The sequence below is a fragment of the Desulfosarcina ovata subsp. ovata genome (genome assembly GCF_009689005.1).
GTDB lineage: Bacteria > Desulfobacterota > Desulfobacteria > Desulfobacterales > Desulfosarcinaceae > Desulfosarcina > Desulfosarcina ovata.
In genome coordinates this window covers 6053824-6111494 of sequence record NZ_AP021879.1, presented here as the reverse complement: position 1 = coordinate 6111494, position 57671 = coordinate 6053824, and the positions used below count along the sequence as shown (strand labels likewise).

Sequence of the window (57671 nt, the reverse complement as noted above, 5' to 3'; positions counted from 1 at the left end):
CAGACGATATCGCCGGCAAACTCACCGACCCCGTTGTCTACATCATTGGCGGTGGCAATCACCCCGCGGCAGACCCACAGCGCGGAATGGGGAACCTCGAGTGCAGCATAAGGGGTCTCGGCTGCATCGGTAAAGCCATCTTCGGTGTAATCATGGGAGCGTTGCGGTCCGGCCACGCCCCAGATATCATCGACCGCATAAGGATCGTCGTAAGGATATTCATCCCCCTCGTCGACATCCGTTGTTTCGGGATCATCCGCTTTTATTGCATAACGGGGTTTGCCCCCTCGTGCATATTTGCTCGACCAGGCGACGAGGACCTTGTTTCCCTTTACCTGGAAAACCGGTTTTTTGCAGCCGCCGTAATACGGTTCGCCGTTGGCAGTCGTGAACGATGAACGATCGGCCATGCGCGACAGGTTCTTGCGCTTCCAGGTCTTACCGTCGTCTCTGGAAACCGCCGCATAAACGTCATGCTCACCGGTTACGGGATCCGCGTCGGTGTAGGTCACGATGATCGGCTTAGCCTGCGTGGTAGTGCGGATCAGCTCACCGGCCTCGTCGTAGTACTCGATCTCCTCGCCGAGATCCGTCAGCAGGTCGTCGTTGGCGCGCCGTGCGTCAAACCACACCGTTGCTATATTCATCTTGGCCTTGGCGCTGGCCAGGTCCGGCGTCTTAGAAACGTTCTTGCGGAACATGGGGTTGTTGACCGTCTCTTCCAGATGCGCCTGGGCATCCTCGGCGGAAACCGCAAGAAGCGCCACCGGCGTTTCCAGGCTTGCCGCGCAATCGATGGTTCCCTGGATCAGGGTCTCGATTTGCTCATCATAGGCAAAATCGGGGTACGGGACACCCTGTGCCTCCAGACAACCGGCAATTTCCGGCGTAATCGAAATACCGCTTTTGGGGCTGGCATCCGCATCCAGGCTCTGCAGCAGGCGGGCCATGTTGATGACCCGCGGGTCATCGGTATCGGCCAACGGGTATAAATCCAGTGGCGAAGTCTTGTGGTCGGCCACACCATAACCCAGCTCGACCGACCCGATGGCGATCTCCACTTCTTCACCGGGAAAATAGTCGAAGGCACCGTCCACATCAGTAAGCCCCTCATAGGTCGGCGTCTGCACGCTGAGACCCGCGACGGGCGAATCGATGAAATGGCCGGTCTTGGGATGGGCCATCTCATACTTGAACCACCAGCCCCAGCGGCCGCCGTCAAAGGCAATGACCTCTTCGGCCTCGTCAACGACCCATGATTTCTGGGCCTTCTGATGCTCGACCTTGGCGACCTTGCCCTTGCCGGTACTTTTCACCTCGGTCGCCTCGGAGCCTGAGACCTCGCCGGTCGCGGTGTCGGCAACGATGCTCTCCCCGTCTACCGCGACCACGGTTCCATCGGTTCCGGCCAGGGTTTCATCGGTAGTTGAGCTGTCCTCTTCGGCAACGATCCAGGTCACCAGTTCGGGCACGACCCAGGCGCCGGTTTCTTCCACCACTTGGCCGCTATCGTCCAATTTGACCAAGTTCACGAAGATAGCAACGCCCTGGACCCGCAGATCCGCAAAAGGTGCGCCCCACTGGAAACCCAGGTCCTCACCCAGATCCAGCACCAATGTGCGCCGGAAAGGATGGCCGTCTTCGTTGGCCTCGTTGATATAGGGAAGGTTAAAGGTCTCCTTGTAATCGAAGTGCCCGATTTTCGGGTTGCCGGTGGTGGTCAACGGCGGGCTGTAATCCTCGCCTGCGCCCAAGTCTACATGGTAGCTCTTGACCCGCCAACCATCGGCGGGGTCGATCTGAATATGCAGCTTGTCGCGGGAATTCCAGATCCCGCCGTCTCCGACCGAGACATGGTCTCTCCCTGCAAAAATCTCTAGCGCAACCCGGCCAGGTCCATAACCGGTCCCGGTTGCCATGGCTGCAGGAGCGGCCACGAGCATAATACCGGCCGCTGCCAGCAGCAGTGTGGTGATGATGGTTCGTTTGTGTTGCATGATGTCGCTCTCCTTTTCTTGGGTTAGTACTTTCGCAGCCAAATCCTCTGCGTATCGATACTGTAATTGCCTTGTGGGAAAGGCCGCGTATGCTGGATATTCAGGATGCGCGGAAGCGGGTCAACGGGTGTGCGGTGAAGGCGGCCTTGGCCTGTTTGAATTCAATGCATGTGCCATCTCCCAGGAAAATCGGGAGACAGGCCAGACAAGCATATTTTATAATTATATTCATATAGTTATAAATAATAATTCGAATTGAAAAGCATTCTTGATGGCATTTCAACCTGACACAAGACACACATGTGTGACATGAAAATGTGTGTCAGCGGAGAGAAGTAAAATACCAGGAACATTCTTGGTCGTCGGGATCTCCGAAGGGGCAAGGCGTCGGAAGAAAAAGCAGGGTCACCCCTTGAAGGGCAGGAAGGCAGAAAAAGCGCATTTCTCCGGCCTTAATTTGGCTCTCAACACAGACGGAAGGAGTGTTATTGAACGATCTTATACTTTTCTATTTTACGGTAGATCGTCCGGCGGCTCATACTCAACAGACGGGCGGCCTTGGCCTTGTTGCCGTCGGTTTTTTCAAGGGCTTTTTGAATGTTTTCGGCCTCGCTGCGGCGCTCCAGGCTGTTGAACTGTGGGATGCCGCCGGCCTGCGATTTCAGGTCCGCCGGCAAATGGGATAGGGTAATGATCGGCTGCCCACACAGGATGAAGGCATGTTCCATAACGTTCTCGAGTTCCCTGACATTGCCCACCCAGGCATGTCGCAGAAATAGCTTTTCCACGTCGGAGGACACTGCCTTGACGGCCTTATTGAATTTACGGTTGAATTTCTCGATCATATGGCGAGTAAGCAAAGGGATATCTGCCTTGCGCTGCCGCAAAGGCGGCAAATGAATCTGCACCACTTTCAGCCGGAAGTAAAGATCTTCGCGAAAATTTCCTTCTGCCACACGGGCGGCAAGATCACGATTGGTGGCTGCAACTACCCGTACATCCACCTGGACCGGCCGGGTGCCGCCTACCGGATCGAAAGTGCCAGTTTCAATTACCCGTAACAACTCCAGCTGCATTTTGGGAGAAATGTCGCCGATCTCATCCAGAAAAAGGGTTCCCCCGTCGGCTTTCTGGAAGCGACCGATCTTGTTCGCCATCGCTCCGGTGAAAGCCCCCTTAACATGGCCAAACAGTTCGCTTTCAAGAATGCCCTCGGCGAGAGCGCCGCAATTGACCTTGACCAGGGGGCCGGCAGCGCGCCCGCCCGTACGGTGCAGGGCATCAACGGTCAATTCCTTTCCCGTACCGCTCTCACCGGTGACCAGCACGGTGGTCTGGACATCGGACAACGCTCGGATCAGTTCCTTGACCTGTTTCATGGAAGTACTCGTGCCGACAATGCGGTCAAGCGCGCTATTTTTGCCCGCATGTTTCTCAAGATCAAGCAGCCGGGTCTCGTCTCGGAGCACCATGACACAGCCAGAGAACGTCCCCCTATGATCCATCAGCGGCGTGGCTTGGACACTGACAATCTGCCTTACTTTATCCTTTCGATGGCACTCGATATGGCGTAACGCCACTGCCTCCCGGGTCTCCAAGGCCTCTTTGAGCACTTCCACACAAGCACCGCCGCATCCCCGGTTCGCCGTCCGGATAAATGCACCCGGTGAGTCATCGTGGGAAAATCCGCAGAGGGCGACGGCAGCAACGTTGACGTCCACCACACGCATTTTTTCGTCAACCGTCACGATGCCCTCTTTAACACTTTTGAAGATGGCGTCGATGTTGGACCGGTATTTATCCTTTTCATCGGAAAGCTGTTTGTGTCGAAGTGCCAGACTGGTAGCCTTGAGCAGGTCCGGTTGGCGGATGGGTTTCGTAAGATAGTCGAGTGCGCCAAGGCGGACCGCCTCGGCAGCCGTGCCGACGCTGGGCGCACCGGTAATAATGATCACTTGAGCGTTGGGATCTTTGCACTTGGCCGCACGCAGCAAGTCGATGCCGGTTTTTCCCTCCATGATAATATCCACGAAAAGGAGATCGAAATCAGCAATCGATAGTAAGTCAATGGCCTCGTCGTAGCTGGCTGCCGTGGTCACTTGATAGCGGGCCTCGCTCAGAAAACTCTCAAACGTAAAACGGATGCTCTCTTCATCGTCCACAACCAGAATTTTTTGACTCATGGTCGCCTTACCATTCAGTTTACACAATGGACAGGGATCTCGACGATCACCTTGGTAAATGCCCCTTCCACACTGCTGAACCGGAGTGTTCCACCATGGTTTTTCATGATCTGATGGCTGATGCTCAACCCTAGTCCGGTGCCTTTCCCCTTGGGCTTGGTAGAATAGAAGGGACGCATGATCTTTTCTATCAAATCCGACCGGATACCCATGCCCCAGTCGGTAAAACAGGCCCGTATGACCGGCCGACCGTTGCTGGTAGCCATACGGGCGCTGATATCCACCCGTTTGGATTCATGTGCCTGTTTGTATTTTTCATTCAAGGCATAACGGCTGTTGCTGATCAGGTTCATGAAAACCTGCTGAAGTTCCTGAGCCTTGGCCGCAAACGGCATCAAGTCCTCATCCAGGTCCAGGGTGATCTGAATTCCGTCCTTGCGCAGTTGGGCATGCGTCAAAGTCAGCGCATCCTGAATGATGTTGTTTAAATTGACCAGATCCTTTCTCTCGGTGTCCCGGCGGGCAAAGGAAAGCAAGCTTTTCACGATGGTGGCGATCCGATCGCTTTCTTTGATAATTCGTCGCGAAACATCGTTCAGGAAGTCATCGTCGGTGGTTCTGTTGACCAGCAGTTGCCCGTAGTTGATAATCCCGTTGATGGGGTTGTTGATCTCATGGGCCACCCCGGCGGCCAGTTCGCCGATGGCGGCCAGGTGCTCCGAACGGATGGCCGCTGCAGTTGAAGCTTTGCGTTCGGTGATGTCCCGGCGGGACACCAGGGCTTTTTTCTGGCCGTCCTCGTCAAGAAATGGTGTATATGTGTGCTCAAAACTCTTCCCTGCCGGGGTATCGAACTCGAAACGCTGGATTTTTCCGGTAGATAGGGCCTGGCGCATCAGACAATGCTCACAGGGTATATTTATACCCCGGAATACATGATGGCAAAAACATCCGCTCACGCATCCCGTTTGCTTCTTGAGGACTTCGTTCTGATACTCCAATTCAAAATCGGCATTGACAATACCAACTGCTTCCAGTTGGTGGAAAAGTATTCGGTGAAGTTTGTCCCTTTCGGATTCAAGAACCCGCTGGGCGTTCTTCAGTTCGGTGATGTCCCTGAATGACTCAACAATACCGGTAATTGCGCCATTGGGATCCTTGAACGGTGTCGCCGTCAGGATACAGTCCAACCACGATCCGTCGGTTTTTCTTTTGTTCACTTCAAACTGGTCTTTGGTTCTACCGGTCAAAATGGTCTTCAACGGGCAGTCGTCAGTATGGCACATGCTGCCGGCAAAGACATCGTAGCATCGTTTTCCGACCGCATTCTCACAATCGATGCCGGTGAGTTCTGAAAACGCCCGATTGACCTTGAGGATAGTAAACTGATGATTGATCACCCGCATGCCCACCGACGCTGTCTGGAAAATCTGATCCATCTCTGCATGGGCCTGACGAATGTCCTGACGCATCCGGCGCTGTTCACGGATATCAAAAAAAGCTTCCAGAAGATGTTCTCGCCCACAGTACCGGACTCTGGCGACACTTTTCAAAACGGGAATAACCTCACCTTCCCATGTCAGCAGCTTACGTTCGGAAATATCAATGGATTGCCCCCGGTCAAGCACCGGACACCTGCCTTTCGCTGCAGGGCATAAGAACTTATGGCAGGCGTTACCAAGAATTTTATTGGCTGGAGCTTTGACCATTCTCTGGGCATTGGCGTTGGCGTAACTGATTTTTCGGGTCGCGACGTCAATCAGGATGATGGCGGCCGGATTATTCTCGAGGATCAGGGCTGTCTCCTTTTCCCGTTGGATCACTGCAGCTTCGGCACGCTTGCGCTGATTAATGATAATCTGCCCGTAAAAGCTGAAAATGACCAGAATCAACGCCACAATCATGCGCATCCAGATTTCATGGATGGTGGGACTTAAAATCTGAAAGCCAAGGGACCCTTCTTTGAAAATGTACGTATGGACAGCCGCTTCGATAAACCAGTAAATGATACCCAACGCGGTTCCCGCCATGACGAGGTTTCTGGATAAACCGTCAACGATTTTATTAAGCCTCCATTTCATCCAATTCTTTCTATAGAAAAATGTAAAAAAACAGCTGGGTCAGTAAAAAATTTTTAGAACTTTTTTACAAAAGCAATAATCATTCCTATTTCAGAATGGCCAACAATTATAAAATATTTAATATTTTCAATTAGATAGAATATTACTCATTATCAATATATTTTATTTCGTTCTAATATTAGTTACTTAATTTCACAATCATTGAGGTCTTTTTTTCACATGCAAACCGATACCTGACATGGCCACATCCCCTGACGGGCAAACCGTTCCGACAAGTTTTGTTGGAAAAAGGTCATCGTAAAATCGCGGCGATTCCGGCACAATGCTCCAATTTGTCGGATTTTCTTGACAAATGCGTCAACTCCTGACATCAAGTGGGCCATCAAGGATGATGATTATCATTTACAATTTAGGTGGTTAGCATCAATCGGAAACGATCAGCGGGAGCCGATGCCGGAAAATCAGGCCCGACAGGAAATTGTGCAAGCAATTAAAAGGGGAAAAGCCAACAATGAGTCTGACAAAAGCGCAAATCGTTGAAAATATCCAGGATCAAACCGGACTCACAAAAATCAAGGCAACCGAAACCGTTGAGACTCTGCTGGAAATCATCAAATCGTCCTTGGCGACGGGTGAGAATGTGCTGGTCAGTGGTTTCGGAAAGTTCTGCGTGAAAGAGAAGAAACAGCGCAAGGGGCGCAATCCGGCAACCGGCGATGAGATGATGCTGGATGAACGCCGGGTGGTCACATTTAAATGTTCGGGAAAATTGCGAGACAAGATTAACTAATGTGTCTCGGAATCTCCATCGCCGCCCTCTCTTACCATCAGAATGTGCTCCTTGATTTCGTTGAGAACGAAATAGCGCCTCAACGCATCGGCCAATTCCGCAGAAGTCGGCGCAGTGCCGGTTACCTGGCGGATAAAATCGGAAACGGTGGTCAGTGCCTCCGTCAAAACGGGATCGATGGTCTGTGGGGATGTCATGGAATCATTGTCATCCTCTCTGATCGCACCGCCATCATCAGACGGAAGGGGCAGTTGGCCGTCATAAGGTTTCCCGCACTCCTTGCAGCGGCCATCGGCACCGATGATACCGATGCAATTGCCATCACTGCACAAAATACGCTGTTCCCATTCCTGATCCGATAAGGTCATCTCTCTCCTCTCTGGCCAGTGGAATTGATGGTAACGCCCAAATGGCAATGGCCAATTGGAACGTGTCGTCCGGTCTGCCCAACAGGCGCCGGGCAAAACCCCGGCAATCGATGGCATTGCCTGCGCTTCATATCACAAGGACGGACCGTTCTCCAAGAGCCAAAAGCGCCTGATTTCCAGGTTTCAGCAAAAAACAGGCAACCCATCAAATAAATTTGGGGAAATCATCGACCAACCGGCAAACTGGCTTGCCCGGGTGGGCTTTCGGCATTACCATTTGACAGTCTTCAACCCTTTCAGATACATGTGCAGGAGTTGTTCTTTTGGACATTGACCGTTTCGGAAACAAAGGAAACCAACCGTGAAAGATAAAACGGATACAGGGAAAATCAGCCGAAATGCCCCCTGCCCCTGCGGCAGCGGTAAAAAATACAAACGGTGTTGTCTGGGCAAACCGGCACCGAGCCAGGTATCTGACCTGCAATACGCCAAAAAATACCAGATCCGCATTAAAACACCCAAACAGATAGAAGGGATCCGGACAGCCGGAAAGCTGGTCGTCCAAACGCTGGATCTGGTGGAATCGCATCTCAAGTCAGGAATCACCACCGATGCGATCAATACCCTGGTGCATGAATTCACCATCGCCCACGGTGCAAAACCGGCCCCGTTAAATTATCGTGGGTACCCCAAGAGTGTCTGCGTGAGCATTAACGAGGTGATCTGCCATGGCATCCCCGGAGAGCGGGTGATCAAGGATGGCGATCTCGTCAATGTGGACGTTACCTCGATTCTTGACGGCTATTACGCCGATGCCAATAAAACCTTTTTTGTGGGCACACCCAGCGAGGGCGCCCGTAAACTGGTCAGTGTCACCCGTCACTGCCTGGCCCAAGGTATTGCCATGGTCAAACCGGGCAACACGGTCGGCGACATCGGTCATGTGATCCAGACGTATGCCGAATCCCAGGGATGCTCGGTGGTGCGCGAATTCGTGGGGCACGGTGTCGGGATCGATTTCCATGAGGCCCCCCAGGTTCCGCACTATGGTGCCCCCGGAACCGGAATCCGGCTGATTCCAGGAATGGTTTTCACCATCGAACCCATGATCAACCTGGGCCGCAAGGAACTGGTCATTCTCGATGACGGCTGGACCGCGGTCACCCGCGACGGATCTCTATCCGCCCAGTTTGAGCAAACCCTGCTGGTCACCGAAACCGGTGTTGAAAGCCTGACCCCGTATCCCCTCTGATTCGAAAAAGGCAAAACGTCGCCCGGTCACCCGATGGCCCCCCGGAACCATGCAAGCATAAGGGTCGCGGCGGCAAGGATACCACTGGCGACTTGTAACCGCAGGCCTGATGGATGGCCCAGCACCAGGGCATGAATACTCCCTGCGACGAGGCCGGCAAGTACACCGAACAGATGGGCACCCAAATCGCTGCGCTCGCCGGCACCCAGAAATGCCAGAAGCGCCACACTGCTGCCCAACAGCACGGCAACCGGTCTCCATCCCTTGCCGGTCCGCATGGCGGTGATGGCGCGAATGGCACACAAAAGGCCGATGGCACCGAAAACCGACGTGGATGCCCCCACGGAAAGGTGCCCGCTCCCATAGGCGATCGCATTGATCAGATTACCCATGATCCCGCAGGCCAGAATCAGTAGCCAACCGACCCCCGTACCCATGATGGCGCACACCGCACCGCCAAAAAGGGCCATGCCCGCCATATTGCCGGCAAGGTGCGCCGCATCGGCATGCAGAAGCAGGGCCGTCGCACAGCGATACCACTCGCCGGACAGGATCAGCCGGGCACTGGCACCGAAAACGGTCACGTAATCCTGGGGCGCGGCACTGGTCACCACGGCCATATGAACCGCCAGGAGAAACAGGGCCACGGCAACCCCGGAGATATTGACGGGAACAGGCGGCGCGGCATCATCCGGCGGATCCACCGGCGCGACAGGCGTTGGATTTTCAGCCAGATAGCGATTGACGGCATCCCGTGCAGAATCGACAAACGGCTCCGGCACATCAATATAATAACGGTTGTTGGCACTGCGAATACGGCTACCGATACCGGCGGCAGACAGAACCAGATGGTAGGTATTGGCCGTTTCCCGGTTGAGGTTGATAAATAGGGGAACCATCGGCGATCCGAATCAACGGTTGATGAAAAAAAGAGAAAAGCAGGTGCGGAGTCAAGAGGCGTGGTGCGAGCGACCGGCATGGCAGGATGGTTGCCCCCCTGCCATGGATGAAGCGATCAGTACTCTTTTATATCATCATCATCATCATCGGCGTCATCGTCTTCGTCATACTCGTCATCCGAGTCATCGTCCACATCGCCATCCGCTGCGGCCAGCCGGGCTTCGGCAGCACGGATAAGTGCCTCCTCGCGGGCTTTTTTCTTGCGCTGGGCCACTTCGAGCCCAAGGGTCTGCTTGGCGGCTTCAACCGCCTGCCGGGCCAGCCGCTCGCCCCCCAGCTGCAGATAGGCCACAATGGTTCTGATCAGTTCCTCATCTTTTTTCAGATCCACCGGAATCCGCCTGGCGATGCGTTTGAAAGAACCGGCCAGTTCACTGGGGACATCGAATTTATCGATCATCAATCGCTCCTTGATTCAGATTTGAGTGGCCGCATTATAAGCCCGTTGCCAGAAATGTAAAGTGCCAGGCCACAACTTTCCTATTTCGGCAAATGCCGCCCATTTCCTTAGCCGTTGACTTTCAGGGGCACCTCGCCTAATTGTCCTTGGGCAACAGATATCGCCCATCGCAACCAGCGGACGTTTGCCAAAAAGGAGGGATCCGCATGCCACTCAACATGAATGCCATTGGCAGCCCCATCGGCCCCATGAAACGGAAATACACATGGAAGGACGTGGTCCTTTATGCGCTGGGGGTCGGAGCCGGTTTTTCCGAACTGGAGTACTGCTATGAAAAATCGCTCAAGATCATTCCCAGCTTCGCCATTGCCATGATCTTTGATTTTCTTTCCCAGGCCACCGTCTCGGCCGGAGCAAACCTGGCCGGCGTGCTGCATGGCGAACAGGAGTTGATCTTCCACAACCCCATCCCGCCGGACGGGACCCTGATCACCAACGGCAGAATCAGCAACTATTACGACAAGGGCAAGGATAAAGGCGCCCTGGTGATGATCGAAAGCGAAACCCGTCACGACAGCGGAATCAAGCTGTTTACCAGCGTGGCCACGGTTTTCAGCCGCCTGGACGGCGGCTTCGGAGGTGAGGATCGCAAAACACCGCCGGTGGCATTTCCCGACCGTGCGCCCGATGTCGTGGTCGAGGCCACCCCGTCACCGGATCAGCCGCTGATTTACCGGCTCTCCGGGGATATCTTACATCTCCATGTGGATCCCGAATTTGCGGCCCTGTCCGGGTTCGACAAACCCATCATGCATGGACTCTGCACCCATGGATTTGCCTGCCGGGCCCTGATCGCATCGCTGGTTCCCGGGCGCCCCGAACAGGTCCGGCGCCTGGCCTGCCGGTTTTCAAAAGCACTCTACCCGGGCATCCCCATCCAGACCCAAATCTGGAAAACGGCAACCGGTAAAGCGCTCTGGCGGACCATTGACGCGGCCACCGGGCAGGTGGTCATCGACAATGGTGAATTCGAGTACGCTGACATCCCCAAAGACGAAATCCGCTTTGACAACCGGGTGGCGATCATCACCGGAGCCGGTTCCGGGTTGGGGCGCGTCTATGCACGGGAACTGGCCCGCCGGGGCGCCCGGGTGGTCGTGAACGACCTGGGAGGCGCCCGGGACGGGGCCGGCAGCGGATCATCCTCCCCGGCTGACCAGGTGGTGGCGGAAATCCGCGCGGCCGGCGGCCAGGCGGTGGCCAGTTACGAAAGCGTGGCCACGGCCGCAGGGGGCGAGAAAATCGTTGCCACGGCCCTCGAGGCATTCGGTCGAGTGGATATTCTGATCAACAACGCCGGCATCCTGCGCGATAAAAGCCTGATCAAGATGGAACCGGAAAACTGGCAGGCCGTTCTGAACGTCCATCTCAGCGGGGCGTACCATGTTACCCGCCCCGCATTCAGGGCCATGAGAGACAACGGCTACGGGCGCATCATCATGACCACCTCGGCCGCCGGCCTTTACGGCAACTTCGGGCAGACCAACTACGCCGCGGCCAAGATGGGGTTGGTGGGATTCATGAATGCGTTGAAACTGGAAGGGGCCAGATACGGCATCACGGTCAATACCGTGGCGCCGCTGGCGGCCTCGCGCCTCACCGAGGATGTCATGACGCCGGAACGCTTCGAGCGATCCAAACCGGAGTTTGTCGCACCGATCGTCCTCTACCTGAGCTCTGACCGTTGCACGGAAAGCGGAAATATTTACAACGCCGGCCTGGGTTTTTTCAACCGGGCAGCCATCGTTACCGGACCGGGAAAAATGCTGGCAGCGAACGGCCGCGTCCCCACGCCCGAAGATATCCTGGCCAATATCGAGGCGATTTCCGAGCTTGATGGAAGCAGGCATTACCCCGACATCAACGCGCTGATCGAGGATCTTTTCATGGTCACGCAGGAGGGTCCACCGACGGCGACCTGATGAAGTCCCAGCTTGTCGAACAGTTGTTCCGATTTACCTGATCTTCGGTGCCCCAAAGGAATCGGTCGATTTGAGGAAGAAGGGAAAAAGGTGGGCTCAAGGCAGTTGATAAACCATGGCGTTGACGTTCATACCCGCCCCAACGGAAGCGAAAACCAGGTTATCGCCGGAGGCAACCCGATGCCCGTCCAACTCCCCTTTCAGCAGCAGATCGAGCAACGTGGGGATGGTGGCGACGGAACTGTTGCCGGCCCAGTGGATGATCATCGGCATGATTGTCTCGGGGATGGATGTCATACCATAGAGTTTGAAAAGACGGGTCAGGATGGCGTGGTCCATTTTGGCGTTGGCCTGGTGCATGAGAATCTTGCTGGCATCCTCAAGATCCAGCCCCGCTTTTTCCAATGCCTGCTTTACCACCTGCGGGACCGTCTTCAACGCATATTTGTAAATATCATGGCCGTCCATTTTGATATATAGTTCATCCCGATCGCGGGTATGATCGTAGGAGGGTTCCAGCCGCAATAGCCAGGCCTTGTCATAGGTATCGCTGCGGGTGACATGGGAAAGGATGCCGCCCTTCGTATCACCCGCCTCCACCAGCGTGGCGCCGGCACCGTCGGCGAAAATCATGCAGTCCACATCGTGGGGGTCCGATACCCGTGAAAGGGTTTCGGCACCGATCACCAGTACCCGTCTGGCATCTCCGGAACGGATGTAGTAGTCGGCCATGACCATGCCCTGGAGCCAACCGGGACAACCGAAGGGAATATCATAGGCCACCGTATATGGATTTTTGATGCGCAGCCGGTGCTTGACCCGCGCGGCGATGGTCGGCACCATGTCGGTGCGCAGGTTGCCGTTGCGCACATCGCCGAAATTCTGGGCCACGATAATGTAATCCAGGGTCTCCCGGTCATGCCCCTCCAGGGCCTGAGCCGCTGCTTCGTAAGCGATATCGGTGTTGGTGACCTCGTCGCCGATAACGCGGCGCTGCTGGATCCCGGTAATATTGTACAGGGTCTGAATGATTTCCGGATTGGTCTTTTCCAACCGTTGTCCGTCCGGATCATAAAATGTATTTTCCAGGAATTGATCGTTATAAACAATATGGGAAGGGATGCAGCACCCCGTAGAGGTAATAATCGAAGTCGGCATTCTACTCCTCTTTTGATCTTTGTTTTAAGCCAAATAAATTAAACCAATATTTCGGATTGTACAAGAATTGTGAATAGATCAAAACGTAAAATTTTTGTAAAGGTATCTTCTGAATTTCGGTCTGATCGTTTATCTCGATCCGACCACCATCATGATGGTCACACCGCCGGTGAAACCGCGTGAAGCGTTGGGCGGCACCGACATCCGTTCCCGGCCGGCCCATCAATTGATGATCCACAGCGCCGGGGATTTAGCTGTTGTCAGGAACACGAATTTGCACTAATTGAAATGGATAAACTTAAATAAGGAAGGGTCGCATGAAACGGTTACATGAAATTTCGATGGCACTGGCAATGGTAATGCTGATCGTGGCCGGTACAACGCCGGCGCTGGCAGACGATCAGCTCAACGTCATCAAGGCGCGCGGAAAGCTGATTGTCGGCACGTCAGCCGACTACCCGCCTTACGAATCCGTTGACGACAGCGGCAAATTCGTCGGTTTTGACATGGCGCTGGTCCGCGAAGTCGCCAAACGCATGGGGGTCGAGGTGGAAATCAAGGATATGGGCTTCGACACCCTGATCGCCGCCGTGCAGAACAAAAAGATCGACCTGGTGGCCGCCGCCATGCAGGGAACTGCCGAGCGGGACAAAACCGTCGACTTCTCTATTCCGTATAACTTCGTCAAGGATGCCTTTGTCACCTCCACCAAGGCCGACGTCCAGATGACCACGCCCAAGGACGCCGCCGGACGGAAAATCGGCACCCAGACCGGAACCATCCAGGAGACCTGGATCCGCAAAAATCTGGTCGAAACCGGCCTGACTCCCGAGGAGGATCTGTTTCAGTATGAACGGGTGGACAACGCCGGTCTGGACCTGGCCGCCGGACGGATCGACCTGTTGCTCATCCAATACAAACCGGCCAAGGACCTGGCCGCCAAAATGGACAAGCTGAAGATTGCCCTGGTGACCACGGAAACCGTGGCCGCCGGCCAATGCCTGGCCCTGCCCGAAGGTGAAACCGCCCTCAAGGCCGAACTGGACCGTGTGATCGGCCAACTCCAGCAGGACGGCTGGATCGACCAGCAGAAGAAGGCCTTCGGTATCGATTGATTGTCAGATCCAAAGCAATGACACGGACGTCCAAGCCCGTCGAAGGGGCTTGGGCGTCCGTATTCATTTGGTATCCATAGAATGGATCGACGATGCATGAACTGCCCCAAACATTTTTAACCATCCTGCACTACCTGGTTCCCGGGTTGGGCATCACGGTCTCCGTTACCCTCATTGCGCTGGCCATCGGGTTTTTCATCGGAACCCTGATGGCCGTGATGCGGATCTACGGCGGTCCGTTTCTGCGTCCGCTGGCGGCGGCCTACAGCATGGCGGTGCGCGCCGTACCGGTGGTGGTGATCATCTTCATCCTCTATTTCGTGATTGCCGAACTGGTCGACCTGTCCCCCTTTCTCTCCGGCGCCATCGCCCTGGGTGTGGCCAGCGGGGCCTACCAGTCCGAAATTTTCCGCGGGGCGATCCTCTCGGTGCCGCCGGGCCAGATGATCGCCGCCCGGGCCATCGGCATGGGCCGTTTCACCGCCATCCGCAGCATCATCCTGCCCCAGGCCATCCGCATCGCCATACCGGCCTGGGTCAACGAGTTCACCCTGGTGCTCAAGGATTCCACCCTGGTCTACGTGATCGGAGTACCAGAACTGCTGCGGCGGGCCCAGTGGGTCAGCGCCCGCACCCTGGAGCCGTTTCTGGCCTTCGGTACCGCGGCGGCCTTTTATCTCGTTTTCACTCTTGTGGCCAGCCGCCTTCTGGGGAGCCTGGAGCGCCGCTATAAAATCATCCAGTAGAAAGCGCCCGATGCCTGAAAAAGCGATCCTCGAAATCACCGACCTGCACAAATCCTTTGGCGAGACAACGATCATCAAAGGCATTTCCCTGGCGGTGCGGCCCAAGGAGGTCATTGTCGTCGTCGGCCCCAGCGGTACCGGCAAAAGCACCCTGCTGCAATGCATCAACCTGCTCACCCGCCCCACTGCCGGGCAGATCCGGCTGGCCGATGAAACGATCACCGCCCCCGGCGTCAACGTCAACCGCGTGCGGCAGCAGATCGGTATGGTCTTCCAGGAATTCAACCTCTTCAACCATCTCACGGCCCTGGACAATGTGACCATCGGCCTGACCCAGGTGCTGGGCATGAAGCGTGACGACGCCCGCCGTAAGGGATTTTTCGAACTGGAACGCGTGGGTATGGTCGAGCATGCGCCAAAATACCCGGCCCAGCTTTCCGGCGGGCAGAAACAGCGCGTGGCCATTGCCCGGGCCCTGGGCATGGACCCGGCCATCATGCTCTTTGACGAACCCACCTCGGCCCTCGACCCGGAATTGACCGGCGAGGTGCTCGGCGTCATGCAGAAACTGGCCACCGAGGGCATGACCATGCTGGTGGTGACCCACGAGATGGGCTTTGCCCGCGAGGTGGCCCATCGCATCATATTCATGGAGGGCGGCCACATTGTCGAGGAGGGGGCGCCGGCGTCGTTTTTCAACCATCCCCGGACGGAGCGCGCCCGGCAGTTTCTCTCCACGATCAGGCGCGCCCATGGCGGTGGAGAGCTTCCGGCGGCCATCGACGGGGCCCCATCATGATGGCGGGAGAATAACGGCATGCCCATCGGTGAGTTTTTCGCATTCTGCCAAAAGGTCCTTCCCGACCTGATCCAGGGCACCGGGGTCACGCTTAAGATCGCCGGCGGCGCACTTCTCATCGGCCTGGTGGTCGGCCTGCCGGTCGCCCTTTTGCGTGTTTACGGCAGTGTCTGGCTGCGGCGCCTGGCCGGCGCTTACATCAACCTGTTCCGCGGAACGCCCCTGCTGGTCCAGCTCTTCGTGGTTTACTACGGCCTTCCCGACCTGGGGCTGACCTTTTCACGGCTTGCCGCGGCCTACCTGACCCTGGGGCTCAACAGTGGTGCCTATCAGGCCGAATACCTGCGCGGCGCCCTTCAGGCCGTGGGTAGCGGCCAGATGACCGCGGCCCGGGCTATCGGTATGAGCCGGCTGACGGCCATCCGCCACATCATCCTGCCCCAGGCCCTGCGGCTGGTCCTGCCGTCCTGGTCCAACGAGATGATCGCCATCATCAAATATACGGCGGTGGTTTTCCTCATCGCCGTGCCCGACCTGATGGGCAAGGCCAAAATTATTTCCAGCCGCACCTTCGCGCCCATCTCCACGTATATTATCGTGGCCCTCATCTACCTGGTGGTCGTGGGACTGGCCAGCATCGTCCTGCACCATGTGGGCAAACGATTTGAAACGCCGGGGCTGGAAAACCCGGAAACCGCAACGCGATAGCCGCCAACCGGTCCAAGGCCGGCGACATCCGGAAAAGACGAGTCAGAAGAGAAAAAATTACCCCATGCAAGACAACGCCAGACGCCAATTGCGCCAACTGCTCGGACCGGAGAATTTCCTGGAAGAGAGAGAAGACTGCCTGACCTACGCCTTCGATGCCAGCGAGGGGGCCTGCCTGCCCGAGGCGGTGGCCTTTCCGGAAACGGCCGAAGCGGTCTCCGAAATCCTGGCCATCGCCAACACCCACCGCATCCCCATCGTTCCCCGGGGGGCCGGCAGCGGTCTGACCGGCGGCGCCGTTCCCCTTTCCGGCGGCATCGTCATGACCATGAACCGCATGAACCGGATCATCAGCGTGGATACCGACAATCTTCAGGCCATCGTCCAGCCGGGGGTGATCACCGCCCGGCTGCATGCCGCCGTGGAGGCCAAGGGGCTGTTCTATCCCCCCGATCCGGCGAGTATGGATATTTGTACGATTGGTGGCAACCTGGCCGAAAATGCCGGTGGCATGCGGGCGGTGAAGTACGGCGTCACCAAAGACTTCGTCATGGGGCTGGAAGTGGTGCTGGCCAATGGCGAGATCATCCACACCGGTTCACGCTGCATCAAGGATGTGGTCGGCTACGACCTGACCCGTCTCTTCGTGGGCTCGGAGGGAACCCTCGGGGTGATCACCCGGGCCGTGCTCAAGCTGCTGCCCCTGCCGGAGGGCAAGCAGACCCTGCTGGCCGCCTTCGGCGCCATGGAAGCGGCGGCCCAGACCATCGCCGATGTGATCAAGTCGGGCATCATCCCCACCACCATGGAATTCATGGACAAGCACTGCATCCGGGCGGTGACCCAATACCAGGATACCGGATTGCCCGTTGATGCCGAAGCGGTGCTGCTCATCGAAGTGGACGGCACCCCCCATGCGATCGAGACCGGCATCAAACGGGTCCAGGCGGTATGCACGGCCAACCGCGCCCTCAGCGTGGACGTAGCCAGGGATGTGGCCGACCAGGAGCGCCTGTGGCAATCGCGACGCGCCATCCACGCCGCGCTGGGGCTGGTGTGGCCCCGCTGGGAAGAGGAAGATATCGCCGTTCCCATCGCCCGGGTACCCAAGATGGTGCGGCGCATCGATGACATTGCCAAGGAAACCGGTGCGTTCATCGTCTGTTTCGGTCATGCCGGTGACGGCAATATCCACGTCAGCCTGGCGCCACACGACAAAAACACGCCCCACGAAGCGCTCACACAGGCCCGGGCGGCGATCCTCAAGGACGCCATCGCCCTGGAGGGACGCATCGCCGCCGAACACGGCATCGGGCTGATCAAGCGCAACCAAATCGGCTGGAACCTCGACGCGCCCACCCTGAACCTGATGCGGCAGATCAAGGGGCTGCTGGACCCCAACGGGATTCTCAACCCGGGCAAGGTCTTCCCGTCGACGCTCACCTGCAGCGCCCCTTTTGGCCACTGATCCCCAGTCTTGTATACTAAGACTGCTGACGCCTGATCCAAACGGCGCCCGCCAGCAACAGGGAAGCAGTTGTCGCCAGCATGCCGAAAACGTCCATGGCCGGGACCGCCGGTATGGACGTACCCGCCGCCGTGGTAAAGGTCCAGGTGTCGGAAATAACGGTCTCCATTCCGTCGTAGACCTCTACGTACCAACTGTATTCGGTGTTGGCGGTCAGGCCATCCCAAAGGACACTGGCACTTTCGCCCGAATCAACGTCTGTCTGGGAACCGATCAGGGTGCCGGCGCCGTCATAAAAATAGACATCCAGGGATTGGTTGCTGTCCGTATCGCTGACGGTCACGGTAAGGGTGGCTTGTGTCGTACCCGGATCGGAGGAACCGCTCGTCACCGAAGGTGCGCTGTTGGTCGTGCTAAAGGACCAGGTCTCGGATGGGGCCGTTTCCGTTCCGTCATCGACAACCGCATACCAGCCGTATGCGGTTGCCTCGTCCAGGCCGGTCCAGGCCACCGATGCGGTCTGGCCGGAGGCCACGTTTTCCACGCAGTCGATTTCTTCCCCGCTGGCAGTATAAAAGCACACCCCTACCGTATCGTTGTCACTGTCGGCAACGGTCACGCTCAACCAGACATTGCCATCCACGTCGGTTGTTCCGTCGGCGATGCTCGAAACCGGGGTCACGCTGGCCGCGGTGTTCGACCCGGAGACGTAACGGACCGATGCATCAGCCCGTACCGGCGCGTCCTCGACGTTACCGTCCTCGTCGGTGGCTACGGAGTAGAATTCGTAGTAACCGTACCCGTCCCCGTAGCTGAAGCCGAGCGACCAATCGTCAGACGAATCCCCGTCCGTGCCGATGGCCGTCCACGCGCCCCAGGTCACACTATCCGCGGAATAGCGATAGTAAAAGGCCACGCTGACCGGTTGGGCATCCTCCTGGCTGCCCGCCGCGATTTCGTAAGAGACTTCCAGTGACGGCGCGTAGGATGAAGTGAACTCCTTGCCATAGAAAACATAGAAGGATGTGGTGCCGGCATCTTCGGTTGCAGGCTTGACCACGAAGGAGATGATATCGTCGCCGCTCGCGACCTCGGTCTGAACGTAGGTTGCCACGCCCCATTCATACCAGGCCTTTTCTCCTTCTTCGAGGGTGGCGGTGTCATCGGCGGCGGACTCCCAGGAGGGTTGATTGTTCCAGGTGATGGAATCCTCATCCCAGTCATTATCGGAACTTCCATATACAGAAGCATCCATATCGGCGCCCTGTCCGGAGGGGTACCATTGATACATGCTTAAGGTGGCAGCGGTCACGGTGGCACCGGTCGGTACTTGGCCGCCCAGATCGAACTTCATCCAGATGCGATCATTACTACTGGCAGAACTCTGTATGTACATGCTCGTTTTGGACCCTTTGTTGGAACTCGGGGATCCCTCGACAACATAGCTGTCGTCCGTGGGCGTCACAACCACCGTACCGCTACTGGCAGCGCCGACATCGGAAGCAGTGGCCGTCAGTGTAATCGAGGAAGCGCTTGTCTCGGCCGAGCTGATGGCATCCACAGAGCTATTAGCCGGATAGCTCGTGACCCCCTGGTCGGAGGCCATTGCTGCCGTGTGGCAGCGGAACCGACGACCGGTGTAGTCCTCCGTCGTCTGCACGCCGGTGAGTTCCAGAACGTCGCCCACGTTGCCGGGCAGGGTCTTGGTATCGTAAGCGTCGGCCTGGTAGATGGTCTGTGTTTCGCCGTCGGCATCCGCCACCGTATTGTCGCCGGTCTTTTGCACGTAGAGCTTTACATAATGGTTTTCGTGCCATTCGTCCCAGAAAGCGGCGAAGCCCGACATGACCTCGGGCAAAGCCAGGCTTTCGTCATGGTCGACAACCTTGAGTTCGACCCCGTCCGAAACGACGCCTTCCTCACTGACAAACTCCGGCACGCCCTCGTAGAATCCGCCTTCACCCCAGACCTCGATGATGTCCCCATGCCGATATTTCCCATCCAGAAATCCCAGATGCCCGCGGTAGAGCATGGTTTCCGAAAACTGATGATCCTTGTTGATGGAACCGTCGGAGTTGACCAGATCGCTCAATCCGTATTTTCCCCGGCGCAGAAGGGTTTCGTCGGTGGCGGAGAGCAGACGGATGAAGCCGTCCTCGTGGTAGGGCTGGTTTTCCGAATCGGCAACGAACAGCACAACGGCTTTGAAACCGCCGGCCAGTTCCGTATCCAGATCGTATCGGTCTTCGATTCCGTTCGGATACATGGGGCTGGCTTCGGTGTACTGCGCGGTAAAATCGATCACCGACTGACGGATGGAATAGCCCGTGTAATTCGTATTGGAAAATGAGATGTCCCCCTCGTGCGCCACCATGTAGTCGCTGATGATCACGTGGTAGGAGGTGGAGAGGCCGATATCCGATCCATTATAGGTGATCCCGGTGATGGTGCCGTCCTCGGCGGTCACCTTCCAGCCGTCGGAAATGGACGTGCCGCAGTAATCCGCCTGGATGAAATCCCAGATCTGCTGGCCGGTCATCTGCACCTGGACCATTTCGTCATCCTGCCAGGGGTAAGCCTCGTAGATTTCAGTATAGGTAATTTCTCCCTTGGGAACGTCCCGGCGGATGCTGCCGCCCGTCTGGATGGCCAGATCGACGGTAATTCCGTTTGCGTTCAGTTTCCAGGCCATGGCGTCGGTAATCCAGGCGCCGACCGCATTGGTGGCGTTCCAGGGGTATTCGCTCACCGTCCACCATTTGTCCTTGTCCATGGTCAGGTCGGTGGCCGAATAGCCGATGACCTGGTCGAGACCGTAAGTGGGGGAGTTGGCGTTGTATTCCGCGACCAGATTATCGATCACGGTGGCAACGGCCGCGTTGGGGGTGATTTCGTCGCTACGGATGGCGTGCTTGGTGGCGTCGACATACTTGCCGTCCCCGGTCACTTCCAACTCGCCGATATACTGCAGGTAGGAAGCCGCTTCCACCAGGGTGGTCTTGTAGTTGAGCTGGGCGGGCTGCCAGGCCTTCTCGTCCCAGGTGTGCCAGTGTCCCGCCACGACTACTTCGGGAGGATCGACGCCTCCCGAGTCTTCGATCAGGGCATCACTGCCCGATACGATGCGGCTGTGACCAATATGAGACAAGAGGACCACCACATCGCAGCCTTCCGTGGTACGAAGCGTGTTCACGTAATCCTTGATATTGATGGTGCTGGAATCGTCATCGTCCCAGACCGCCGTGACCACGTCGAGAAGGTCCTCGGTTTCCTCGCCAAGGTAGGAGGATTCGTCGGTGGTGTATCCCAGGATACCCACCTTGACCCCGTTGCCCAGGGTAACAATCGTATAGGCATCAAAATAAGGCGTCTGGGTGCCTTCCTGGCAGATGTTCATGGAAATGATCGGAAAGCTGGCGTTTTCCATGTTGGTGATGTAACTTTGGAAGCGCACGTCATGGTTGCCCACCACCATGGCGTCGATGCCTCGGCCGCCCAGGGCCTTCAGTTCCGTGTCCAACGCGTTGAAGAAATCCAGGGCCCCACCGTTGCCGCGCAGATCGCCAAGCGGGCTGCCTTCGGAAACGTCGCCGGCGTCAACGATCAGGGAGTCGGGGTTGGCCGCCTTCAATTCCAGCATCTTGGCGGCAAGGTAAGCCGCGCCGCCCGCCTTTTCCAGAACCGGAAAATCGTCCTGTCCCGGGAAGTCGAAATCGTGGGGCACCAGACGCGAATGGGCGTCGTTGACGTGGAAAATCTTGAAGTTGTTGGTCTGGGGCCATTCGCCTTCGTATTCGATGCGCAGGCGGGGCGCAATGGAGGAGGAGTACTCCTTGCCGTCAAACCCGTAACTGCTGGCGCTGCTTTGATCTTCCGGATTGGCCTTGACCACCACGCTGACGATGCCGTCCCCGGCGTATTCGGTCTGCACGTGGCTGGTGATGTCCCAGGTGAACCAGCGATCCTCATCGCCGGCCGTCAAGGTCTGGCTGTCCAGGGACGTGGTGGTGAAGGATGGCTGATCGTCCCAGGTGATGCCGGTTTCGGTCCATCCGTCCGTGGCCGCGTGGGCCGTGGCCGCGATGGTGGTGGGGCCGTCGGAGCGCCAGCAGTAAAGCAGCAGCTTGGCGGAGGTGATGGTGGCACCGTCGGGAAGCTGCCCCTCCAGGTCGAACTTGACCCAGATGCGCTCGTCCCCATAGCTGCTGGAGCCGCTGCCCACGTACATAGAGGTTTGACTGCCATAATTGATCGATGAATACCCCTCGACCACCTGAGCGTCGGCGGTCGAGCCGATGTCCACCTGCCCGGCTATGGCAAAAGTTGAAAAAGGTAATAGAAACAGGGATGAACAGAGCAATAAAAACTGGAGATAGCGCATGGATTCACCTCATTGGGTTGTTGGGGCCAGCCTTTTGGGTCAGGGGGACTTTTCCTAGGAGCGGCTTCCAGCCACGAATCTATTGAGAGGATCGCGGCTGGAAGCCGCTCCTACGCAACCACCTCGTTTTTTGTAGGGTTGTAAAAAAAGGGCCGGCGGAAGCGGACGGCCGCCGGCCCATCGGGTAAGGAGGATAAAAGACGTTTCTCGATTATGCGTTTCTTCTTCGAATGCCGATCAGGCCCAGCAGGCCGGAGCCCAACAGCCAGATGGCGGCGGGGACGGGGACGGGAGAACCTTCAAAGGCAATGTTATCGACGTAAATGGCCTCAGTGGCAGCGTTGGAATCCAGTGAGATGGAGAGGGTGGCGCTGGTATAACCGCTCAGATCTTCGGTCAATGTCATCCAGTACCCCTCGATGCCGAGGTCGTCGATGTCGCTGCCCGTGGTGTTCAGCAGGTCGATTACCGTACCATCGTTCATGGTAAGGTAGGCCTGGATGATATCAAAAGCGCTGCTGGTGCTTTCCCAACCGGTTTCCGCTACGAACAGGTCCAGGGAGACGCTGGTGTCCGTGTAACCCGTCAGATCGACCGTATCCAAGGTGAGGGTCATCATACCGTCTGCATCCTGCATCTCGAAGCCCTGGGTACCGTCAGTATATGATGTTGAAGTGGTAGGCGTGTAAGTTGTAACACCCACATAGTCGCCATCCGTCAGACCGACATCACCGCGGGTGTTGGTATAGTAGCTTGAAAAGCCAAGCTCTCCGCCGGTGCTGGTGTAATTCACAACCATCTCGCCGCTGTTGCTGGCAAGGGCATGGTCGGTTCCCGCATCACCGGTATCCGTGTACTGCAAGCCCGTAGAGGGTTCCTCGAAAGAGGTGTAGGCAATAAGATCCGCCTGAGCGGTAGTAACCACGCCAACCACTAAAACGACAGCCAACAAAGATACGATCCGTTTCATTTTCAACATCCTTTCTCCATAGTAAAATTAGTATAAGAGCCAAAACAAAAGCCCGAACCTGGAGCGTCTGCTCATGGTTCGGGCTTCCTGATGCCGTGGCGGTCAGCGAAGGTCCCTTCGTTTACCGTTTCGGCAACCCGGCGATCTCAATGAGACCCGTGGTTTTCCGTCCCCCGGTCGCCCGGGGTTTGGCTTTAACGTGACATTTTTTTTACCTTCGATTTGTTAGGGGTTGATAAGCGATCGGTTAGAAAACCATTGTTCCGTGCCCATCCATTTTCTGGACAGCCACCGAACTATTTGCCCTGCCGCCGTTTTCCTAGCGGTTGGCGATTATCAGGGCCAGCAAAACCGCCGCCAGCACCAGGATGGGCGGCTGAAGGGCCGCTACCGCCACCGGGTAGGATGTGGCGGAAAGCGGATCGGTTCCGGCAGCCATCTCGTCGCCATCGTCATACCCGTCATCGTCGCTATCCGCATCGTCCGGCAGAGTGTCGGCCTGGTACTCTTCCAGGTCAGTGAGGCCGTCATCGTCATAGTCGCCGCTGCCGTCACGTTCGATGCCGGAAAAGTAGTCTGCCTCCCAACCGGCGGGCATGCCATCGCCATCGATGTCCGTCGCATACAAGTTCGGCCGGGGTTTGGTGATGTCGGCCGGTGAATAGGTAATGTCGTCACCGTAGTCAACGAGCCGCGCCTTGACTTCGGTTGGCGTGAGAAAACTTGCAGTGGATTCCATTGTCGCACTTTGGATGAGCGCGACCAGGCCGGCCGCATAGGGGCAGGCGGCCGATGTGCCGCCGAAATCATCCACAAAGCCCTCGTCGATATCGGTGGTGGTGGCATTGTGGGACGGGGCGAACAGATCCAGGCAATCGGAAACATTGGAGTAGGTCGCCACCTGGTCGGCTGCCGTTGAATAGGCCCAGGCCACGGTACCGGTGGAACAGCTGGCGCAGCTCTCCAGATGATCGGCGCAGGAGGAGGCGTCCACGCAAAATCCCAGACCGCCGAGGCTGGCATCATAAAGTGCTCCGACCGAAACGACATCTGAGATACAGGCCGGCCAGGCAATCTGGTCGCAGTAGCCGTCATTTCCCGAAGAGGCCAGCAGGGTGATACCGGCACTGACGGCGTTGGCCGCTGCCTGGGCCATGGCCGGGACAATGCTGTCGCAGGTGTCCGTGTATCCGCCACCGCCGAAACTGGTGCTGATCACGCGGATGGGGTTGCCCGGATCGTCGTTCTGATGGGTGATGCACCATTGCCAGGCGGCAATCATGTCCGACATGTTGGCGCTACCGGAGGCGCCGGATGAAATCTTCAGGGCGTACAGGCGGGCCTCGGGCGCAACGCCACCGCCATAATCACCGCTTGCGGGCGTGTCGCCGGCGGCAATGCCGGCACAATGGGTGCCGTGGCCGTTGCTGTCCATGGGATCATCGTCTCCATCGCCGAAGTCGTATCCGCCGATCACCTTGTCGTTGGGAAAAGTTCCGCCACCGAGGCGCGAATGGGTATAGTCGATACCGGTATCGCAGATGGCAATGGCCACGCCTTCACCGCCATAGACATTGCGCAGGTCCGCGGCCTGCATCAAAGCGATGCCCTGGGTGGTATGCGCCTTTAGCAGACGATCCGGCTCGATCCTTACAATGTCCGCATCTTCCGCCAGGCGCCGGAGCCCGTCCGCGTCCACTGTGACCGCCATGGCAGGGAGGTAATCAAACTCTCGCTGCACCTTTATGCTGTCGGATCCGAAACGATCGATGACGGTTCTGCGAACGGATCGAATTTCACTTCGCACCTTTTCGCGCTGTGGGATCGTAGCAAGAGAAGGGCCATCGGCCAGGGCCGACACCTGAAAATGGACAATCACACGGGCGGTTGAATCGCCGGATGACAATATCTCATCAATTGTCTCCGGCTGATGGATTTTGGGGGTATTAAAAAGCCATCCATGATGAGGGTCGGCCATTTCTCCTGCTGCAACGCCGTTAATCATAATCAGGGCCAGGGCAGCCAGCACCCCGCATAGAATGGACGACCCACTTCGCACCCGTTGCCACGAATTCATTTCCTGCCCTCCGGTGTTGAATCTATTTTAAATCCGTTCATTCAGGGATGTCTCCTTTCATCCGCCCATAAAAAAAGCCCGCGCATGGTGCATGGCACCATGTTCAGGCTCTCTGTTACCGTATCCGGGCAGCAAAGTCCCCATCATCAAAAGGCGAAGAAATACGACCATCCCGTTTATTGGATGGTCCTGCAAACCATCGTTATGTTAGCGGCGTATTTAAGAAATGTGTTTATTCTGTGCTGCCGCCGGCACGCCGGTCTTCAAGGAACTGGTGGAGCGCCATTTTTTGCGGGAATGCCCCCGCCCCCATCACCCTCAGCAGGCGTTGATGGCGTTGACCAATTGCCGCAGGCGGCCGAAATCCCGGTTGTTGAAATCCACCACCAGGCGGGGCAAACGGGCCAGCTCCGTCTCGTTCTCCTCTTCCTCAAGCGCGCCGGACAGGCGCATGGCACCGCCGGGGGTCAGGATGTCGGTGAATTCATCCTGCAGGCGTTGGCGATCGCTTTCCGTCAAGGGGCTTGCCAGGCGGATCACCAACTGCTCATCCACGTAGCGCAGGCTGTGGTAACGGGAGTAGAAGTTGCGGATTCGTTCGACAGCCGCCTCGGGCCGGGTGACTCGATCGATAAAGCCGAAATCGTCACGGGAAATGTAGCCGCGGGCAGACAGCTCTTTTTCGAGAAACCCGAAAAGCCGTTCCCAATAGGTGCCATCGGGCGTATCGACCAGAATCAGGGGCAAGGGGTAGCGCTTGCCGGTCTGCAGCAAGGTGATGGACTCCATGGCTTCGTCCATGGTACCGAAACCACCGGGAAAAAGCACCACGGCATGGGCCTCCTTCAAAAAGGCGACCTTACGGTTGAAAAAATATTTATAGGTAATGTAGCGGGGATTGCCGATCAGCACGGGGTTGGGTTTCTGCTCGAAGGGCAGCCGGATGTTGACGCCGAAGGAGTGCTCCGGGCCGGCCCCCTCGTTGGTAGCCTGCATGATACCGGGTCCGCCGCCGGTGATCACCATGAATCCGGCCTCGGCCAGCTTTTTCCCCAAGTCATGGGCCATCTGGTACAAGGGGGCACCGGCACGAACACGTGCCGAGCCAAACACGGTCACCTTGCGCACGGACCGGTAGGGGCCGAAAACCTTGGCCGTGAAACGCATCTCCTTCATGGAGGTATTCATCAGCTTCAGGTCCATACGGCCGGTGTTCTCCTGACCGGCCTTCAGCCCGGCAAGAATGATCTCGCGCACAATATCCGGGTGGGCGATACCGCCCACCCGGTCCATCAGCTGGTCGATGGCATCGTCCACCGGGCCGTTGGTATGCGCAAAATGCAGTTCCACAGTTTTTCGCGACTTATCGTTGACACTCCCGGCCATCACCGTCGGTCCTTTCCATGGGGGATATGGGGTAGGCCCATAATAATAAGCGTAATTATCCACTTGGCAAGCACACCCGGAATCCTGCCACGCGGTTTTCCTGGATTGTCATGCCATCCCGCGCAAAAAAAGGACCAAACGGTTGTCCGCTTTGGGGTTGACCGGTCAATCAGGTTGTTCAGATCAACGATCAGGCCCGCAGGCGATAGTCGAACAGTTCATACTGGGTTTTTCCCCCCAGCAGGGCGTCTATCTTTACCTGAATGGCCTGGCGCTCCTTGCTCAGCAGCCACGCTTCCCAGTCAGCGGCGGATTCCCAGGTACTGATCACCAGAAAAACATCCGGCCGGTCGTGGCTTTTCAAGGTCTCACCGGAAATGTAGCCGGCCTGGGCCGTGGCCAATGATCGCATTTCCCGGAAGAGTGGCAACATATCCCTGCCCTTGTCGGCGGGAACCGTGCGGGTAATGAGAACTTTAACGCTCATGAAAGCCTCCTTTGGGTTGCGGGTGGGTGGGCAATGCCGGTTCGCCCAAAGCGACCGCCGGGAATGCGGCTCGCGCACCATACAGCAGGCGGGGTAGGAAGCGGTTCAGCCGTAAAATGGAACGTCACCGGTAGCGCAAGGGCGACGGCAAAAGGGCTATAGTCTCATTAAAAGCCGATCTCCTGAGATTGTCAAACGGATATCACACCCAAACGGTTACGACCGCGGGGTGTAATGGCGCTTGAGCCATGAAGCCAGCCCATCGAGCCCCGGAAACAGGGTTCGTTCGGTGATGTTGGCTTGGTCGAGTTTGTCCCGGATCTCCCACTTCAGCGCCTTAGGAATGACGATCCGCCCGAAAAGATCGGGGTGTTTCAACAGCCACTGGTCCAGTTTGGCCGTCGGGCTGGACATGACCGAGAAAAAGGCAAATTGGTTGACGATGCGGCCGTCGATGGAAGGCGGCTCGAAAAAAAGCACCAGATCGTCCCCGAGGGCATCGAAGCCTTTGATATCCCCCAGGGCATGTTCGAGCATTTCAAGGGTAAACGCGTTGGCACCGTGGTCCACCAGTTCGTCGGCCAGCGGTGATGGCAGCAGCTTGTTGATTTTCACGTAATCGGCAAACCAGATGACGCCGTCACTGTCGAAACGGTCCGTGTCGGCCGTGGCAAAATGGGCCGCGACAAACGGCGAATAGGTCCAGTCGAGCAGGCGTGTGGGCAGGCCGTGATGCTGGGCAACGGTCAGCCAGCGCCAGTTGGAGGCGTTGTCACCGGTCCAAGGCACTTCGGCATATTTGCTGAAGTTGCGCAAAAGGTGATACTCCAAGTGGGAGTTGGCTCCACAGCGGCGGGTAAAACTGGTCTTCAGATCGTAGCTGCAGTCCGACAGCCCCCGGAAGGCAAAGTTGGAGCGAAACCGCTTCAGCGTGTCCTGCCAGGAATAATCGTAGAGACGATCGCACAGTTCGCACCAGCTCTCCACACGGATATCGTTGCATTGTTTTTCTATCTGAACCATTTTCCCCGTCCATCGTTCCCATATTGCTCGATCCAGCGGGAGACCATGCGGTCGAAACTCGCCACCAACGCGTCCACAAGCACCGGGTTGGCCTGCATGCACGCCACCGCATCCTCGATCCGGGTAATCATCGTCGGGTCAAGGCCCACATCGGCCCACAAGCGGGCATAGTCGGCCGGCGTCCTGGCTGTGCACCCACGGTACGCGCGGCGAACAAACCCAAAATAGTCCGCGACAGATCCAGGGGGTTCGCCGTTGGGCGCCAAACCATCGACCAAAAGGGCCAGCTGTTGCGCCAGGTCACCCTTGGCCGCATCAAACCCATCCTGGATGACCTTGGCGGCCGATAGCCGCACCCAGCGCTCAGAATCGGTTAACATGGACAGATCACCGAGCAGGTCCTGATGGATCTGCCCCTGGATCCGGTCACAGACACAGTGAACGTGCCACCCCAGGGAAAAATCATCCACTGCAAAATCGGGATTGAGGAACCGGTCAGCATGGGTCTTCTCACGGGCAAGGCCGCTCACCCAGCGGCTGTCCGGATAGAGGGTGCCGGAGAAATAGGCCGGCCGGTCAGTGACGGGCAGCCACCTGAGCAGGGTTGCGGCGAACCGGAGATGGGTAGCGGAAAGGGCCATGCAATCGCCTCACGAGGGGGTACACAAACGAAAAAAGGCGATCCAGGTCACAAAAAGACAGACTTGTCATTGCGGCAGCACACATGAGCAACGATTGAAATTGTTCCGGCCGTTGATGAAGACAAACCGCCTCCTGAATCGTCTCAAGGTGCCGCCGCAGACTGCATGATTGATGGGAATGAGAAAGTCCTTACTCGTCTTCACCGATGGTCGGCGGCATTTCTTCCGTCATTAGGAGAATCATGCCTTACCCGGCGAGCCACCGGCGCTGTTTTTCCCAGCACCGCCGGCCCCCTGGCCACCGCAGCGTCCTTTTCCACCGCCACGACCACCGCCCTTGGACCCTTTTCCGGCCCCACAGCCCCCCTGCCCTTTACCGGGCCGGTTGCCACAGGGGCCGCTTCCGTCTTTGTTTGGCATGGGTCACCTCCTTGGGTGGCGGCAGTGCCCGTTTCGCCCCCATGGACGGGGGGCACTGCCGTTTACACATACATCAAATCGCCTGTCGGGCTACCAGTGGCCCTCGGCATTGGGTGCGGACGAGAACGTCAGCTGATCGGCGGCCGCGGCCGCAACAGCCTCGCGCACGGTCCCGCTGACATCGCTGGCGACCCGGATCTGCGCCGCTTCCAGGGTCTTGAATGCATTGGGACCGCAGTATCCGGTCAACAACACGTCCGCCTTTTTGTCACTGATCATGGTGGCCGCCTGAATTCCGGCCCCCTTGAATGCATTGACATTCTCCGCATTATCCAGCACTTCCACATCAAGGGTATCGCTGTCCACAATCAGTATATAGGCTGCCCGCCCGAACCGGGGATCCACCGGGGCGTCCAGATCTGTTCCTGTGGATGTTACCGCAATCTTCATCGGTTCGCCTTTCTTCGGTTGATGATCAGTTGGCGCCGCCGCCACCGCCGCACACCTGGTCGTTGGTGATCATGGCCAGTTTGCCGGCAATCAGGTCTTCCACCACCGGCCGGATCTGCGGACGCTGGTCGTCATGGTAAACATCGATGCCGACCTGGCGGAATCCCGCCAACGGCCGCATGCCGATCCCCCCCACGATCAGCGCGTTGACGCTGTTGGATGCCAAAAGGTTCACCGGGACCATGCAGCCGCCCTGCACATGAGCTTCGTTGGCAAGGGTGGAAACCTTCTCGATGGCCCCATCCTTCACATCAATCAGGGTAAAAACGTCACAATGACCAAAATGGCCGGCCCGCATTCCGTCAAGCCCCCCCAAATCCATCGAAGGGACTGCAATTCTTCCGTTTTCCATGATACGTGGTACTCCTTTCCAAATCGGTTGTCGTTTAAGCGGCCGTCATGGCCGGTACTTGCATAATGGTGTTCCAGACCTGTCGCAGGTGCGCGGCGGCATCGCCCTCGGCATCGAACTCCACCAAGGTCAGGCCCTGCACCATCGCCCGGGTAAACGCCGGATCAAAGGGAACCCGGCCAACTACCGGCAGGTCGCTTTCACGCGCCATTTTCTCGATCGTAGCACTGTTTTCCAGATTGAGGTCATATTTATTGATACAGACCATCACCGGCACTTTGAAGTGCTGGCACAGTTCGATGGCCCGGGCCATATCGTGAATTCCGGAAACCGTGGGCTCGGCAACGATCACGACACTGGTGGCACCGCCCACCGAGGCGATCACCGGACAACCCACTCCCGGTGGGCCGTCAGTGATGACGAGATCGATGCCCTTGGCTTCGGCCAGCGTCTTGGCCTCCTTGCGCACCAGGGTCACCAACTTGCCGGAATTTTCTTCGGCAATCCCCAGGCGGGCATGCACCATGGGGCCGAAGCGGGTGTCGGAAATAAACCATTGTCCACAGGTCTTGGTCGGAAAATCAATGGCCTGTTCCGGACAGAAATCGACGCACACCCCGCAACCTTCACAGGAGATCTCGTCGACCACAAAATCCTCGCTGATCGCCGACCAGCGGCAAAGATCGATACAGGTGCCGCAGGCGGTACAGCGATCAGGATCGATGGCCGCCACGCCGCCGCCTTGGAAATCAGTGGTTTGCTTGACGTCGGGCTGCATGAGCAGATGCAGATCGGCCGCGTCCACGTCGGCGTCGCAAAGCAGACAGCCACCCGCCAGAGCGGCAAAAGATGCCGTCAGGCTGGTTTTGCCGGTTCCCCCTTTTCCACTCAGAATAACCAGTTCCTTCATCTTTTTTCGGCCCCCTTTCCGGTCAAGGTTTGGATATGGTCGTACAATTCTCGGAAACGGGCCTTCCATTGGGGGATGGCCAGGGCAAACAGCTCCCCGCGGGAATAGCTTTCGGCGATCTGCCGGTCGTAGGGAATTTCCATCAGGATGGGAACATCTTCGCGCTGGGCATACGCCCTGACCCGGTCATCCCCCATGTCGGCACGGTTGATAACCAATCCCATGGGAATGTTCAATATTTTCACCGCTTCAACAGCCAATTTGAGATCGTGAAGGCCGAAAGGCGTCGGTTCGGTGACCAGAAGAACGAAATCCGTATCCTTCATGGCGGCAATCACCGGGCAGGATGTCCCTGGTGGTGCATCGATGAGCACCAGTTTGTCCTTTTGGGTCTCCCCGCGCACGGTGCGGATCAGGGGCGGGGCCATGGCTTCGCCGACCCGCATGCGTCCGTGCACAAAGTCCAGACCATCCCGTTGTCCGAACTCCATCACCCCCAGTTCGCGACCGGTTTCAGTGATGGCGCCCTGGGGGCAGACCGCCGTGCATCCGCCGCAACTGTGGCACAGTTCGGGAAAACTCAGCACCGTATCACCGATCACGGTAATCGCCCGGAATCGGCAAATCTGCATGCACTTTTTGCATCCATCACATTTTTCAAGATCAATATCCGGCACCGGCGTGGTAATGGTACGCGTCTCATGGAAAGTCGGCTGCAAAAACAAATGGGCGTTGGGCTCCTCAACGTCACAGTCCAGCAGTTGGACCGGACCATCCACGCAAACCGCCAGATTGGTGGCGACGGTGGTCTTGCCGGTTCCGCCTTTCCCGCTGGCAATGCTGATAATCATACGCTGTATCCTCTCAAAAAAGCAGGCCGCCGGTCTCCTTCCCGGAGCCACCGCCTGCATGGTGACCTGATCAATCGCCAATCAGTTAGCTTTGCCGGAAAATAAGCATAAGCCCAAAAGAGGTCAAGCAATTTTTTGGTCAAGCCCAAAATAACTCGATGCCGGCAGGCACCCCCATCGGATCGGACGGGTGGCTCTCAAGCGCGAAACTTGACGATCTTGACCGCCTCATCGACCCACTCGGTGATCTTTCGCGATTGATCCCGGTGCAGCTTGGTTTTCTTGAGGCGCTGAAAGATCTCCTCACGGGCTTTGACGGCTTCCAGAGCGGGAATGCACTCCATCCGTCCGATATGTGCCAGCCCGCGGATGGCGATGCGCAGATTCTGCAGCAGATGGGACATGAGCCGGTCGCTCTCCTTCAGGAAGTAGAGGTCCGATTCCGGGCTGCCGTATTCGTTGACCGCGCTGCGCAGAACCGACCGTCCCACGATGGTTTCGACCATGGACAGAAAAATGTAGAGTTCCCGCTCCAGCCCCAGAAGATCCTTGGCCGGAATGCGCTGTTTGCGGGTCATCCCCAGTTCGAGCGCTTCGCACAAATCCTGGTGAACCGTACGGACCTTGGTAAAAAAAAGTTCCTGGTCGCGGTCCAGCCGCCACGCGGCATAACGGGCCACTTCCTCGTCAAGACCGCGCTGGCTAAAAATAATATCCTCGGGGGTAATTTCAATATCCGCCAGTGACTTGTCATATTCGTGGAGGATCAGATTGCCCAATATCAGGGCCTTGGCATCCGAAAACTGAAGCTCCTCGGGATCCTTGAGGAAATCTTCAAGTAAAATCTTGAAGGCCCGTTTGGGCTGTTTCATTCGGTCGGTGAGGATCTGCAGTGAATTGAGAAAGGCGGTGCGATCCTCAGCACCGATGACATCTTTGAGATGCCGCCAGAGGAATTCGAAAATCTTCTTCTCGTAGCGGGCAAACCGTGGCAGGCCTTCCACAAATGCCGATTTAACAAAGCGCCCTTTCTCGTTGAAACACTTTCCGAGCGTCTCCACCAACTGGCGCGCCTCTTCCATGTCAATGCGGAAATCCCGGGCCAGGATTTCATAGTCGGCGTCTTCAAACCGGATCGCCGCGTTCACCATGGCGGTCAATTTTTTGCGGGTGGTGGACCGCCCCTTGAAAAAGGAAACCATTTTATACAACTGCCGGTGGACCGTGCCAATAAGCGTACCACCGTCATCTGCCGTACCATTGGCCGACCGGCTGGCGTAGAGGTTGTCGAAGACATCGTCGCTGACGGTATCCAGGCGCTTTTGCAGGTTGGTCAGGACCTCCCGCCGGGCATCCTCGTTTCTCGGCTTGCTGTCGATGGTCTGGAGCAGGCTCGAAGACAGCCCCAGGCGTTCCTCCAGATGCCGGGAATTGATCTTGGGATAATCATCTCCGTAAACGCTTTTGATCACTTTGGCCACTTTTTCGGGAGAGGCTTCCACGCTGGCGATAATGCGGGCCACTTTGGCCTTCTCCCGGGAAAAGGCTTTCTCGCTCTCCTCGCGCATGAGCCAGTCCACGTTGTTGATCTCCAGCGGCGGCGGAATGAGTTGGGCACTGATTTTTGGCAGACCGAAGATCGCATTGTAAACGCTGGTAAACCGGCACCCCTCTTGCGAGGCTTCCTTTTTCTGGATCCAGGCATTCACTTTGGCGACCAGGCCGCGCATGGTTTTGGCATTCAACCGGTTGACACCGGCCACCAGGGTCAGATTGACACTGGGATCACCCTTCTCGTCGGCAACAACCGGCACCACCTGTTTTTGCCCGCCCCCCAGGACAAGCTCGTGCGGGTTATCGGAGGCTTGATAAAGACGGGACAGCAGATGAAGGCTCAGGCGCAGCCGCTTCAGGGATTCCGGGTCGCCTTTGGGCAAATTGAGGTAAAGGTTGTTGATACCGCGGTCGCTAAAAATGCCGAAAGCATCCAGCAACTGAGTCATCAGGTTGATCAGAAGGGTTCCATGGCGCTTGATCATCGTCGGCACCAGGTCGAAATCCACCACCATATTACCGAAAAGGATCTCGTAATCCAGCCGTTCGGGGATGTCGCTGCCACCGGAACGCCCCCGGTAACGGACCAGAATCCGTCCTGTGGGATTGGACAACTGGGCAAGCTTAGCCAGGGTTTCCGAAAGCTGGTCAAAGGTCTGACGTTCTTCAACGGGGTTGGCATCCAGATCCAGATGCTTCAGATAGGCGGCAATATGCTGGACGATTTCGCATAGCAGGATCCGCCAGACATCCTGCTGTTTCTGTTCCGCGACCAGGCTGTCGGCCATCATCTCCGCGGCCGTTCGGCCTTTTTTATGTTCCTCGATCCCCTCCAACTGCGCGAACAGCTGCTGCGCAGCATCATCGAGGTATATCTCTTTTTCAGTCATGACGTTAACCCGGATGGCGTGAAGCGGTGCCCATTGACGATGTTTTGGGGGACGGTCCCCGGTCTTGCCGACGCCGTCGACATTTAAATCACCCACTCCCGACAGCCTGCAAAAAGCCTGAAATAGGTGCCAACCCCATGATTCCAGAACACATTCGTTAACTACCACAATTTCATGCAAATGGGTACAAGTTATCTCTTGACAGGGCGACACTTGTCCCATAGCCTGGGAACGCAGGGTTCATTATATGGAACAAAATACCAATAAAAAAAAATCCATCTACCACGTTCAGGCGCTGGATCGGGCGCTGGATATCGTTGACCTGTTTACCTTTCAGCAACGAAAATTGAATCTTTCCGATGTGGTTACGCATACCGGCCTTAAAAAAACCACGGCCAAACGTCTGCTCTCCAACCTGACCGACCGCGGCTATCTCAAACAGGATCCACAGACCAAGATCTATGAGCTGGGTTTGCGCCTTTTTGAACTGGGCAGTGTGGTCCACGCCGGTTTCTCGGTCCGCAAAGCGGCGGAAAACCATATCGAGCGATTGCGGGACCAAACCGGTTTGAATGTCCTGTTGGGCCAATGCCTGGAGGACCACCTGGTTTATGTGGACAAACGCGAGGGAACCGGCTGGATCAAAATCTCCTCTTCCGTCGGGGAGCAGCGGCCGCTCCATTTCGGTATGTTGGGGCAGGTCCTGATGGCCGATATGCCCATGGAAAAAGTTCAGGAACTTCTGACGGTCTATCCGCTCGAAGCCCATACCCCCGAAAGCATCACCGATCCGGAACGGTTTTACCAGCGCCTGGCCGATATTCGCAGGCAGGACTATGTCATCGAAACCGGTGAGGCCCATCCGGGAATCCTGGGAATCGCTGCGCCGGTCCGGGATGTATCCGGCAAAGTGGTTGCCGCTTTGGGGGCGGCCATCCCCTTTCCTGACTACACCGATGCAAAGCAGGTCAGCCATGCCTTGGAACTGGTTCGCCAGGCCGCGGCAGACATTTCTACCGAACTGGGACACCAAAAAAACTGACCTGTTCGTTCCGGTGCTTTCGTTTTCCCGTTCCAGTGGCCGATTTTCCCCGGCTCGTCACCTCATCTTTTTTTCATCGTCCCGACGCCTCAGCTTGAAATGACCGCTGCCCTCTGTTAGTTTGACGAAGAATCGAACTGGCGGACGTCTGGAGGAACCATGATAACGTGTCCATCCACCAACACAGGGTCACGGCCGGATGGGCGTAGAAAGCCATACGCATGATCAAGTCAAAAGCCCTTGAAGCCAACCTGGCCAGCACCTATGTCGACGTCACCATCGATGCCCGCTATGAATGCATCCAGGCGGTCATGTCCCGTTACTACGGTCTGATGGAAGGGGTGAACACATTTCTGGGCGAACTGAGTCATCCCTACCGCAACTGGCAGTTCATCGTGGGCGAGGCCCGGACCTACGCGCTGGACTACTTTCACCTGTTTCAGGCCCATGAACGGGGCGTGGAAGCCACCGCCGCCATGGTGGATATTTTCCTCGAAGTCATCGATGCGGATGTTGACGACGGTGTTCGGGTCGAAGCGGTAGACAACCTATTGCGCTATCTTCAGGAAATTATCGCCAATGCACGCGAACGGCTGGCCGATTTTATCCCGGTTCTGGAAAAGGCCTTCAGGCGGATTCACGATTGCCCGGACGAGCACTTTTTTCTCTTTGTGAAAAGTTTTTATCCGCTCAAGCGAATTGTCCAGCAGTTCGGCGAACGCGGCAGCGGCATCATCGACGATTATCAGGGACTGAATCGGCTCATGACCCGGGCCTTCCGGGCCACCTACGACTTCTGGCTCAGCCTGAAAGATCCCTGGGAGAGTTTTCAGGCCGCCGCCGGCGACCTTCCGGAACCCGACCGGGTGAAGGCCTGTTTCGGAACGATCTCCCATGCGGTCCTCAACGACCTGAAAAATCGGCTGCAGGAGATTGAAAACCAGCCCGGCGCCGATGCCCAGGCCATTTTCGAGCAACTGCTGGCGCTGACCGACTTCGGCACCATCGTCGAACGATATCGCAAGATGCCCCAAATCCTGCTGGAAAGCGGAAACAACAAAAGCCAGGGCAACGGCTGGAAAGTCATTTTTCTCTTTCACATCATGGGCATATCCGGACTCAACCTGGTCCACGAGGAGGTCCTGCGGGACATCAACCGCACCGTGGGCTGGCTGATCGAGAATGAAAGTTACCGCAACGTCGGTGAATTGATCGAAAAAACCTTTAAGATCCTCAAAACCCAGACGGTGCAGTTCCCGGCCACCACCCTGACCTGTGCGCTCAATATGGGGCAGGCGGTCTACCAGACCGATGAAATCGATCTGGTGAATTTCTTCATTGATCAAATGGTCGACCTAGGATTCCAGACCCCCATGCTCGGCGGCGTGGGCAATGACTGGCAGATCCAGGTCAACACCGCCCACCTGCAGAACATCCGGACCTGGCTGGAGTTGATCGAATGCAAACCCATCTGGTCGTCAAGGCTGCTCTCCTGCCTGATTATCGAAATCGCCCTGGCCGGCATCTTCATCAAGGATACCGACCTGTTTCCCATGGACATCACCCGCTTTCTCAACAGCCGTATCGGACCGGTCTTCAACCTGGCCAAGCAGCTGACCCGCCTCTTCCCGGCCTATTTCAACGATATCGGTGCCGAAGGCCAGCTGCGCGATATCTCCACCCATCTGGATGAGATCACCCACCGGCGGGATATTCTGATTCATTTCCTGCGTAAGCAGAGCCATGTAGAAAGCTCCAACCGCATCATTCGCTTTATGGAAGCGGTCTTGCATTTCTGGCAGACCCGCGACAAAGCACCCCTCCAGCCCTTTGTCCCACCCGACATTTATGAACAGATCAATGTCAGCGGGCGCTATATCGACGGCGTCAACCGGCTGATCACCGGCCTGGAGAAAAAAGGGCTGGAGCTGCCCGCCGAACTCCTCGAAACCGACGACGGACGCATCCGGGCAATGCTCGCCGACGTGTCCGGCAAGGATCCCATCGATACCGAACGCGTCGCGCTGATCGCCGCATTCTACAAACTGCTCTACCACAAATACCAGCTGGACTATAAATCCCTGCGTCACCACATGGATCAGCTGGACAGGGAGTCCTTCCCCGATCTGGACCATCTGCAGGCCGCCTTGGATGAACCGGACCTCAAAACGCGTCTGTTCATGCTGATGGAGTACCTCCAGCACCTCAAGGAGGTGATCGTCTCGGAGGAAAGTTTCGAAATCCGCGCCGACATCTATAAGAAACGCCACATCACCATCGACATCCCCTCCATGTACGGCAGCTACCACGAACGCAAATTCGATGCCCTGGGCCTGACTTTCCGCATCGAGTCCCTGGTCAACGTGCTTTTCGAGGAACTGGTCGACCAGATCAATCTGGGGCTGATCACCCGGGCCACCTTTCACGACATCTACGACCGGCTGACCCTGTTCGACAAGGCCCTGCGCCTGGACGGCATCTATTCGGTGGAACTGGAACGTCAGCTCGATCTGCTGGCCCACGCCCTGGAGGTAAGAGGGTTCACCTTCACCCAGTACCTGGATATTTTCAAAGGCTTCGCCGTCGCCGTCAAGAATATCATCAATGACTATTTCAACAACATCCATGGTCAGAACCTGACCCGCATCCTGGCCCAGATGCCCATCGACCGAATTATGGAAAAGTACCTCCCCCGGGAGTCCGGTGTGGATACGGAAAAGCTCAAACATCGCATCTCCGAAATCTTTTTCCGCGACCGCATCGCCACCTCCCTGGGGCTCCAGCAGCTGGACCTGTTCCTGACCCGCATCCTCAACACCCTTTTCCACCAGTCCAGCATGCTGCCCAAGGACAAGCTCCACCTGCTGCTCAATTTCGATCCCCAACGGATCATCACCGGCCTGGACCAGGTCAACGACAATGCCGTGGGCATCATCTACATGGGCAACAAAGGTCTCAACCTGCTCAAGCTGAAAAACCTGGGCCTGCCCGTGCCGCCGGGATTCATCGTGACCACCGAGGCCTTCCGCTGCCGGGGACTGATCGACGGTTTCGCCCCGGTCAACAAAAACTTCCGCCAGCAGGTCCGCCGGCACATCACGCACATGCAGAAGATCACCGGCAAGCGATTTGGAGACCCCACCAATCCGCTTATCTTTTCGGTACGCAGCGGAGCCTCCATCTCCCAGCCCGGAATGATGGAGACCTTCCTGGACGTGGGTATCAACGAGAAGATCGCCACCGGCCTGGCCCACAAAATGGACAATCCCTGGTTCGCCTGGGACAATTACCGTCGCTTCCTGCAATGCTACGGCATGGCCTTCGGGCTGGAGCGTGACGATTTTGACGCCATCATCGCCGAATTCAAGGCTAAGCTGGGCATCCCGCTGAAAAAGGGATTCACCGGCCAGCAGATGAAAATGGTAGCCCTGGCCTACAAAAAGCGAATCCAGGACAATGGCGTGGAGATTCCCGAGGATCCCCTTGACCAGCTCTTTATGACCATCAACGCGGTGTTCGCCTCCTGGGAATCCCACCGGGCCCAGACCTACCGCAAGATCATGGGTATTTCCGATGACTGGGGCACCGCCGTCACCGTCCAGGAAATGGTCTTCGGCAACATCTCGCATCAGGCGGGATCGGGCGTCTTTTTCACCCACAACCCCCGCTGGTCCGGTGACACGCTGAGTCCGTGGGGCGACTTCACCCTGGAAAACCAGGGCGAGGATGTGGTGGCCGGCCTGGTGCGCACCCTGCCCATTTCGGTCAAACAGCAGGAGATCGAGATGCGCGATACGGATATTACCCTGGAAACCCATTACCCGGCCATCTATGCGGCCATCCGCAAATGGGCGGCCACGCTGATCTATAAAAAAGGCTGGAGCCCCCAGGAGATGGAGTTCACCTTCGATGGCCCCTCGGCGGACAACCTCTATCTGCTGCAGACCCGTGACATGGCCATTCGCGAGCGTAAGGCCGTCCTCGCTTTCGACATCAACAGCGACCCGGAGAACTACCTGGGGCACGGCATCGGCGTGGCCGGCGGTGCCATGAGCGGACGGGCGGTATTCTCCCTGGAGGAGATCGATTACTGGCGCGAAGCGGAAACCGGTTCGGCGCTGATCCTGATCCGCGGCGACACGGTCCCCGACGACATCAAGGAGATCCACGCCGCTGACGGCCTGCTCACCGCCAGGGGCGGTCTCACCTCCCATGCCTCGGTGGTCGCCCACCGGTTGGGCAAAACCTGCGTGGTGGGATGCGGCAGCCTGGAGTGCAGCGAAAAGGAAAAAATCGCCCGTTTCAACCAGGTGGTGATCCGTTCGGGGGACCACATAAGCATTGACGGTCGGGAGGGATCGGTTTATCAAGGAATCATGAAGATCAGGGAGGCTTGAATGAATGAAGGCAAGATGAAAATCGGCATCAACGGCCTCGGCCGCATCGGCAAACTGACCGTCTGGAACCATGTGGGCCGGCGCTACTTTAACGAAATCGTGGTCAATATCGGTCGCCAGGCCGGTACCGGACTGGTGGACATCGCCCACTACCTGGAACGGGACTCCACCTATGGCGCCCTGCACACCTTCCTGCACGGCTTCCGCGCGGAGCCGGTCATCCACAATGTCGACGAAGGTGCCGGCACCATGGAAATCAACGGGGTGACCGTGCGGTTTCTGAGGGAGGCGCGCATCCCCCAGGCCATTGACTGGAAAGCCCACGACGTGCGTCTGGTGGTGGACACCACCGGACAGTTTCTTGATCCGAGCCTGCCCGCCGACACGCCCAAGGGTTCGGTGAGGGGCCACCTGGAAGCCGGCGCCGAAAAAGTGGTGGTCTCCGCCCCATTTAAGATCAAACATGAGGGCGCCCCCATGCCCGAGGATGCCATCACCACGGTAATGGGAGTCAATGCCAACGACTACGATCCCAAACGCCACCGGATCATCTCCAATGCCTCATGTACGACCACCTGCCTGGCCCACATGATGAAGCCGCTGCTCAACGCGTTCGGGGCCAAACGGATCCTCTCGGCCTCCATGGCCACGGTTCACGCGGCCACCGGCTCCCAGCAGGTGCTCGACCGGCTGCCCAAGGCCGGCAAGACCGACCTGAGAAAAAACCGCTCGATCCTCAACAACATCATCCTGACCTCCACGGGGGCGGCCAAGGCCCTGCGACTGGTGATCCCTGAAATGGAAAGCATCGGCTTCATCGCCGAGTCGGTCAGGGTGCCGGTCAGCTCCGGCTCCCTGATCATCCTGGTACTCAGCATCCAGGAAAGCCCGTCCGAAGAGCCGGTTCGCCGCCATGTGATCAACAGCGTTTACGAACAGGCTGCCCAGCTGGACCCCAACCGGTATCTGCAATTCACCCAAAAACAGAACGTCTCCGGAGATATTCTCGGCGCTCCCAAAGCGGCGGCCGTCATTGAAGGGGACGAGACCCATACCCGCACGGCCGACCTGAGCCTGGACCTGGCCGGCGTGCCTGGGTTTTCCAAGGAGATCCTGAAGAGCCTGCCGGACACGGTGGTCCGCGCACCGGTCAGCCAGGCGGTGATCTACGGCTGGTACGACAACGAGATGGGCAGCTATGTCAATATGCTCGGCGACCGCACAATCAGCATCGCTGAAAACATGTAGCCATTCGACAGGGGCGTGAAAAGGCGAAACGATGAGCGAGAAACCTTCTGATCCTGAAACCAATGCGTGCATCTGCACGGAAATCCCCAAGGCCTTGTACGACCGTGTCGAAGAGTACTGCCGGTCCAAAGGCATTTTGCCCAGTGAGTTTATTTTCGATGCCATCAGCGAGAAACTGTTTTCCATTCACCGGGAACGGCGCCGCAAACCACGGTTGTAGGCAATGATGGGCCGGTGCCAGGCCACCCGGCAGCTGCGGGCCGTATGGTGGCGCGTGGTCGTTATCGGTTTTCTGGTTCTGGCGCTGGCCGCCTGTACGCCTCTGCAGTCAAGCCGTTTCGAAAAGCACTGGGCCGATGGCGACGCCGTCTGGCTGGCCGGCCAGACGGTGGACTGCAACGGGTCATCAACCCATTGCGCCAGACAGCATCTGTTCAAGGGCGTGGCCTGCCTGCAACTGGCCCCGACCGCTCCCGCACCGGCCACCCAATATGCCTGTGCCGCCAGGCAGCTCCACCAAGGTCTCACCCTGCATCCCACATGGAAGTCTCCCGCCGATCAGGTTTACTATCAGCAGCAGCTCTGCGAAGCCCTGGAAAAGCTTCATCCCCTGCAGTCGGGCGAGGCTGCCGGCCGTACCCTTGAGCAGCTTGGCCAGGCCGCCAAAACGCTGTACCGGCTGGAACCGGAAAGCGTGGCGGCCATCTACTATTTGGCCAGCCTGCGTCTCCGGCAGGCGGAACCCGACCTGGGCGCCATCAGCACCGGCACCCGGCTGCCGGTCTGCAACCGGCTCAACCGCGCCCTTAACCGCGTGCTGGCGGTAATGACCGCCGACCCGGAAACACGACCGGGCTGGGACCAATTCGCCGAAAAATACGATCAGCTGGTTTTTCATCTGGGAGTGGCCCTGCGCACCGCCGGATGCCGATAAGGAACGGTTTATGTTCCAGGGTCTTCTTTTGCCGCAGGTGGCAACGGCTTGAACCGGCGAACCTGCCGGCCGAAATTCTGCAGTGTCGCCGGCCCGGCATGGGGGCGGTAACGAAGGGCGATGTAGGTTTGCGTGATGGCATCCACCTGCGCTTTCAGAGCCGGATGCCGCCGGACCACGAAATCGGAATACGACTGCGGCCCAAGGTGGGAAGGGCGAGGAAAACCGATCCGGTGCATCTTGCCCAGAAACCGGCCATAGATCTTCACGGCTGCATCGTCAGGCGATCTTGCGGGTGGAGGGCGGAGGCGGCCAACCAGCAGGAAGAGGCCGATGAACAGAACGGGCAGGGCCATAAATACAAACCAGTGCGTCCGGCCGGCCACATAAATACCCATCCGTTTTAACAGCGCCACCTGATCCTCGGCGGAAAACCCCATGAACCATATGTTCCAGCGCATGTTGAGGGTTTCCCAAGTCTGTTGTACGGTTTGATGCCACCGACGCAGCGCGGCCATCCCACGCCCCTCCCCCCCGGTCAGCTTGTCTCCGGCCATTTGGCCGTCAATGCGCTCCGGTGCCACGGCCTGGGTCGGATCAACACGGGTCCAGCCCTGCCCGTTCAGCCACACTTCGCACCAGACGTGGGCATGGGACTGGCGCACGCTGAGAAATCCGCCCAGGGCATTCCAGCGCCCGCCCTGGTAGCCGCCCACCATACGGGTGGGGATACCGGCGGCCCGCATGAGCACGGTAAACGCCGAGGCATAATGCTCGCAAAATCCCTTGCGGACGGAAAAAAGAAAATCGTCGACTGCTTCCGCGCCCAGTGGCCCCGGCTGCAGGGAATAGGCAAATCCCGATTCCCGGAAAAAATCCATGCCCGCGGCCACGACAGCCGCCGGCGATCCCAAGTTTTTTGCCCAGCGACGGCCCAATTGGGTGGAACGTGGGTTCTGCCCGCCGGGCAGTTGGCGGTAACGCTCGCCGGGTGGCCCGTCCGCCGACTGCCGGTAGTCCAGCACGGAGACGGCATGGTAGCGTAACCGCTGCCGTACGGACCGACGGGCCAGCAGGGTATGATCATCCATGATCGACCCCACCGGGTCGGCCACCAGCGGCAGATCCAGAACAAAGAGATGCCGCTGGCCGGTGGGTTCAAGGACCACGGTGTAGCCCGTTTGGGTTTCGCCGGCGATGCTTCGGTGTCGACGGTGCGGGCGAGGCTCGGGGTACCAGGTCCGACCGGCCAGGCGCTGGAAAACGATCCCCCGCCAGTAGCGCTGATCCGGTGGGGGCGGTGCGCCATCGAAAAACACCGAAAAGGCCGGTGCGTCCACCAGAGCCAGCCGCGAGACATCTCCGATGCGGATGGTGCCGGTGAATCCCGAGCGCCCCTGCCGGGTCCATGGCGATCCCCAATAACTGCCGGACAGCCGTGGAAAAAGGAAAAAGAGCAGTACCGTGAGCGGGATGGCCACAACCACCAGACGCCCGGCCAGACGCAGCTGTGCCCCCAGGCGCCCCTTGGGATGGTTGACCTGAATCAGCACAGCGGTGGTGATCCAGACCGACAGAAACAGGTAAACCGTCATGGAAAGGTTTTCGAAAACGAACAGGCTGGTAATCACCAGAAAATAGGCCAGGAAGACGGTCACCATGCTGTCCCGCCGGTTGCGGATTTCCAGCGGCTTCATCCCCGCCATGACCGCCAGCAGGGTAATGAAGTCCCTTCCATCGAAACGCAGGCCGGCCGAGACCAGAACGGCCACGCTCCCGGTCACAAAAATTCCCATTCGAATCCAGCGGGGCGGGGCGGACCATCCGTGGCGATCACCGGCCAGGCAATACCCCCAGCACGCCAAACACCATCCCACGGCCCACCACGGCAGTTCGAAGACCAACGGGGCGGCGGCGGCGGCCAGGGCAACAATCAATGCACGGATCGGCTGTCGCAACATGGGTTAGGAGCTCCCGTAGAGGGCCAGCATCCGCAGGCAGCGCTGGCGGTGGGCCCGGCCGCTGCCCACCGGAATCGTCCGCTCGCCCAGAATCATACCGAAGGGACGCCGGTGGTGATGCGCCCGCAGCACCTGGAAAGCGAGGATCGAGAGTTTCTTCTCCGTATCATCGCCACGGATACGGGCCAGATCCAGCATCAGGGCCTGGCCCACCGGGTCGGCAAAGGTTTTGGTGTGCAGCCCGCGGCCACGGGAGTAGGCCTGCCAGTGGATTCGCTGGGGCGGATCACCGGGCTGGTAGGTGCTGAGGCCCTGGAAATCGTCAACGCCGGCTGGCCCGAGCGTCGGCCCTTGGCCGCTTCCCGTTTGATCATGGGCCAGTGGCAGCGCACCGGCCAGAGGGCGGGGATAGACCAGACCCGCCACATTCGGATCGATGCGCGCCCAGGCCTGAAACAGCCCCAGGGGATAAACGACGGCAATCCGCAGCCGGCCCGGCCTGAAACGGCCCCGGTGCGTTGTCCGGGCGTAAACACGGACCCGCAGCATTTCACCGGCGGCAAGGTCCACCTCGGTCCGATTCTCGCGGTCGATGTACCATCGAATCCCAAAACGCGGACGGGCGATACCCGCCAGGCGAATGTCGACGGCCATCGGTTCACCGGCAAACACCGGCCGGGCCGCTGCCGATACCAGGTCGAGGCCGTAAAGCATGCCATAGGTGGTCAGCATGGCCGTCATGCCCAGACTACCCAGAAGGAAAGTCAGCAGAAAACCCAGGTTGTTGTTGTAGTTGATCGACCCGATCAGCATGGCCCCGAGCCCGATCAGGTAGAGCAAACCATAACCGGTGGGCAGAATGTAGATGTTGCGCAGGCCCAAGGTGACGGGAACGGTGGTGTTTCCGCCCACAAGCCAGTAAAACGTCCGCGCCACTACGGCCTTCACGGGACGGCCACCTCCTTGAAAAACGATGTCAATTGCTGGGCCGGAATCTCGCTTAAATCGTCACGGGAACGCAGGCGGTGCCCCACCACAGGATTGATCACCGCCTGCAGGTCCTCCGGCAGAACGTAATCCCGACCGCTGATAAAGGCCCAGGAGCGGGCGGCGTGCAGGAGCGCCAGCCCCGCCCGCGGTGACAATCCCATGTGAAAATAGCGGCTGCCGCGGCTGAATTCCAACAGATCCTGAAGGTAGCTCACCACCGCATCGGCCACATGCACGGCCGCCACTTGCTCCTGCAATTCAAGGACGTTCTCGGGACTCAGGCACTGCTCCAGGGTCTCAACCGCCTGGTGCGGCGGCCGGTCGCCCCCCAGCAGCAGCCGCTCCGCCTCACGGTCCGGATAACCCAGTTCGATGCGCATGAGAAAACGGTCCAGCTGGGACTCGGGCAGCGGAAAGGTGCCGGACAGCTCCAGTGGATTCTGGGTGGCGATCACGAAAAAGGGCGCCGCCAGCCGTCGGGTTTTCCCATCGCTGGTAACTTGGCGTTCCTCCATGGCTTCCAACAACGCACTCTGGGTTTTGGGCGTGGCCCGGTTGATCTCATCGGCCAGAAGCACCTGGGTGAATATCGGCCCGGGATGAAAAACAAAGGCAGCCGTATTCTGGTCGAAAATCGAACTGCCCAGAATATCGCCCGGCAGCATGTCGCTGGTAAACTGCACCCGCCGGAACTCCAGGCCCATGCTGCGCGAAAGGACCTTGGCCAGGGTGGTTTTACCGATGCCGGGAATATCCTCGATGAGCAGGTGGCCCTTTGCCAGAAGGCAGGTCAGCGCCATTCGGATCTGATCGTTTTTCCCCAGCACCACCTGCCCGATCTGATCGACAATGGCTTGAAATTGGGGTTGGATGGTCATTTTTGCATCTCCTTGAGCATTTGGATCTCAGCGGCCCAGCGGCTGTCGTCCGGCGTCTCCAGAATCAACGGAATCCGATCAAAACGGGCATCGGTCATGATCATACGGAAGGCCGCCAGTCCCAGGGTTCCCTCCCCCAGGCTGGCATGACGGTCGATCCGGCTGCCCATGGACTTCTTGTCATCGTTGAGATGCATCCCCCGCAGAAAGGCAAATCCCACCACTGCATCGAACCGCGCCAGGGTGGCTTCATAGCCCTCGGGAGTGACCAGGTCATAACCGGCGGAGAAGGTGTGGCAGGTATCCAGGCAGACGCCGACCCGTGTTTGGTCGTCCACCCCGTCGATGATGGCCGCCAGGTGTTCGAAGCGGTGGCCCAGGTTGGACCCCTGGCCGGCGGTGTTCTCGATCACGGCGGTTACGCCCCGGGTCTCCGCCAGGGCCAGATTAATGGATTCGGCGATGCGGGCCAGGCAGTCGGTCTGGCTGATTTTGTTCAGGTGGCTGCCCGGGTGAAAATTGAGGTACTTGAGTCCCAACTGCTGGCAGCGCTGCATTTCATCAATGAAGGCGGTGCGGGACTTCTCCAGTCCGGCCGGTTCCGGATGCCCCAGGTTGATCAGGTAGCTGTCATGGGGCAGGATCTGATCCGGCGTATAACCGGCATCCGCGCAGTTGGCCTTGAATTTGCGGATCGACGCCTCGGTGAGCGGTTTCGCCTTCCACTGGCGCTGGTTTTTGGTAAACAGGGCAAAGGCCGTGGCTCCGATGGCCCTGGCGTTCAGGGGCGCGTTTTCCACGCCGCCGGCGGCACTGACATGGGCGCCGATATATTTCATACAAAAATCCTCGGTCGATTCGGATGGGGCGTTAATCAGGATTGGTTTGTGGTTTTGATTGTCTCGGCAGGAACGATATTGCAGGTTTGGGTCCGGTTGTCAAAAACGATTACGGCCTGGCCGACGTCCAACTGGCGACGCACCATGGCTACGCTCTCGTCCAGCGAACCCCGGGTGTAACCCGAATCCGTACCGTCACGGGTAACAAACTCCTCGATCAGGCCGGTAAGGGCGTCCGGGCTGAGCTGCCGGTGAGGAATCACCAGCATCGCTTCCGGTTCATCCATCGCAGCGCCCTCCTCGCGGGCGAAACACCGGCGGGAAAGAAGCCGATGCCTGATAACCAACCTTATTCACGGCCTGCAGCAGCCGCGCCACCTTGTCCGCATCCTTGCGTCCTGGCGTCGCCTCCACGCCGGAGCTGACATCAATCGCCGCCGGCCGGGCAGCCGCAATGGCCGCGGCTACATTTTCCGGCGTCAGGCCACCGGCCAGTACCAGGGGATGGTGCTGGCCGAAATCCCTGGCCGCGCCCCAGTCCCAGGCCATGGCGTTCCCCCCGGGAAGGGGACCCTTGGCACACTCCACCAGAAAACCATGGGCAGCGAACCCATCGGCCGCATCCAATCCCGGCTGGCCGTCGATGAAAAGGCCCTTGATCACCCCCACCCCTTCAATGGTGAGCCGATCCACCAGGGCCGGGGTTTCCCGGCCGTGCAACTGGGCCATGGAAAGGCCGCACCCCTCGACCCGGGACATGATAAATCCAAAATCGGCGTCCACGAAGACGCCAACAGCGGCAACGCGGTCGGGCAGGGCCGCCACCACGGCCCGGGCCTGTTCCACGCTGACGTTGCGGGGGCTTTTGGGGAAAAAGACCAGACCGATGGCATCGGCACCCAGTGCGGCGCAACGGGCCGCCTCGTCCGGACGGGTCAGCCCGCAGATTTTCACCTGGGGAAAGCGGAATCGGGTCGGTGTCGGGGTCATGGGTTGTCTCCGGCCTGACCGGCGTTCACCAGCCCGCGGATAAATCCGGCCGGATCGGCCGCGCGTACGATGCTCTCGCCCACCAGGAAGTTGAATATCCCCGCCGACAGGTTGCGCCGCACATCGCCGGCGCTGGCGATTCCGGAAGCGGCCACGGGTACCTGGTGGGGTGCCAGCCGGGCAACCAGTTCCACGGCCACGGCCAGGTCGGTCTCAAAGGTACTCAGATTGCGGTTGTTGATACCCACCAAACGAACATCCATCCCCGCCACCACTTCGGCATCGGCCGGCGTATGGATCTCCACCAGGGCATCCATACCCAACTCGCGGCACAGGCGGTAGAGCTGATCCAGTTTGTCCGCATTCAGAATCCGGGAGATCAGCAAAATCGCATCGGCACCAGCCGCCGCCGCCTCGACCACCTGATAACGGCTGATGATAAACTCCTTGCGCAAGACCGGCAGGCCGCAGGCCGCCCGGGCTGCCGTGAGATCGTCGAGGCAGCCTTTGAAAAAGGTTGTATCGGTGAGTACGGAAATCGCCGCAGCCCCCCCGGCCTTGTACCGGGCTGCCGTGGGTGCGGCATCCAGATCCGGACAGATATCCCCTTTGGATGGAGAGGCGCGCTTGATTTCGGCGATGATGTTCGCCCCGCCCGGCCCCGGCCGGCTGAGCCGATCGGCGAACGGCCGGAAATCGGATCGCTGCCGGGCCTGTTCCATCAACTGCGCCTCGGAGACCCGTTTGCTCGCCCGGGAGATATCCTCCCGTTTCTGTTCAATAATCGTGTTCAGAAAATCGCTCGGCATCACCGTCCATCCTATCCATTATCCCGGGTATAGGCCACCAGGGCTTCCAGTTTCTGTCTGGCCGCACCGCTGTCGATGGACTCAGCGGCCGTAGCAATCCCGGCCGGAAGATCGACAGCCTTCTGGCAGGCCACCAGAGCGGCCGCCGAATTGAGCAGCACCACGTCCCGTTTGGGGCCCTTCTCCCCTTCGAGAATGCGGCGGGTGATCATCGCGTTCTCCGCAGGATCCCCGCCGGTCATCGACGACGAATCGGCCAACTGGCCGAAGTACTGCTCGGGATAGATATCAAAAGTCCGGATCATGTCGTTTTCAAGCTGCGAGACGCGGGTGGGCGCACATACGGAAATTTCGTCCAGGCCATCGTGGCCGTGGACCACGAAGGCACTTCTGGCACCGAGCAGCCGCAGGGCCTCGGCGAACATCTCGGTAAGCTGAGGGGCAAACACGCCCAAAAGCTGGCAATTGGCCCCGGCCGGATTGGTCAGCGGCCCGAGCATGTTGAAGATGCTGCGCAGCCCCACTTCGCTGCGTGCCTTGGCGGCGAACCGCATGGCGCTGTGGTAAAGCGGGGCAAACAGGAATCCGATACCGATGGCCTGGACCGCCTCTTCAACCACCTCCGGGTCGGTGTCCAGCTTCACCCCCAGTTGCTCCAATACATCGGCACTGCCACACTTGGATGAGACACTTCGGTTGCCGTGCTTGGCCACGGTGACCCCGCAACCGGCCACCACAAAAGCCGTGGTCGTAGAGATATTGAAGGTCTTGAGGCCGTCACCGCCGGTACCGCAGGTGTCCACCACCGGCGAGGTGGCCACCTGGATGCGGTGGGCCTTCTTGCGCATGGCCCGCGCCGCGCCGGCAAGCTCTTCGAAAGTCTCGCCCTTGGTGGCCAGAGCCCCCATCATAGCGCCAACTTGGGCATCGGTGGTCTTGCCGTCGAAAATTTCGGTCATCATCTCCGCCATCTGGGCTTCGCTCAAATCGGTGCGACTGATAATGGTCGCCAGATTTTCTTTGAACATGGTCGAGATCTCCTTTACTCAATTGTTGGAAGCGGGAATCATTTTCAGAAAGTTGCGCAGCAGCCGCTTGCCCAGCGGGGTCATGATCGATTCCGGGTGAAACTGGATCCCTTCGGTCAGATGCTCGCGGTGCCGCAACCCCATAATTTCACCATCGTCGGCCGTGGCACTCACCGTGAGGCAGTCGGGCAGACTCACTTTTTCAACGGCCAGGCTATGGTAGCGCATGGCCTGGAATGGCGTTTTGATGCCTCTGAAAATCCCCTGTCCGTCGCCGGTGACCATGGACGTCTTGCCATGCATCAGGCGCATGGCGGAAATCACCTTGCCGCCAAAGGCATGGGCGATGGACTGATGTCCCAGACAGACGCCCAGGATGGGAATCGTGCCGGAAAAACGCACGATCGCATCCAGGCTGACACCGGCCGATTCCGGGCGGCCCGGTCCCGGTGAGATGACAATGGCCTGGGGGGCCATGGCGGCAATCTCGTCCACGCCGATGGTGTCGTTGCGCTTGACCACCACCCCTTCGCCGATCTGTTTGAGGTACTGTACCAGGTTATAAGTGAAAGAATCATAGTTGTCGATCATCAGTATCATGGTGTGGTCACTCCCCCCTGGCGGGTCAGCTCCAGGGCCCGTTGAATGGCCATGGCCTTGTTGATGGTTTCGATGCGCTCGGTTTCCGGATCCGAATCCGCCACGATGCCCGCACCGGCCCGGACGGTCAGCGTCCCGTTTTCGATACAGGCGGTGCGGATGGTGATCGCCAGATCCATGTTGCCACTGAAAGAGACATATCCGACAGCCCCGCCATAAGGTCCCCGCGGACGCTGTTCCAGCTCGTCGATGATCTCCATGGCGCGCACCTTGGGTGCCCCGGACAGGGTTCCGGCCGGGAAGGAGGCGCGCAGCAGATCCCAGGCGTCGTATTCATCCTCGAGGTCGCAGTTGATATTGGAAACCAGATGCATCACATGGGAATAGCGTTCCACCACCATCAGATCGGTCACCTGCACCGTACCGGTACGGGCCACCCGGCCCAGGTCGTTTCGTCCCAGATCCACGAGCATCAGATGTTCGGCGCGCTCCTTCTCGTCGGCCAGCAACTCCGCCGCCAGGGCACGGTCGGCCTGTTCGCTGTCCCCCCGCGGGCGCGTGCCGGCAATGGGCCTAAGGGTGGCCACACGGTTTTCCATGCGCACCATGGTTTCCGGTGACGATCCCACCAGGGCCATCTCTTCGAAATGAAAGAAAAAGAGATAGGGGGACGGGTTGACGTAGCGCTGGGAACGGTAGACCGAAATCACATCTTCCGGCGCCTTGCACTGAAACGGCTGGGAGATCACGGCCTGGATGATATCCCCTTTTTGGATGTACGCCTTGGTCGTGGCCACCTGGGATTTGAAAGTTTCCGGCGCCAGCACCGGCTCTATGGTCAGCGGATTGTCCGGGTCAGGCACCCCGTTATCGGTGATCGGCGCCATCATCCGCTGCTGCATGGCGTCCAGGCGGGCCATGGCCGCATCAAATGCCGAGTCCGGTTCGGTGTCATCTTCGGTAAAAGCGATGGCCACACAGATCAGGCTGTTGCGGATGTTGTCAAAAATGAGCAGTTCGTCGCAAACGATGAAATGGGCCAGGGGCGTGTCCGCCGGCAACCGGTTGGGGATACGTTCGAAAAAAGAGACCATTTCATAGCTCAGATATCCCACCAGCCCGCCCCAGAAGCGCGGCAGATCGGGCATTTCGGCGGGCCGGAAACGCTGCATGAACGTCTTCAGCGCCTCCAAGGGGTCGCCATTGTGGAAAATTTTCTCTTCTCCGCCATTGCCACCGATGGTGACGCAGTCGGCAAATACCTTGACGTGGGCCCGCGCCGATGTGCCCAGAAAACTGTAGCGTCCCCATTTTTCACCGCCCTCCACACTCTCCAGTAAAAAAATCGGCTTTCGCGGCCCCTGGCCACGATCGTCATAACATTTCTTGAGCAGCGATACCGGTGTTTCCATGTCCGCCAGAATCTCCCGGCAAACCGGAATCACATTGCTGGCCTCGGCCAGACGAGCAAACTGCTCCCGATTGGGAAACGCGTTCAGCTTCATTGCAATACCCCTCTTATTCACAAAAAAAGGGCCGTGTGATTTCCACGACCCCGTGAGCACTGTCGCGGACATTGACCGGTCTGTCCGCGATTTTTCGTTTGTTTCAACGCATACGAATCAGATCCGGCAGACAGAAAAACGGCACCAGTTGCGCCACCGCCATGATTGGGGCGGACGCCGGTATTCCATGTGCGGTTTTGTACGGTACTGCATCTAATTCCTCATGCTGTTGGTTGTGGGCTATGTTTAGGGATTTTTTGAAAGTGTGTCAAGAATTATTTGTTCCTATCCATAGAAACATATTGCCCTAACAAGCTTAAAAATGTACATTTATGGCAAGATGCTTGCATTGTGAAAACAGCAAAAACCGTGAACGGATTTCCCACGGCGGGGCGCGCTCCGTTTTATGCGCCGAAACGGTTGCTCAAAAGAAAAACGGTTATATTTTCAATTGCAGAGGATGCCCGTAAGAATGGCTATATGTGCACAAATGGTAACTTCAAGTGCAAAAAAGGACCAACCGACTTCTCACCGGTTAGGGGAGGCGTCCATGGATCAACCCATAAAAATTCTGGTGGTTGAAGATGATCCCAATGTATCCATGGTGCTGACCGCCCGACTGGAAAGTCTGGGCTACGAGGTCTGCGGGACTGCCGTATCCGGACTGGCGGCGATCAGCGGCGTTTTCCGACACCACCCGGATCTGGTAACCATGGATATTCTGCTGCAGGGGGACATGACCGGAATTGACGCGGCCAATAAAATTGCCGAGCGATCGGATGTCCCGATTATTTTCATGACCTGCCTGGCCGATCAGCAAATATTTGAAAGCGCCGTTAAAACCAACCCCTACGGCTATATCATCAAGCCTTACGACACCAATGAACTGCGCTCCACCATCGAAATCGCCGTAATCAAGCACCGGGCGGCCAAGGAACGCGAAGCCCTGATCGCCCAACTGCAAAAGGCCCTGCAGGAGGTCAAAACCTTAAGCGGTCTGCTGCCGATTTGCGCCTCCTGCAAACGCATCCGCAACGATGACGCCGGCTGCTGGCAGCAGATCGAAGAGTACATCGCCACCCACTCCAATGCCGACTTCACCCATGGCATCTGTCCGGAATGCGCCCAGCGGCTCTATCCCGAGCTGTATAAAAAGAAAGGTTGACCGTTTGAAGGACACTACAGGCGGTGCACGGTGGGCTTCTCATCCGCATTGATGTGGATCCCTACCGTATCACCGGTTCTGAACCCCACCTGCCCGAATTCACGAACCACCTCGTCGTGCCGATCCACATGCCAGTAAACGGTCCACATGGGGTTGCGCACGGTATCGATGCCGTAAGCATCATGGCTGCACAGGTTGATACGGAACTTGTCCTTGGCGATCAGGGTGTCCGCCTCGGAGAGAAAGATATCGATCATATAAAGGTTGTTGTACAGCGCCTTGGAAAGTGCCGCCTGCTGCTCAGGGATGTCGTCCAGGTAATGATTGGCAATCTGAAACAACTCGACCGTATCCTGGATGGCCAGACCCAGTACGGCGTAGCGATGATGGCGCAGGGCAAAATCCTCCATCCCGGCTTCGTAGCTGTCGATGCAGGCAAGCATGGGGGAGATATCCACCCCGTCACCGTCGTGCCGGTCGGCCAGGACTTCTTCGCACAAGGAGATGAGATCAATGTAAAAGGCGCGATTGTCCATCACATACAACGGCCGTTCCCGGTAGTTGCGCCGTTTCCGGATCCGACGGACGCCGTCCAGGGCGATAGTATGGTGGTTTTCCTTCTCTTCAAGGATATCGATATTGGAAATATCCTTGGCCTGGACCACATGAATGCCGCCATCGGCGGAAATGATGTACTCGATCTCACACCGGAATCCCAGATGGGCCTGGATGTCCTTGGAAAGCTGGACCAGCCGCCGGTCATGGGGAGTGCGGGTGATGTACGGTTCGCTCTGAACCTTGTGAATGCGGTCCCGGCAATAGCCGAATTCCCAGTGGCCGCAAATCATTTTGGCCATCACGCTGGACCCGTCGATAAAGGGCATGACGATCACCCCCATCTGCTCAAGGTCCAGTTCGGGGGCATGGTCAAAGCGCTGCTGGCGGAGAATGCTCAGCCGCTTGCTGGTGCCGGCCAGCTTGATCATCTTGTTGCGTGCATACCGAATCCCCCCAACATCGGCATACGTCTCCAATGAGTCGAAGGTCCCGCCCTTGAAACGGCGCTCTTCGGGATGAGCACTGCGTGCTATTACCTTGAAACTTTCGCGGTGCTTCTCCAGGAAGGCTTCGAGAGCGTCGAACGTTTCGGTCTCGAAATGCTCCGGTGGCACGTAGATAAAATCGGGCACGGCAAATCCGCCCTGCCTGAGCTGTTCCAGCAGCTCAGCCTTTTCGGGAACGGAATGGGACATCGAAAATGACTCCTTGATACGATGGGATTTGAACATCGGGGGCCAGCGGTCGCGACGACGCCAAGGGCAAAAACAGACGTTCGGCAGCCCAATCCAGCCTAAAAATTCTGCATGGGTTTATTATTGACAAGTCATCCCAAACACTTTAATAAAAAAACCGACCGATCATTCGGTTGGTCTTTTTAAACAGGTAACATATGTCCAAAAGAAATGCAATCCTTGCGGCGGCCACGCGTCTTTTTTCCCAAAACGGGTTCCAGGGAACCGCTGTGTCCGAGCTCTCGACCCTGACCGGTGCCGCCACGGGAACCATCTTTCACCACTTCAGAAACAAAGAAGACCTGTTTCTGCAGGTATTGAAGGATGTCAAAGTAAACCTTCTGGAGCAGTTCGAACACCACCGTCAGCAGACCCTGCCAGAGGAGAGCGGAATAGCCATCGTGGCCGATGTGGTAACCTTTTACCTGCACCTGGCCGGCACCATGGAGGACCAATTTCTGATCCTGCACCGCCATTTCCCGTATCAGATGGCCGAAACCAGCCCGGTGTGCCGGGATCATCTGGCATCCATTTACACCTGCCTGCTGGACATTTTTGAAGAAGGCATCCAAAAAGGTGTCCGGGACGGCTCGGTAAATGTCGACGATCCGCGTAAAACCGCCATGGTCCTTTTTGCCATGGTGGATGGTATCGTTCGCCTGAACACCTACCGGGTGTACGATGCAGGTGCCCTTTATCAGTGCCTGATGGCCGCCTGCCACCGGTTGCTGGGCGGAAGATTGTTGAGTCGATGAATCGGCACCCCGAGTCCACCGATCACCGCCAGCGCTTAAGTGCCATGCTGCCCTTTTTCGACGGGCTGTCCGGTTATTCGGTCGCGGATTTAAAACGTGACCTGTCCGCCGGCCTGACCGTTGCGTTGGTTCTGGTTCCCCAATCCATGGCCTATGCTCAGTTGGCCGGCCTGCCCGCCTACTATGGCCTTTACGCTGCATTTTTGCCTCCGGCCATTGCCGCCCTGTTCGGTTCCAGCCACCAGCTGGCCACCGGGCCGGTCGCCGTGGTTTCCCTGATGGCCGCCGTGGCACTGCAACCACTGGCCACCACCGGCAGTTCGGCTTACATCGGCTACGCCGTTCTGCTGGCCCTGATGGTGGGGCTTTTCCAGTTCACACTGGGGCTGTTCCGCCTGGGTTTGGTGGTCAATTTTCTTTCCCATCCGGTGGTCAATGGATTCACCAATGCCGCCGCCATCATCATCGCCACCGGGCAATTGGCCAAATTGTTCGGCGTGACCGTTGACGCCAGTGAGCACCACTACCAGACGGTCATCCAGGTCATTCGGGCCGCCATGCATTATATCCATTGGCCCACGCTGATGATGGCGGTTTTCGCCTTCACGGTAATGGTCGTTTTGAAAAAAATACCCCTCAGGCTCCCCAATGTACTGGTAGCGGTAGCCGCCACGACGCTGATCAGTTGGGCCACCGGTTTTGAGCAGAAAGTCATCCTGCCGCTGGAGGCGGTGGTTGATCACGACATTCGCAGCCTGATCGTGCATTATAATGCCGAAGCCATGCAACTCCACCACATGGCCGATCAACGCACGGCCATCAACGCCACCATCAAGGAGGCCAAACTGGCCGGTCATCACCTCATCGTGATCAACGCCCAGCGGGATCTTTCGATTCTGGCCCACCAGATGGACCTGAAAACAACCGTGGCCGCCGACTACCGCCACCGGATTCGTCGTCTGCTTTTCGACGCCGGCCGCACCCCCGCCGGCGATACCCGTTTATACATCCGCGGTTCCCGTCTGCCGGACACGGTCGGAATCGGTGGCACCTGGCGTCTGAAGGTCGGAAATGGCCCTCTGGCCGCATCCGGCCTGACATTTTCCTGCGGTGGCGATGTGGTGGGGGGTATCCCCGGAGGTCTCCCGGCCGTGTCGATCCCCCGGATCGACAGCCACGCGGCAATCACCCTGGCCCCTTCTGCGGTGATCATTGCACTCTTGGGATTCATGGAAGCCATCTCCATCGCCAAGGCCATGGCGGCCAAAACCGGCCAGCGCATCGATCCCAACCAGGAACTCATCGGGCAAGGCCTGGCCAACATGGTCGGCGCCACCACCCAGAGCTACCCGGTGGCAGGCTCTTTCTCGCGTTCGGCGGTCAACCTCCAGGCCGGTGCCGGTTCCGGTTTTTCCAGCGTCTTCGCCAGCTTGACGGTCGTGGCGACCCTGTTTTTCTTCACCCCCCTGCTCTATCATCTGCCCCAGAGCGTATTGGCCGCCATCATCATGCTGGCCGTGGCCGGTCTGATCAACGTCCGGGGATTTATCCAGGCCTGGCGTGCCCAATGGTATGACGGTGCCATCTCCATTATCACCTTTGGCGGCACCCTGGCGTTCGCTCCGCACCTGGATCGCGGCATCATGGTGGGTGTGGGACTCTCCTTGATCGTTTTTCTCTACCGCAATATGCGCCCCAATGTGGTGGACCTCTCCCTGGGTCTGGACAAGGCCCTCCACGACGCCGTCACCCACGGTCTCAGGGAGTGCCGCTACATCGATGCGGTTCGTTTCGACGGACCGCTCTTCTACGCCAACGCCAGCTACCTGGAGGATCAGATCCGCCTCAGGCGCAAAAACAAAACGCAGCTCAAACATATTATCATCGCCGCCGAATCGATCACCGACATGGATGCCTCGGGCCAGGAAGCCCTTTCCCTGATCGTTGACCGGGTGAGAAGTGCGGGCATAGACATCTCGTTTAGCAGCGTTCATGAACCGGTCATGCAGGTACTCCGACGCACGCATCTGCTCTTCAAAATCGGTGAAGACCATATTTATCCGACAATGAAGCAGGCCATTCGGGCCATTCATGCGAAGACCCATAAGGGCGGCAGTGAACGGCACTGTCCGTTGACCTCGGTACGGATGCTGTCGTCCAACAGTGAAGCCAAAGGAGCTTAAGGATGTCTGTCATCACCCTATTCAGTGGAATTTTCTGCGATGCGGATGCTGTGGTCCGGAATGTAATGGACAGTACCGGGTACCCGCTGATCGACGATTCGCGGGTCATCGCCATCGCCGCTGACCTTTCCGGGATACCGGAAAATAAAATCCAGCGTGCCTTTTCTGCCAAGGCATCGGTCTTTAATCCGTTCACCCATGAAAAGGAATGCTCCATCGCCGGTCTGCGCCTGGCACTGGCAACGGAATTGTCCGGAGGACCGGCCGTGGTGAGCGGTTTTTCCGGTCTGCTGCTGCCCCAGACCATCAGCCACGTCCTGCGGGTCTGCCTGATCGCCGAAACACCGTTTCGCATCACCCAGGCCATGAGGGCCCAGCTTCAGGATGAAAAAGAGATCCTGAAACAGATTCACGTCCGCGACGCGGACAGTGCCGCCTGGATCGAGACCCTATGGGAAATCAAGGATCCGTGGGACTCTGAATTCTACGACATGGTCATTCCCATGAGCCAGGTGGATGCAGCCAAGGCCGGCGCCCTGATCGAGGAAAATCTTCTCAAAGATGCCCTGCGCCGAACCGAGGTCTCGATCCAGGCC

The 57671-nt window shown here is 58.0% G+C and carries 48 protein-coding genes and 1 riboswitch (2 of these 49 only partly in view); of the genes, 17 read left to right on the top strand and 31 right to left on the bottom strand.

The window, feature by feature from the left end; genetic code table 11:
• The 3 genes from GN112_RS26805 to GN112_RS26795 form a co-directional block, all read right to left on the bottom strand.
• A protein-coding gene (locus GN112_RS26805; RefSeq protein ID WP_155312968.1) for a choice-of-anchor O protein crosses the window boundary here: on the bottom strand, positions 1–1997 show its beginning. The gene continues 2335 nt to the left of window position 1, outside the view; 1997 of the gene's 4332 nt are visible here — the first part of the coding sequence; it begins with the start codon at positions 1995–1997; its stop codon lies off the left edge, out of view.
• Positions 1998–2482: 485 nt separating this feature from the next.
• Positions 2483–4180, bottom strand: a complete 1698-nt coding sequence (locus GN112_RS26800; RefSeq protein WP_155312967.1) for a sigma-54-dependent transcriptional regulator — start codon at positions 4178–4180, stop codon at positions 2483–2485.
• Between the two features lie 14 nt (positions 4181–4194).
• Complete coding sequence (locus tag GN112_RS26795) at positions 4195–6261, bottom strand: PAS domain-containing protein (protein WP_155312966.1); 2067 nt, start codon at positions 6259–6261, stop codon at positions 4195–4197.
• 511 nt (positions 6262–6772) lie between these two features.
• Here GN112_RS26795 and GN112_RS26790 point away from each other — a divergent pair.
• Complete coding sequence (locus GN112_RS26790) at positions 6773–7051, top strand: integration host factor subunit alpha (RefSeq protein WP_155312965.1); 279 nt, start codon at positions 6773–6775, stop codon at positions 7049–7051.
• Here the strand turns inward: GN112_RS26790 and GN112_RS26785 are convergent.
• On the bottom strand, positions 7048–7419 hold the full coding sequence (locus GN112_RS26785) for a hypothetical protein (protein WP_155312964.1): 372 nt from the start codon (positions 7417–7419) through the stop codon (positions 7048–7050). The genes GN112_RS26790 and GN112_RS26785 overlap by 4 nt on opposite strands.
• Positions 7420–7780: 361 nt before the next feature.
• On the opposite strand from GN112_RS26785, the gene map reads away from it, so the two are divergent.
• Positions 7781–8671 carry a type I methionyl aminopeptidase gene (gene map, locus GN112_RS26780; protein WP_155312963.1) on the top strand — a complete coding sequence of 297 codons (891 nt, stop codon included), beginning with the start codon at positions 7781–7783 and terminating at the stop codon, positions 8669–8671.
• 26 nt (positions 8672–8697) lie between these two features.
• On the opposite strand, the gene GN112_RS26775 is transcribed toward map, so the two are convergent.
• Together GN112_RS26775 and GN112_RS26770 are read right to left on the bottom strand one after the other, a co-directional pair.
• A complete protein-coding gene (locus tag GN112_RS26775; RefSeq protein ID WP_155312962.1) occupies positions 8698–9570 on the bottom strand; it encodes a rhomboid family intramembrane serine protease in 873 nt (290 codons plus the stop codon).
• A 116-nt stretch (positions 9571–9686) separates the two neighbouring features.
• Complete coding sequence (locus tag GN112_RS26770; RefSeq protein WP_155312961.1) at positions 9687–10031, bottom strand: hypothetical protein; 345 nt, start codon at positions 10029–10031, stop codon at positions 9687–9689.
• A 206-nt stretch (positions 10032–10237) separates the two neighbouring features.
• On the opposite strand from GN112_RS26770, the gene GN112_RS26765 reads away from it, so the two are divergent.
• Positions 10238–12013, top strand: a complete 1776-nt coding sequence (locus GN112_RS26765) for an SDR family NAD(P)-dependent oxidoreductase (RefSeq protein WP_155312960.1) — start codon at positions 10238–10240, stop codon at positions 12011–12013.
• A gap of 96 nt (positions 12014–12109) precedes the next feature.
• On the opposite strand, the gene GN112_RS26760 is transcribed toward GN112_RS26765, so the two are convergent.
• The gene (locus tag GN112_RS26760; protein ID WP_155312959.1) at positions 12110–13171 is read right to left on the bottom strand and encodes a 3-oxoacyl-ACP synthase III family protein; all 1062 of its coding nucleotides are present in this window, start codon (positions 13169–13171) and stop codon (positions 12110–12112) included.
• A 317-nt stretch (positions 13172–13488) separates the two neighbouring features.
• Between GN112_RS26760 and GN112_RS26755 the strand changes: the two genes are divergently transcribed.
• The 5 genes from GN112_RS26755 to GN112_RS26735 all read left to right on the top strand — a co-directional run bounded on the left by GN112_RS26755 (position 13489) and on the right by GN112_RS26735 (position 18007).
• Positions 13489–14286, top strand: a complete 798-nt coding sequence (locus GN112_RS26755; protein WP_155312958.1) for an ABC transporter substrate-binding protein — start codon at positions 13489–13491, stop codon at positions 14284–14286.
• Between the two features lie 92 nt (positions 14287–14378).
• Positions 14379–15032: an amino acid ABC transporter permease gene (locus tag GN112_RS26750; protein WP_155312957.1), complete on the top strand. Its 654-nt coding sequence runs from the start codon at positions 14379–14381 to the stop codon at positions 15030–15032.
• A 10-nt stretch (positions 15033–15042) separates the two neighbouring features.
• Positions 15043–15831 carry an amino acid ABC transporter ATP-binding protein gene (locus GN112_RS26745; RefSeq protein ID WP_155312956.1) on the top strand — a complete coding sequence of 263 codons (789 nt, stop codon included), beginning with the start codon at positions 15043–15045 and terminating at the stop codon, positions 15829–15831.
• An 18-nt stretch (positions 15832–15849) separates the two neighbouring features.
• Positions 15850–16539: an amino acid ABC transporter permease gene (locus GN112_RS26740; protein ID WP_155312955.1), complete on the top strand. Its 690-nt coding sequence runs from the start codon at positions 15850–15852 to the stop codon at positions 16537–16539.
• A 64-nt stretch (positions 16540–16603) separates the two neighbouring features.
• On the top strand, positions 16604–18007 hold the full coding sequence (locus GN112_RS26735; protein WP_155312954.1) for an FAD-binding oxidoreductase: 1404 nt from the start codon (positions 16604–16606) through the stop codon (positions 18005–18007).
• A 16-nt stretch (positions 18008–18023) separates the two neighbouring features.
• Here GN112_RS26735 and GN112_RS26730 read toward each other — a convergent pair whose 3' ends face one another.
• The 13 genes from GN112_RS26730 to GN112_RS26670 all read right to left on the bottom strand — a co-directional run bounded on the left by GN112_RS26730 (position 18024) and on the right by GN112_RS26670 (position 34555).
• Positions 18024–22388: a CBM96 family carbohydrate-binding protein gene (locus GN112_RS26730; protein ID WP_155312953.1), complete on the bottom strand. Its 4365-nt coding sequence runs from the start codon at positions 22386–22388 to the stop codon at positions 18024–18026.
• Between the two features lie 211 nt (positions 22389–22599).
• Positions 22600–23358 (bottom strand): VPLPA-CTERM sorting domain-containing protein, encoded by a 759-nt coding sequence (locus GN112_RS26725; RefSeq protein ID WP_197743416.1) that lies wholly within the window; start codon positions 23356–23358, stop codon positions 22600–22602.
• A 128-nt stretch (positions 23359–23486) separates the two neighbouring features.
• A riboswitch (cyclic di-GMP riboswitch) is annotated at positions 23487–23561 on the bottom strand.
• A gap of 116 nt (positions 23562–23677) precedes the next feature.
• Complete coding sequence (locus GN112_RS26720; protein ID WP_155312952.1) at positions 23678–25435, bottom strand: S8 family peptidase; 1758 nt, start codon at positions 25433–25435, stop codon at positions 23678–23680.
• A 318-nt stretch (positions 25436–25753) separates the two neighbouring features.
• On the bottom strand, positions 25754–26821 hold the full coding sequence (locus tag GN112_RS26715) for an LOG family protein (protein WP_197743415.1): 1068 nt from the start codon (positions 26819–26821) through the stop codon (positions 25754–25756).
• 190 nt (positions 26822–27011) lie between these two features.
• The gene (locus tag GN112_RS26710; RefSeq protein ID WP_155312951.1) at positions 27012–27308 is read right to left on the bottom strand and encodes an antibiotic biosynthesis monooxygenase family protein; all 297 of its coding nucleotides are present in this window, start codon (positions 27306–27308) and stop codon (positions 27012–27014) included.
• A 216-nt stretch (positions 27309–27524) separates the two neighbouring features.
• On the bottom strand, positions 27525–28331 hold the full coding sequence (locus GN112_RS26705; protein ID WP_155312950.1) for an FRG domain-containing protein: 807 nt from the start codon (positions 28329–28331) through the stop codon (positions 27525–27527).
• The gene (locus tag GN112_RS26700) at positions 28319–28972 is read right to left on the bottom strand and encodes a hypothetical protein (protein WP_155312949.1); all 654 of its coding nucleotides are present in this window, start codon (positions 28970–28972) and stop codon (positions 28319–28321) included. Before GN112_RS26700 ends, GN112_RS26705 begins: the two co-directional genes overlap by 13 nt.
• Positions 28973–29212: 240 nt before the next feature.
• Positions 29213–29392, bottom strand: coding sequence for a hypothetical protein (locus GN112_RS26695; RefSeq protein WP_155312948.1), 180 nt, complete (start codon positions 29390–29392; stop codon positions 29213–29215).
• Between the two features lie 90 nt (positions 29393–29482).
• Entirely contained in the window at positions 29483–29842 is a 360-nt protein-coding gene (locus tag GN112_RS26690; protein ID WP_155312947.1) for a NifB/NifX family molybdenum-iron cluster-binding protein, read from the bottom strand.
• Between the two features lie 25 nt (positions 29843–29867).
• Positions 29868–30254, bottom strand: a complete 387-nt coding sequence (locus GN112_RS26685) for a NifB/NifX family molybdenum-iron cluster-binding protein (RefSeq protein ID WP_155312946.1) — start codon at positions 30252–30254, stop codon at positions 29868–29870.
• A 34-nt stretch (positions 30255–30288) separates the two neighbouring features.
• On the bottom strand, positions 30289–31164 hold the full coding sequence (locus GN112_RS26680; RefSeq protein ID WP_155312945.1) for an ATP-binding protein: 876 nt from the start codon (positions 31162–31164) through the stop codon (positions 30289–30291).
• Positions 31161–32015, bottom strand: coding sequence for an ATP-binding protein (locus GN112_RS26675; protein WP_155312944.1), 855 nt, complete (start codon positions 32013–32015; stop codon positions 31161–31163). Before GN112_RS26675 ends, GN112_RS26680 begins: the two co-directional genes overlap by 4 nt.
• A gap of 197 nt (positions 32016–32212) precedes the next feature.
• Positions 32213–34555, bottom strand: a complete 2343-nt coding sequence (locus GN112_RS26670; protein ID WP_155312943.1) for a hypothetical protein — start codon at positions 34553–34555, stop codon at positions 32213–32215.
• A gap of 151 nt (positions 34556–34706) precedes the next feature.
• Here GN112_RS26670 and GN112_RS26665 point away from each other — a divergent pair, with 151 nt between their 5' ends.
• The 5 genes from GN112_RS26665 to GN112_RS26645 all read left to right on the top strand — a co-directional run bounded on the left by GN112_RS26665 (position 34707) and on the right by GN112_RS26645 (position 42080).
• On the top strand, positions 34707–35501 hold the full coding sequence (locus GN112_RS26665; protein WP_155312942.1) for an IclR family transcriptional regulator: 795 nt from the start codon (positions 34707–34709) through the stop codon (positions 35499–35501).
• A 221-nt stretch (positions 35502–35722) separates the two neighbouring features.
• On the top strand, positions 35723–39898 hold the full coding sequence (locus GN112_RS26660; RefSeq protein ID WP_155312941.1) for a PEP/pyruvate-binding domain-containing protein: 4176 nt from the start codon (positions 35723–35725) through the stop codon (positions 39896–39898).
• A complete protein-coding gene (locus GN112_RS26655) occupies positions 39899–41146 on the top strand; it encodes a type I glyceraldehyde-3-phosphate dehydrogenase (protein WP_231713957.1) in 1248 nt (415 codons plus the stop codon).
• 31 nt (positions 41147–41177) lie between these two features.
• Complete coding sequence (locus GN112_RS26650; protein WP_155312940.1) at positions 41178–41366, top strand: hypothetical protein; 189 nt, start codon at positions 41178–41180, stop codon at positions 41364–41366.
• A gap of 3 nt (positions 41367–41369) precedes the next feature.
• Positions 41370–42080 (top strand): hypothetical protein, encoded by a 711-nt coding sequence (locus GN112_RS26645; RefSeq protein ID WP_155312939.1) that lies wholly within the window; start codon positions 41370–41372, stop codon positions 42078–42080.
• Between the two features lie 8 nt (positions 42081–42088).
• Here the strand turns inward: GN112_RS26645 and GN112_RS26640 are convergent, their stop codons facing one another.
• Genes GN112_RS26640 through trpE form a run of 10 tightly spaced genes read right to left on the bottom strand, consistent with a single transcriptional unit; the run spans position 42089 to position 51680 of the window.
• Positions 42089–44041: a transglutaminase TgpA family protein gene (locus GN112_RS26640; protein WP_155312938.1), complete on the bottom strand. Its 1953-nt coding sequence runs from the start codon at positions 44039–44041 to the stop codon at positions 42089–42091.
• 3 nt (positions 44042–44044) lie between these two features.
• Positions 44045–44989, bottom strand: a complete 945-nt coding sequence (locus GN112_RS26635) for a DUF58 domain-containing protein (protein WP_155312937.1) — start codon at positions 44987–44989, stop codon at positions 44045–44047.
• Positions 44986–45909, bottom strand: coding sequence for an AAA family ATPase (locus GN112_RS26630; RefSeq protein WP_155312936.1), 924 nt, complete (start codon positions 45907–45909; stop codon positions 44986–44988). The genes GN112_RS26635 and GN112_RS26630 overlap by 4 nt, the downstream gene beginning before the upstream one ends.
• Positions 45906–46748 carry a deoxyribonuclease IV gene (gene nfo / locus GN112_RS26625; RefSeq protein WP_155312935.1) on the bottom strand — a complete coding sequence of 281 codons (843 nt, stop codon included), beginning with the start codon at positions 46746–46748 and terminating at the stop codon, positions 45906–45908. The genes GN112_RS26630 and nfo overlap by 4 nt, the downstream gene beginning before the upstream one ends.
• A 35-nt stretch (positions 46749–46783) precedes the next feature.
• The gene (locus GN112_RS26620) at positions 46784–47035 is read right to left on the bottom strand and encodes a YheU family protein (protein WP_231717146.1); all 252 of its coding nucleotides are present in this window, start codon (positions 47033–47035) and stop codon (positions 46784–46786) included.
• Positions 47028–47738: a phosphoribosylanthranilate isomerase gene (locus GN112_RS26615; RefSeq protein ID WP_155312934.1), complete on the bottom strand. Its 711-nt coding sequence runs from the start codon at positions 47736–47738 to the stop codon at positions 47028–47030. Before GN112_RS26615 ends, GN112_RS26620 begins: the two co-directional genes overlap by 8 nt.
• The gene (gene trpC, locus GN112_RS26610) at positions 47735–48547 is read right to left on the bottom strand and encodes an indole-3-glycerol phosphate synthase TrpC (RefSeq protein ID WP_155312933.1); all 813 of its coding nucleotides are present in this window, start codon (positions 48545–48547) and stop codon (positions 47735–47737) included. The genes GN112_RS26615 and trpC overlap by 4 nt, the downstream gene beginning before the upstream one ends.
• 11 nt (positions 48548–48558) lie before the next feature.
• The gene (trpD, locus tag GN112_RS26605) at positions 48559–49575 is read right to left on the bottom strand and encodes an anthranilate phosphoribosyltransferase (protein WP_155312932.1); all 1017 of its coding nucleotides are present in this window, start codon (positions 49573–49575) and stop codon (positions 48559–48561) included.
• Positions 49576–49593: 18 nt separating this feature from the next.
• Entirely contained in the window at positions 49594–50175 is a 582-nt protein-coding gene (locus GN112_RS26600) for an anthranilate synthase component II (RefSeq protein WP_155312931.1), read from the bottom strand.
• Positions 50172–51680: an anthranilate synthase component I gene (trpE, locus tag GN112_RS26595; RefSeq protein ID WP_155312930.1), complete on the bottom strand. Its 1509-nt coding sequence runs from the start codon at positions 51678–51680 to the stop codon at positions 50172–50174. Before trpE ends, GN112_RS26600 begins: the two co-directional genes overlap by 4 nt.
• Before the next feature lie 550 nt (positions 51681–52230).
• Here trpE and GN112_RS26590 point away from each other — a divergent pair.
• Positions 52231–52845: a response regulator gene (locus GN112_RS26590; protein ID WP_162459133.1), complete on the top strand. Its 615-nt coding sequence runs from the start codon at positions 52231–52233 to the stop codon at positions 52843–52845.
• A 14-nt stretch (positions 52846–52859) separates the two neighbouring features.
• On the opposite strand, the gene GN112_RS26585 is transcribed toward GN112_RS26590, so the two are convergent.
• Positions 52860–54098, bottom strand: coding sequence for a hypothetical protein (locus GN112_RS26585; RefSeq protein WP_155312928.1), 1239 nt, complete (start codon positions 54096–54098; stop codon positions 52860–52862).
• A 197-nt stretch (positions 54099–54295) separates the two neighbouring features.
• Between GN112_RS26585 and GN112_RS26580 the strand changes: the two genes are divergently transcribed.
• The 3 genes in view from GN112_RS26580 to GN112_RS26570 are tightly spaced (at most 2 nt apart) and all read left to right on the top strand, a layout consistent with a single transcriptional unit that may run on beyond the window.
• A complete protein-coding gene (locus GN112_RS26580) occupies positions 54296–54892 on the top strand; it encodes a TetR/AcrR family transcriptional regulator (protein WP_155312927.1) in 597 nt (198 codons plus the stop codon).
• Positions 54889–57075: a SulP family inorganic anion transporter gene (locus GN112_RS26575; protein ID WP_197743414.1), complete on the top strand. Its 2187-nt coding sequence runs from the start codon at positions 54889–54891 to the stop codon at positions 57073–57075. The genes GN112_RS26580 and GN112_RS26575 overlap by 4 nt, the downstream gene beginning before the upstream one ends.
• A 2-nt stretch (positions 57076–57077) precedes the next feature.
• Positions 57078–57671 carry the 5' end (the start) of a response regulator gene (locus GN112_RS26570; protein WP_155312926.1) on the top strand. 624 nt of this gene lie beyond the right edge of the window, so the window shows 594 of its 1218 coding nt (coding positions 1–594); it begins with the start codon at positions 57078–57080; the stop codon falls past the right edge of the window.

Excerpts from the sequence above, each read along its gene's own strand:
- GN112_RS26740 (WP_155312955.1), top strand. The coding sequence starts at position 15,850 with ATGCCCATCGGTGAGTTTTTCGCATTCTGCCAAAAGGTCCTTCCCGAC.
- GN112_RS26695 (WP_155312948.1), bottom strand. The coding sequence starts at position 29,392 with ATGCCAAACAAAGACGGAAGCGGCCCCTGTGGCAACCGGCCCGGTAAA.
- GN112_RS26650 (WP_155312940.1), top strand. The coding sequence starts at position 41,178 with ATGAGCGAGAAACCTTCTGATCCTGAAACCAATGCGTGCATCTGCACG.
- GN112_RS26680 (WP_155312945.1), bottom strand. The coding sequence starts at position 31,164 with ATGAAGGAACTGGTTATTCTGAGTGGAAAAGGGGGAACCGGCAAAACC.
- GN112_RS26770 (WP_155312961.1), bottom strand. The coding sequence starts at position 10,031 with ATGATCGATAAATTCGATGTCCCCAGTGAACTGGCCGGTTCTTTCAAA.
- GN112_RS26710 (WP_155312951.1), bottom strand. The coding sequence starts at position 27,308 with ATGAGCGTTAAAGTTCTCATTACCCGCACGGTTCCCGCCGACAAGGGC.
- GN112_RS26700 (WP_155312949.1), bottom strand. The coding sequence starts at position 28,972 with ATGGCCCTTTCCGCTACCCATCTCCGGTTCGCCGCAACCCTGCTCAGG.
- GN112_RS26765 (WP_155312960.1), top strand. The coding sequence starts at position 10,238 with ATGCCACTCAACATGAATGCCATTGGCAGCCCCATCGGCCCCATGAAA.
- nfo (WP_155312935.1), bottom strand. The coding sequence starts at position 46,748 with ATGAAATATATCGGCGCCCATGTCAGTGCCGCCGGCGGCGTGGAAAAC.
- GN112_RS26760 (WP_155312959.1), bottom strand. The coding sequence starts at position 13,171 with ATGCCGACTTCGATTATTACCTCTACGGGGTGCTGCATCCCTTCCCAT.
- GN112_RS26730 (WP_155312953.1), bottom strand. The coding sequence starts at position 22,388 with ATGCGCTATCTCCAGTTTTTATTGCTCTGTTCATCCCTGTTTCTATTA.
- GN112_RS26790 (WP_155312965.1), top strand. The coding sequence starts at position 6,773 with ATGAGTCTGACAAAAGCGCAAATCGTTGAAAATATCCAGGATCAAACC.
- trpC (WP_155312933.1), bottom strand. The coding sequence starts at position 48,547 with ATGCCGAGCGATTTTCTGAACACGATTATTGAACAGAAACGGGAGGAT.
- GN112_RS26690 (WP_155312947.1), bottom strand. The coding sequence starts at position 29,842 with ATGAAGATTGCGGTAACATCCACAGGAACAGATCTGGACGCCCCGGTG.
- GN112_RS26705 (WP_155312950.1), bottom strand. The coding sequence starts at position 28,331 with ATGGTTCAGATAGAAAAACAATGCAACGATATCCGTGTGGAGAGCTGG.
- GN112_RS26715 (WP_197743415.1), bottom strand. The coding sequence starts at position 26,821 with ATGGCCGGGAGTGTCAACGATAAGTCGCGAAAAACTGTGGAACTGCAT.
- GN112_RS26575 (WP_197743414.1), top strand. The coding sequence starts at position 54,889 with ATGAATCGGCACCCCGAGTCCACCGATCACCGCCAGCGCTTAAGTGCC.
- GN112_RS26785 (WP_155312964.1), bottom strand. The coding sequence starts at position 7,419 with ATGACCTTATCGGATCAGGAATGGGAACAGCGTATTTTGTGCAGTGAT.
- GN112_RS26615 (WP_155312934.1), bottom strand. The coding sequence starts at position 47,738 with ATGACCCCGACACCGACCCGATTCCGCTTTCCCCAGGTGAAAATCTGC.
- trpD (WP_155312932.1), bottom strand. The coding sequence starts at position 49,575 with ATGTTCAAAGAAAATCTGGCGACCATTATCAGTCGCACCGATTTGAGC.
- GN112_RS26655 (WP_231713957.1), top strand. The coding sequence starts at position 39,899 with ATGAATGAAGGCAAGATGAAAATCGGCATCAACGGCCTCGGCCGCATC.
- GN112_RS26685 (WP_155312946.1), bottom strand. The coding sequence starts at position 30,254 with ATGGAAAACGGAAGAATTGCAGTCCCTTCGATGGATTTGGGGGGGCTT.
- GN112_RS26630 (WP_155312936.1), bottom strand. The coding sequence starts at position 45,909 with ATGACCATCCAACCCCAATTTCAAGCCATTGTCGATCAGATCGGGCAG.
- GN112_RS26620 (WP_231717146.1), bottom strand. The coding sequence starts at position 47,035 with ATGGATGAACCGGAAGCGATGCTGGTGATTCCTCACCGGCAGCTCAGC.
- GN112_RS26775 (WP_155312962.1), bottom strand. The coding sequence starts at position 9,570 with ATGGTTCCCCTATTTATCAACCTCAACCGGGAAACGGCCAATACCTAC.
- GN112_RS26660 (WP_155312941.1), top strand. The coding sequence starts at position 35,723 with ATGATCAAGTCAAAAGCCCTTGAAGCCAACCTGGCCAGCACCTATGTC.
- GN112_RS26745 (WP_155312956.1), top strand. The coding sequence starts at position 15,043 with ATGCCTGAAAAAGCGATCCTCGAAATCACCGACCTGCACAAATCCTTT.
- GN112_RS26800 (WP_155312967.1), bottom strand. The coding sequence starts at position 4,180 with ATGAGTCAAAAAATTCTGGTTGTGGACGATGAAGAGAGCATCCGTTTT.
- GN112_RS26580 (WP_155312927.1), top strand. The coding sequence starts at position 54,296 with ATGTCCAAAAGAAATGCAATCCTTGCGGCGGCCACGCGTCTTTTTTCC.
- GN112_RS26725 (WP_197743416.1), bottom strand. The coding sequence starts at position 23,358 with ATGAAACGGATCGTATCTTTGTTGGCTGTCGTTTTAGTGGTTGGCGTG.
- GN112_RS26665 (WP_155312942.1), top strand. The coding sequence starts at position 34,707 with ATGGAACAAAATACCAATAAAAAAAAATCCATCTACCACGTTCAGGCG.
- GN112_RS26640 (WP_155312938.1), bottom strand. The coding sequence starts at position 44,041 with ATGTTGCGACAGCCGATCCGTGCATTGATTGTTGCCCTGGCCGCCGCC.
- GN112_RS26590 (WP_162459133.1), top strand. The coding sequence starts at position 52,231 with ATGGATCAACCCATAAAAATTCTGGTGGTTGAAGATGATCCCAATGTA.
- GN112_RS26585 (WP_155312928.1), bottom strand. The coding sequence starts at position 54,098 with ATGTCCCATTCCGTTCCCGAAAAGGCTGAGCTGCTGGAACAGCTCAGG.
- trpE (WP_155312930.1), bottom strand. The coding sequence starts at position 51,680 with ATGAAGCTGAACGCGTTTCCCAATCGGGAGCAGTTTGCTCGTCTGGCC.
- GN112_RS26600 (WP_155312931.1), bottom strand. The coding sequence starts at position 50,175 with ATGATACTGATGATCGACAACTATGATTCTTTCACTTATAACCTGGTA.
- GN112_RS26755 (WP_155312958.1), top strand. The coding sequence starts at position 13,489 with ATGAAACGGTTACATGAAATTTCGATGGCACTGGCAATGGTAATGCTG.
- GN112_RS26645 (WP_155312939.1), top strand. The coding sequence starts at position 41,370 with ATGATGGGCCGGTGCCAGGCCACCCGGCAGCTGCGGGCCGTATGGTGG.
- GN112_RS26720 (WP_155312952.1), bottom strand. The coding sequence starts at position 25,435 with ATGAATTCGTGGCAACGGGTGCGAAGTGGGTCGTCCATTCTATGCGGG.
- GN112_RS26795 (WP_155312966.1), bottom strand. The coding sequence starts at position 6,261 with ATGAAATGGAGGCTTAATAAAATCGTTGACGGTTTATCCAGAAACCTC.
- GN112_RS26675 (WP_155312944.1), bottom strand. The coding sequence starts at position 32,015 with ATGATTATCAGCATTGCCAGCGGGAAAGGCGGAACCGGCAAGACCACC.
- GN112_RS26735 (WP_155312954.1), top strand. The coding sequence starts at position 16,604 with ATGCAAGACAACGCCAGACGCCAATTGCGCCAACTGCTCGGACCGGAG.
- GN112_RS26750 (WP_155312957.1), top strand. The coding sequence starts at position 14,379 with ATGCATGAACTGCCCCAAACATTTTTAACCATCCTGCACTACCTGGTT.